The organism is Mycobacterium sp. NGS57 (genome assembly GCF_059812405.1).
This window is the reverse complement of the sequence record NZ_JCALCP010000020.1, coordinates 1-52,890: the sequence shown is the minus strand read 5'-3', so window position 1 is coordinate 52,890 and position 52,890 is coordinate 1. Positions and strand designations below refer to the sequence as shown.

The following is a 52,890-nucleotide window of genomic DNA, read 5'->3' as shown; positions in this document are numbered from 1 at the left end:
AGCGGCGTCGGTACCTGCACTCTCGCGGGAGAATTACATGTCCAGGCCGACGTCGAGCACGCACACGGAGTGCGTCAGCGCGCCGACGGCCAGGTAGTCCACCCCGGTGGCGGCGTAGGTCGCGGCGTTGTCCAGGCTGAGCCCGCCGGACGACTCGAGCAGCACGGCCGGGGCGCGGGCGTCGCGGCGCTGCACGGCCGTCTGCGTCTGCCACACCGGGAAGTTGTCCAGCAGGACCAGCTCGGGCTTTTCGGGCAGCACCTCGTCGAGCTGCTCGAGCGAGTCCACCTCCACCTCGCACGGCAGGCCCGGCGCGGCCTCGCGCACGGCCCGCAGCGCCTCGACCACCGATCCCGCGGCCGCGACGTGGTTGTCCTTGATCAGCGCGGCGTCGCCCAGCCCCAGCCGGTGGTTGACGCCGCCGCCGACGCGCACCGCGTATTTCTGCAGGGCGCGCAGGCCGGGCAGGGTCTTGCGGGTGTCACGGACCTTGGCCTTGCTGCCACGCACCGCGTCGACCCAGGCCGCGGTCGTGGTGGCGATCCCCGACAGGTGGCAGATCAGGTTCAGCGCGGTCCGCTCCGCGGTCAACAGGCCCCGGGTGTCGGCCCGCACCGTCAGCGCCGGTTCGCCCGGGCACAGGCGGACGCCGTCGTCGACGCGGTGGACCACGTCGTAGCCGCCGGCCAGGACCGCGTCGAGGACCAGCAGCGCGACGTCCACGCCGGCGATGACGCCCGGCTCGCGGGGCACCATCGACGCCGTGACCACCGCGCCGGCGGGGACGGTGGCCAGCGTGGTGACGTCGGGCCCGTAGCGCAGGTCCTCGTCCAGGGCGCGCCGGATGGCGTCTCGAGCGGCGTCGAGTTCGCAGTCGGACAGCATCGTCAGACCACCGCCGCCAGCGTCTCCACCAGCACGGAGTCGTGGTCGTCGGCCAGCCGCAGCACGCTGCTGCGGGCCTGCTCCGGCACGGTGCCGGCGTACTCCGCGCGATGGTGGCAGCCGCGGCTTTCGGTGCGCGCCAGGGCCGCCGCCGTCACCGCCCGCGCGGCCAGCGTCAGCGCGACGTCCTCGAAATCGCGGCGGCCGGCCACGTCGCGGACCGGCGCCCCGGACAGCTTGGCGGACAACCGATTCAGGCCGGCGGCGTCGCGCACCACCGAGGCGTCGAGGCTCATCGCGCGCTGCAGCTCGGCGCGCTGCGGGGCGGTGTGGGCGATGGGCTCGGGCGCGACGGCGCGCGTGCGCCCGGCCGCGAGAGCGTGCGCGGCCGCCGCCCTTCCGGCGCGGCCACCGACCACCAGGCCTTCCAGTAAGCTGTTGGACGCCAAGCGGTTCGCGCCGTGCATCCCGGTGCGGGCCACCTCACCCGCGGCGAACAGGCCCGGCAGCCCGGTCTGGCCGTCCACGTCGGTGACGACTCCGCCGCAGCTGTAGTGCGCGCCGGGCACGACCGGGATGGGCTGGCGGACGGGGTCGACCCCGGCGGCCCGGCACGCGGCGGTGACGGTGGGGAACCGGGCCTCGAAGCCGGCGATGCCGCGCGCATCGAGGAAGACGCACGGGTCGCCGGTTTCCTTCAGGCGCGCGTCGATGGCGCCCGCGACGACATCGCGCGGGGCCAAATCGCCCATCGGGTGCACTCCGGCCGTGACCGAATTGCCCTGGCTGTCACGCAGTATCGCGCCCTCGCCGCGGATGGCCTCGGTGATCAGCGGGCGCCGGCCGCCGGCGGAGGCGGAAAACAGCATGGTCGGGTGGAACTGGATGAACTCGAGGTCGCTGACCGCCACCCCGGCCCACAGCGCCAGCGCGATTCCGTCGCCGGTGGAGCCGTCGGGGTTGGTGGTCGCACCGTAGAGGTGCCCGAGCCCGCCGGAGGCCAGGATCACCGACGGCGCGCTGAGGATCCCGTACCCGTCCGGGGTGCCGACCCACACCCCGGTCACGGCGTCTTCGTCGTGCAGCACCCGCAGCGCCACGTGGCTGGTGCGGATGTCCAGCGTGGCGGCGGCGTGGTCGAGCGCGCGCTGCACCTCGGCGCCGGTGGCGTCGCCGCCGGCGTGCACGATGCGGCGCCGCGAGTGGCCGCCCTCGCGGGTCACGTCCCAGCGCCCGGGGGCGGCCTCGTCGAATCGCGCACCGCGGCCGACCAATTCGGACACCGCGCGGTAACCGTCGGCGACGATCGAGTAGACCGCCTGGGGGTCGCACAGGCCCGCGCCGGCGACCACGGTGTCGGCGACGTGGGCGTCCACCGAGTCGTCATTGTCGGGCAGGACGACCGCGATGCCGCCCTGCGCGTAGTGCGTGGCGGTCACCCCCCGCGCCCGGTCCGCCTTGGACAGCACGACGACGCGACGCCCGGCGCGGTGGGCGGCCAGCGCGGCGGCCAAACCGGCGACGCCCGTTCCGATGACGACGACGTCGGCGGTGTGGGACCAATTGGGGCGGGCGGTCATTCGCCGCCGCCCGGCTGCCCGATCTGGATCATCCGCTGCACGCTGCGCCGGCCCGCCGCCGCGATGTCCGGGTCGACGTGGACTTCGTCGGCGCCCTCGATGAGGCAGCGCAACAGGGCCGCCGGGTTGATCATCTTCATGAACTTGCACGAGGCGCGGTCGTTGACGGCGCGGAAGTCGACCTCCGGTGCCGCCCTGCGCAACTGGTAGAGCATGCCGACCTCGGTGGCGACCAGCACCTTGCGGGCCTGGGTCTCACGGGCGGCGTCGAGCATGCCGCCGGTGGACAGGATGCGCACCCGCTCGGCCGGGACGGCTCCCTCGCCGGCCAGGTACAAAGCCGAAGTGGCGCAACCGCATTCGGGGTGGACGAACAGCTCGGCGTCGGGGTTCGCCCGCGCCTGCTCGGAGAGCTCGTCTCCGTTGATGCCGGCGTGCACGTGACATTCGCCGGCCCACACGTGCAGGTTTTCGCGCCCGGTCACCCGGCGCACGTGGTTGCCGAGGAACTGGTCCGGGCAGAACAGCACCTCGCGGTCGGGGTCGATGGACTCGACGACCTCGACCGCGTTGGACGAGGTGCAGCAGATGTCGGTAAGCGCCTTCACCGCGGCCGAGGTGTTCACGTAGGAGACGACGACGGCGCCGGGGTGCTCGTCCTTCCAGGCGCGCAGGTCCTCGGCGGTGATCGAGTCGGCCAGCGAGCAGCCCGCCCGCTGGTCCGGGATGAGCACGGTCTTGTCCGGGCTGAGCATCTTGGCGGTCTCGGCCATGAAGTGCACGCCGCAGAACACGATGGTGTCCTCGGGCGCGTCGGCGGCGATGCGCGACAGCGCCAGCGAGTCGCCGACGTGGTCGGCGACGTCCTGGATGGCGGGCAGTTGGTAGTTGTGCGCGAGCAGGGTGGCGCCGCGCAGCTTGGCCAGCCGCCGGACCTCCGCCGCCCACTGCTCGTCCCCGTCCAGCCCGGCATACCCGGTGGGGGTGTTCGTGATCCGGCCGGCCAGGTCCTCCGCGAGCGTGTCCATGCGATTGGAAACCGTCACGGAGAGCCCCTTTCGCGTCCAGCAGGTTTTCGACTTACAATCGAAAACATGCTCAATCCTAGCACCGCGCACGAGGTGCTGGCGGTCGTGTTCCAGGTTCGTCAGGTGACGCCCGCCACACCGGCGGCGAAACCGCAGCTGAACGTCCTGCTGTGGCAGCGCGCCAAGGACCCGCAGCAAGGCGCCTGGTCATTGCCGGGCGGGCGGTTGCGCAACGACGAGGACATGACCACGTCCGTGCGCCGCCAGCTGGCCGAGAAGGTCGACCTGAAGGAGCTGGCCCACCTCGAGCAGCTGGCCGTGTTCTCCGACCCGCAGCGGGTGCCGGGCCAGCGGGTGATCGCCTCGACGTTCCTGGGTCTGGTGCCATCCCCCGCCACGCCCGAGCTGCCACCGGACACCCGCTGGCACCCGGTGGACGCGCTGCCGCCGATGGCCTTCGACCACGGCCCGATGGTGGCCCACGCCCAGACCAGGCTGGTCGCCAAGATGTCCTACACCAACATCGGGTTCGCCTTGGCGCCAAAGGAATTCGCGTTGTCGACGCTGCGCGACATCTACGGCGCCGCGCTGGGCTACCAGGTCGACGCGACGAACCTGCAACGGGTGCTGGTCCGCCGCGGGGTCATCAGCCAGACCGGCACCATCGCCCAGTCCGGGCGCAGCGGCGGGCGGCCGGCGGCGCTGTATCACTTCACCGACTCGCGGCTGCGGGTCACCGACGAATTCGCCGCATTCCGCCCGCCCGGCCAGGTCTGAGCCCGAGAGAACTCGCTCACAATGCGGCGATTGCGTTTTGGCTACCACCCGTTCATGCGCGAGAATGCCAGATGGCCAAGAAGGGATCCTGAATGGTTGAGCTCGGCAATCTCGCGGGGGCACGTGGCGCGCAATGGATCGCACGCCCTCCCCACGAAAATCTGCAGCGCAAGGTGCGTCCGCTGCTGCCCTGCGACGACCCGTTCTACCAACCGCCGCCGGGCTACCAGCACGCCGAACCCGGCACGGTGCTGCGCTCGCGCGAGGTGGAACTGGCGTTTCTGGGCCTGATCCCGCAGACCGTCACCGCCGTGCAACTGCTGTACCGGACGATGGACATGAACGGTGCGCCGGAGGCGACGGTGACCACCGTGATCGCCCCGGCCGGGCGCGCGACCGGGCAGGACTGCCCGGTGCTGTCGTATCAGTGCGCGATCGACGCCATGACGTCGCGCTGCTTCCCCTCGTACGCGCTGCGGCGCCGGGCGAAGGCGCTGGGATCGCTGAGCCAGCTGGAGCTCCTGCTGATCAGCGCCGCCGTCGCCGAGGGCTGGGCCGTCTCGGTGCCCGACCACGAGGGCATCCACGGCTCGTGGGGCGCGCCCTATGAGCCCGGCTACCGCGTCCTGGACGGGATCCGGGCCGCGCTGAACTGCGAACGTCTCGGCCTGTCGCGCTCGGCGCCGATCGGGCTGTGGGGCTACTCCGGCGGCGGCCTGGCCAGCGCGTGGGCCGCCGAGATCTGCGCGGACTACGCGCCCGACCTGGACATCGTCGGGGCGGTGCTGGGATCGCCGGTCGGCGACCTGGGCCACACCTTCCGCCGGCTCAACGGCAGCTTCCTGGCCGGTCTGCCCGCGCTGGTGGTGGCCGCGCTCTCGCACATCTACCCCGACCTGGACCGGGTGGTCCGGGAGCACACCAACGCCGAGGGACGCGCCCTGCTCGACGCGCTGGAGGACATGACGACGGTCGAGGCGGTCGTGCGGATGGCCGGCAAGAACATGGGCGACTACCTCGACGAGCCGCTCGAGGACATCCTGTCCACGCCCGAGGTGACCCACGTCTTCGACGCGATCAAACTGGGCGCGGCGGTGCCGACGCCGCCGGTGCTGATCGTGCAGGCCGTGCACGACTACCTCATCGACGTGCACGACATCGACGCGCTGGCCGACGCCTATTCAGCCGGTGGCGCCCGCGTCACCTACCACCGGGACCGATTCAACGAGCACCTGTGCCTGCATCCGCTGTCCGCCCCGATGACGCTGCGCTGGCTCACCGACCGGTTCGCCGGCCGGCCCCTGACCGAGCACCTGGTGCGGACCACGTGGCCGACGATGTTCAACCCGATGACCTACGTCGGCATGGCCCGGCTGGGCAAGATCGCGGCCAAGGTCGTCACCGGCCGGAAGATTCCGCGTCGTCCGCTGTAGGGACGCTCACGGCCGGCTCCGGCGGATGCGCCGGACGGCTGACCGGCAGGCCACCGAGGTCGTCGCGCGCGTCGGCTGCCGCGATCAGCGCGTATACCAGCGCGGCGATGCCGGCGGGCCAGACGAGGGTCAGCGCCACCTGCAGCGCGTCCTGGGCAAAGAACACCGGCGGCGCCTGGACGACGTAGGCCACCGCGGGCTTGCCCGAGACCTGCACGGCGTCGAAGTTCATCGCGCCGTAGGCGATTCGGACCAGCACCGCGCCCGTCGCCGCCGCGGCGGCCGCGGCGGCGGCCATGCCGACCGACAGCCCCACGACCATGGCCGGCCCGCGGTGCTCGCGCCACTGCCACACCAGGACCGTGCCCACCACCGCCAGCGCCATCAGCAGGCCCAGCAACAGGCAGGGCGCGTCGAAGAAGTGCTGAGATTCGTTGCCGAGGTAGTCGTGGACGCGCTCGCCCGCGCGCGTGATCGCCACCACCGCGTGGATCGGCGGGGCGATCCACGCCCACAGCCCGCCCAGCAGCACGCCGGTCGCCGCCGTTCCCAGCGCGACGACCAGGACCGCGCGCGTCCGCGCGCGGCGGGACACGCCGGTCACCGCTGGGGCTCCAGGTCGGCCGAGTCCACCTCGCCGTGCCGCGAGCACCGCGCCCGCCACCCGTCGGGGCGCACCTGCACCACCATCCGGCGGCCGCATTCCGCGCAGAAGCGGGGCGGCTCGAGGCCCAGCTGGGCCGCCGTCGGCATCGCGGTGCCCCCCAATTCCCCGGTGTAGACGTTGTAGACGCCGGCTTTGATCACAGCGCCCGGAGCGCCTCCCTGCTCGGCCACGGGTCTCTTACAAGCTGGCGTTCAGCGCCTTGAGCGGCATCTGCAGGTCCTCGAGCAGTTCCAGGTCCGCCTCGGCGGGCCGGCCGAGTGTGGTCAGGTAGTTCCCGACGATCACCGCGTTGATGCCGCCCAGGATGCCCTGCTTGGCGCCCAGGTCGCCCAGTGTGATCTCGCGGCCCCCGGCGAACCGCAGCATGACGCGCGGCAGCGCCAGCCGGAAGGCGCCGACCGACTTCAGCGCCTCGCTGACGGGCAGCACCTCCCGGTCGCCGAACGGGGTGCCGGGCCGCGGGTTGAGGAAGTTCAGCGGCACCTCGTCGGGGCCGAGCTCGGCCAGCTCGGCGGCGAATTCGGCGCGCTGCTCGAGGGTTTCGCCCATCCCGAGGATGCCGCCGCAGCACACTTCCATGCCCGCATCGCGCACCATCGACAGCGTCTCCCAGCGCTCCTCCCAGGTGTGGGTGGTGACGACGTTGGTGAAGTAGGAGCGGGCGGTCTCGAGGTTGTGGTTGTAGCGGTGCACGCCCATCGCCGAGAGCTGCTCGACCTGCTCGGCGCTCAGCATGCCAAGCGAGCAGGCGATGTTGATGTCCACCTCGTCGCGGATCGCCTCGATACCTGCCGCGACCTGGGCCATCAACCGCTCGTCGGGCCCGCGCACCGCGGCCACGATGCAGAACTCGGTGGCACCGGACTTGGCGGTCTGCTTGGCCGCCTCGACCAGGCTGGGGATGTCGAGCCGGGCGCTGCGCACCGGCGAGTCGAACAGCGCCGATTGGGCGCAGAAATGGCAGTCCTCCGCGCAGCCGCCGGTTTTGAGGCTGATGATGCCCTCGACCTCGACCTCCGGGCCGCACCAGCGCATCCGCACCTCGTGGGCCAGCGCCAGCAGCTCGTCGAGGCGGTCGTCGGGCAACTGCAGCACCCGCAGCACCTGGTCTTTGGTCAACCCCTCCCCGCGCTCCAGCACCTGGTGGCGGGCCACCGCGAGGATGTCGTTGTTCGTGTCGTCGGCGTCGGTCGTCGGCCGGGTTGCCGCTTGAGTCACCAGGTACTCCCCTGCATGTTTTTGCGCATTGGTGCGGGCGCACCCGCACCTGCCACGTGGTCATGGCAGCCTGAACAAATCGGTGTTCAAAGAAGGGTAACGGCCGCCGAAAAAGGGGACGAATGGGGACCGCCGGGGTATGCCACCACAATGATCGATTCGCACGTCGAATACCTGGGCCATCACATGCTCCTGCTGGCGATCCCGGCGTTCCTGCCGGCGGTCCTCGTCGTCGCCGTGATCCTCTACGTCGCGCTGAAAGACCGGCGCAACCGCGGCAAACGCGATGAGGCCGGCCAGCGCGGTGACGCCGCCGGGCAAAACCGTGATTGACGAAACGGCGATCGGGGCATCCCGGTTCCTGCGAGTTCGATCACATCTCGCGCGTCCGCGTGTCTTGGGAGGGGTTTGACGATGAATTCAGCGAATTCAGCGCTGTCGCCTGATCTGACTTTCGTTGCCGAGGCACCCGCGCGCGGCGCGGGGCTGAGCCAGGTGATCGGCCTGTCGATCGCGGCGGTGGTGATCGCCGCGCTCATGCTGTGGGTCGGGCACGCCCATCGCACCCACCGCATCGGGTGGCTGACCCGGATCGCCGACAAGATGGGCGAGAAATTCCACCGCCCCAACTGGGTGGCCCTGCCGGTGCTGGTGTTCACCACCTCGATCATCTGCGCGCTGTTCGGGTTCATCTGGGACGTCAGCTGGCACATCGGCAACGGCCGCGACCCCGGCCCCCTGGCCAACCCGGCGCACTACTTCATCATCATCGGCCTGTTCGGCATCTTCGTGGCCGGCATGATCGCGGTGGTGCTGCCGTTCGACAAGCCCGGCCCCGCGGCCGTGCGCATCACCGAGAACTGGCATGCGCCCGTCGGCGGCGTGCTGATGGCCGGCTGCGGGCTGTACGCGATGATCGGCTTCCCGCTCGACGACGTCTGGCACCGCATCTTCGGTCAGGACGTAACGCTATGGGGCCCAACACATCTGATGATGATCGGCGGCGCCGGCTTCTCGCTTTTCGCGGTGCTGATGCTCGAGCGCGAGGGCGAATCGCAACAGCCCATCGAGGCGGCCCACGGCGCGTTCATCACGTTCTTGCGCTACCTGTCGTTCGGCGGCATGTTCATCGGGCTGTCGGTGTATCAGATCGAATACGACTTCGGCGTCGAGCAGTTCCGCCTGGTGCTGCAGCCGATGATGATCGCCGCGGCCTCCGCGCTGGCCGCCGTCGCCGCCCGCGTCACCCTGGGGCGCGGTGCCGCGATCATCGCCGCCCTGTTCGCGATCGCGCTGCGTGGCGGGGTCGCGCTGCTCGTCGGGCCCGTCTTGGGCGCGCCGATCAACTGGTTCCCGCTGTACCTCGGGCCCGCGGTGGTCGTCGAGCTGGTGGCCCTGACCCCACTTTTGAAGCGCCCCATAGCCTTTGGTGCGGTCTCCGGCCTGCTGGTGGCCACCGTCGGGCTGTGGCTGGAGTCGCTGTGGATCGACGCGGTGTATCACTACCCCTGGCCGGTGAAGATGTGGGGCGAGGCGCTGGCGATGGCGGTGCCGGTGGCCGTGCTGACCGGAATCTGCGGCGCGCTGTTCGGCATGGTGCTCACCGGGCAGCGGCTGCCGGCCCGGCGGATCGGCATCTCGCTCGTCGCGCTGACGGTCGTGGTGATCGGCGCCGCGGTGGCCAACGGCCTACACATCGTGGTGCCGCGCCAGGACACCGCCACCGTCACGCTGACCGATGCGCCCGGACCGGCCGGCCAGCGCATGGTGACCGCGGACGTACGGCTCACCCCGGCGACGATGGTCAGCGACCACCCGGAGTGGCTGACGATCCTGTCCTGGCAGGGCCGGATGGAGAACAACCGCGGCCTGGTGATCGACCGGCTGGCGAAGGTCGGTCCCGGGCACTACCAGTCCACCCAGCCGGTGCCGGTGTGGGGATCGTGGAAGACGCTGCTGCGGGTCCAGGACGGCTACACGATGACGGCCGTGCCGATCTACGAGCCCGCGGACGACGCCATCCCGGCGCCCGAGGTGCCCGCGCTGGCGTCCAGCACGCGGCCGTTCGTCCAGGAGGTCACGATCCTGCAGCGCGAACGCGACCAGAACGCGCCGGTCTGGCTGTTCACCGCCGGCTCGATCGTGGTGCTGGTGCTGACGCTGATGGTGATCGCCGCGCTGACGTGGGGTGCCGGCCGGCTCAACAACGCCGAGACCGCGCCGGAGCCGGTGGAGGACAAGCAGCCCATGCCGCGGGCGGCCTGACGTGGTTCGCGGTGCCCTGATCGCGGCGCTGCTGTGCGTCCTGGTCGGGTGCGGTAGTTCGCCGGAGTCGCCCGCCGCGGGCCTCGTCGTCGACGTCGCCATCGCCAAGGGCCAGGTCACCCCGACCAACGCCGTGCTGCAGGCGCGGGTGCACCAGCCGATCACCTTGCGGGTCAGCAGCGACGCCACCGACGAGGTGCACGTGCACTCGACGCCCGACCACAAGTTCCAGGTCGCGGCGACGCCCAACCAAACATTCCAGTTCAGCGTCGACGTGCCGGGCAACGTCGAGGTCGAGCTGCACCACCTGGACCGCACGATCGCGACGATCCAAGTCCAGCCGTGAGCGCCGGCGGCGCGACGGCGGTGCTCGCGCACGGGCTCGGCGGGTCGGGCGACCTCCCGGTCCCCTACCTGTACGCGATGGTCGGCGCGGCGTGGGCGCTGACGTTCACCTTCGCGCTGGTCGCCTTCGCGTGGCGCCGGCCGCGGTTTGACCCGGCCAAGCCCGGCCGCCCGCTGCCGGCGGCGCTGACCTCCTTCGTCGACGCCCGGGCGACGCGCCGGGTGGCCGCCGGGCTGGCGGCGGCGTTCGCGGTGTGGGTGGTGTTGGCGGGACTGTGGGGCCCCCAGTCGGAGTCCAACGCCCTGCTCGGGGTGTTCTACGTGCTGCTGTGGGTGGGGTTGGTGGCGGTGTCGCTGGCGTTCGGGCCGGTGTGGCGGGTGCTGTCCCCGATGCGCACGGTGTACGTGCTGCTGCGCCGTTTGCTGCCGGACCCGATCGGCCGGCCCAGGCTGTCGTACCCCGAAGGCTGGGGCTATCGCCCGGCCGCGGTCGGTCTGTTCGCGTTCGTCTGGATGGAGCTGGCCAGCCCGAACCCGGCGTCGCTGCCGTGGGTCAAGGCGTGGTTGCTGACGTATGCCGTTGTCATGCTGGGCGGCGCGTGGCTGTGCGGGCAGCGGTTTTTGGCCCGGGCCGACCCGTTCGGGGTGTACAGCATGGCGGTGTCGCGGCTGTCGCCGTTTCGCCGCAACCCCGAGACCCGGAAGATCGTGGTCGGCAACCCTTTTGACCACCTGCCGTCGCTGCCGGTGCGGCCCGGGGTGGTGGTGACGCTGGCGGTGCTGCTGGGGTCGACGGCGTTCGACAGCTTCTCGGCGTCGCCGACGTGGCGGGGGTTCGCCGACGGCGTTTCGCGCGGCTTCGGCCTGCCGGCGGCGGTGTCATCGTCGGGGCTGCGGACGGTGGGGCTGATCGTGTTCATTTCCGTTGTGGCGGTGACGTTTTCACTGGCCGCGCGCGCCACCGGCGGCGTCGACCGCGCGCAACGACGCGCCCTGCCCGGCCAGATGGCGCATTCGCTGATCCCGATCGTGGTGGGCTACATCTTCGCGCACTACCTGACCTACCTCGTCGAACGCGGGCAGCAGGCCGTCTTCGCGCTGGCCGACCCGTTCGGCCGCGGCTGGAACCTGTTGGGGCTGGCGCACTCCCACGTGGCCTACGTGTTGTCGATGCATCCGCCGGTGCTGGCCGGAATCAAGGTGGCGTGCGTGGTCACCGGCCACATCGTGGCGGTGATCGCCGCCCACGACAAGGCGCTGCGGCTGCTGCCCGCAGGCCATCAGCTCACCGGGCAGCTCACCATGATGCTGGTCATGGTCGGCTACACGTTCACCGGCTTGTATTTGCTGTTCGGCGGTTAGGCGTGCTTTCGGTTTCAGTGTGAATCCAGGGCTTTCGGCGTGAGCCCAGCGTTCGTGATCGCGGGCGCCGCGCGGCTGACCGCCGTCGCCAGGGAGGGCTCGTAACTCGCGGTGACCGTCCTGACCCGCCAGCCCAACCTGGCCGACGCGCGCGCCGCCGAGGAAGTCACCGCCCTGGAGATCGACCGCGACCACCTCGTCGAGTTGGTGATGAGCAAGCCGTTGCTGCTGCAGCAACTGGGCCGCAGCATCGACGCGCGGCGCGCGCAGGGTCGAGCAGGCCATTGGCCGGAAACGCCGGGCAGATAGGCGCCGACGGCGCAGCCGGTTCGCAGGGCAACGCGGGCCAGCCCGGCTGAGGTCGACCGAAAGCAGCGTCAGGCCGTTTCAGTGTGAGGCCATGGCTTTCAGTGTGAGGCTATGGCGGGATCCGGGCCATTTTTCCGCCCTGCACGCACACCCGAAGCCCACGATTCACACTCGATCTTCTGGTGACGGCGGCCGGGCGAAGACCCTGCGCCTATAGCAGATGCTCGACTTTCTTGTTGCCGTCCCAGCGGCGCAGGCCGGCGAAGCTGCCGTCGATCTGGGCGGGGCGTCCCGCGACGCGCAGCGCCCGCCCCAGCTGGTGACCACCCACTCGCCGCGCCAGCGTGGTGTGCGCGGTCCACTGCCCGGGCAGGCTGTTGGGCATCGGTCCGGGATCCAAATAGGGAGCGCACAGCCGGTGCACCTCGGCGTGCAGGTCCAGCAGCTCGCTGGTGGGGACCAGCAGGCGCGCGAACACAATGTTGGCGCGGCCGAACAACACGGGAGCGCCGATCGCGCAGCGCAGCGGCAGCCGCCGGGCGACGGGCCGCAGCGGCTCGTCGGCGCCGGGATCGATGCGCTCGGCGACGGCCAGCGTCACGTGCGGCCGGCTGGCCGGCGCCTGGCTGGGGATCCCGGCGCCCGCCAGTTCGGCCCAGACGCGGCGGATCACCGCCTCGGTGTCGGGGTCGAAGACCAGCTCGATCGAATGGACCATCAGCGCACCAGCGCGGTCACCCAGTCGCGGTCGAACGCCGCCGCGCTGATGCCCGCGAAGTCGACCACCGATGCGGCCCCGGCGGGCAGCGCGGCCCGCACCGGAGCCATCGCAGCCAACGCCGACCTGTTACCAGTCTCGACCACCCCGGGCCGGGCCGGCCAGCTGCCGATCACCAGCCCGGCGCACGAAACCCCATGCGCGGCAAGGGCTTCCAGCGTCAACGCGGTGTGGTTCAGGGTGCCCAGCTCCGCGCCGACCACAACCAGCGAAGCGGCGCCGAGCTCGACGGCGAGATCGCGCAACGTGGCCCCGGTGGCGGCGATCTCGACGAGCAGCCCGCCGGCGCCCTCGACGAGGGTCAGCCGCCCCGGGCGGTCCAGGCCGCGGACGAGGTCCACCACCCGGTCGAGGGCGGGCAGCGCGATCCCCGCCCGCTCAGCCGCGGCGGCCGGCGCCAGCGGCTCGGGATAGCGGGCCAGCCCCGCCAGCTCGGTCACGCCCGAGAGCCTGCCCACCTCGGCGAGGTCGTCGTCGCCGGCGTCGGTGCCGGTCTGCACCGGCTTGCACACCGCGACGTCGACTCCGGCCCGGCGGGCGTGGCAGGCCAGCGCCGCGGTGGCGACGGTCTTGCCGACCCCGGTGCCGGTGCCGGTGACGACCAGGACGGTCAACGGAGCGCCTTAAACAAGCCCGGCGAGGACGTCGGCCAGTACCCGGCGCGCGATGTCGAGGTCGGCGGCGTCCAGCGACGCGCGCGCGGACAGCCGCAGCCGCGACGTCCCGGCCGGCACGGTCGGCGGGCGAAAGCAGCCGACGCGCACGCCGGCGTCCAGGCAGGCCGTCGCGGCGGCCAGCGCCACTTCCGGATCGCCGAGGATCACCGACACCACGGCCGACTGCGGCTCCCCGGGCACTCCGCACGCCTCGGCCAGGATGCGGGCGTGCGTCAGCACCGCCTCGGCGCGCCAGGGTTCGGCCTGCAGGACGTGCAGCGCGGCCCGCGCCGCGCCCACCGCCGACGGCGCCAGGCCGGTGTCGAAGATGAACGGCCGGGCGGCGTCGATGAGGTGCGCGCGCACCGCGGCCGGCCCCAGCACCACGCCGCCCTGGCTGCCCAGCGCCTTGGACAGCGTCGTGGTCATCACGATGTCGGGCGCGCCCGCGAGGCCGAGTTCGTGCAGCAGCCCGCGGCCGCCGCCGCGCACCCCGAGGCCGTGCGCCTCGTCGACGATCAGCAGCGCGCCGTGGCGACGGCACACCTCGTGCAGCTCACGCACCGGGGCCAGCGAGCCGTCGGCGCTGAACACCGAGTCGGTGATGACGACCGCGCGTTCCTCGGCGCGCGCGCCCAGGGCGGCGTCCACCGCGCCGACGTCGCGGTGCGGCGCCACGACGACGCGGGCGCGCGACAGGCGGCACGCGTCCACCAGCGACGCGTGCGACAGGGCGTCGGACACCAGCAGCGAGCCGGGTCCCGACAGGCCGACGACCGCCCCGAGGTTGGCGGTGTATCCCGAGGAGAACAGCAGCCCCGAGGCGGCGCCGACGAATCCGGCGAGCTCGGACTCGAACTGGTGGTGCAGTTCGGTGTCGCCGGTGACCAGCCGCGAGCCGGTGGCCCCGGCGCCCCACAGGCGCAGCGCCTGCACGCCGCCGTCGATGACGTCAGGGTGCTGGGACAGGCCGAGGTAGTCGTTGGACGCCAGGTCCAGCTCGGTGGCCACCGCGGGACGCGGCCGCAGCGCGCGCCGCAGCCCGGCCGCGCGGCGTTGACTCTCCACCTCGTCCAGCCACGCCAGCGGTGAGACGTCGATGGGCGCCTGCCGGGGGGCGTTCATGACCGTAGAGCCTACGAGAACCTCCGGCGGCGGCGTCCCGCCGGGCGAATCGCTACAGCTCGCCGGTGGCGCCGGTGGCGCCGGTGGAACCGTTGCCGTTGTTGTGCGCCGGCGCCCCCGTCCCGCCCGTGCCACCGGTTCCGCCGGTGGCGACGCCCCCGGGGATCACGTAGGCGGTGCCGCCGGCGCCGCCGTCGCCGCCGGCACCGCCGAGCGAGTCGTAGCCGAAGGCCGTCCTGCCGGAATGGGCCGAGGCGCCGCCGGCTCCACCGCCCCCGCCGATGGCCGCCCCGCCGGAGTAGTTGTAGGCGGTGCCGCCGACCCCGCCGGCTCCGCCGTCGCCGCCGTACGAGGTGCTCAACAGGGTGTGGCCGCTCACATCGCCGATGCCGCCGGCACCGCCGTGGCCGCCGATTGCGCTACCTTGCGTGCCGAAGGGGAAGTTCCCCATCACCGCCATCCCGCCGTTGCCGCCCTTGCCGCCGTCGAGGCTGGCCAGGCCCTGGAGATTGGGAACGCCGCCGTTGCCGCCGTTGCCGCCGTTGCCGCCCCTGATCGTTTGGCCGAACCCGTCGGCGATGACGTTGCCGCCGTTGCCGCCGTTGCCCCCGTACATGCCGTTGCCGCCGTTGCCGCCGTTGCCGCCGATGCTGTCGCCGTCGCCGCCGTTCCCTCCGTTGCCGCCGGTTCCGGTCTGACCCGTGGCGTCCCCACCGTTGCCGCCGTTGCCTGGTGTCCCGAGGAACCCGATGCTGCCGCCGTTCCCGCCGTTCCCGCCGTTGTAAACGCCGGAACCGACGCCGCCGAGACCGCCCTGGCCACCGTTGCCGAGCAACAACCCTCCGTTGCCGCCACTGCCGCCGTTGCCGGCGCCCGAAAGCGCGCCGCTGGCCCCGCCGTTGCCGCCGTTGCCGCCGTTGCCCCACAGCAACGCGGAGCCGCCGTTGCCACCGGCCACCCCGGCCCCGCCGTTGGCCCCGAGGCCCCCGTTGCCGATCAGCCCGCCGTTGCCACCGTTGCCGCCCGAACCCGGATAGGCGTTGCCGCCGTTGCCGAACAACCAGCCGCCGTTGTAGCCGTCGGGGTGCGACGACGTGCCGGGGGCGCCGTTGCCGATCAGCCCGCCCGTCAGTTTGACGAAGGGGGTCTTCCCTCCCGCGATGTCGGCCAGCACGGCGCCCACGTCGACCAGGATCCCGACGTTGGTCAGGTTGTTTCCGACGATCGGGTCCGCGGCGGCCGCCACCATGGCCGACGCCGACTGCAGCGGCGACACGTTGGCCACCTCGGCCGAGGTGTACGAATTGCCCGCCCCGAACAGCAGGGCCGCGAAATTCCGCTGGAACGCCGCGGCCTGCGCGTTCAGCGCCTGGAATTGCGCACCGACACCGGAGAACACCGCCGCGACCGAGGCCGACACCTCGTCGCCCGCGGCGGCCTCGACCGAGGTGATCGTCGCCGACGCCTGCTGTTGGGCCGCGGTGAGCGTGGAGCCCACCCCCGACAGTTCCGCCGCCGCCGCCGCCAACGCGGCGGGCACCGTTGTCAGGGCCATCGTCGTCCCCGAACGAACGCCGCGCACCAGTCCATCGACGTCACCTACCCGTTGGAACCGTTGGCGCCGTTGGTGGCGCTACCACCGGACAGGAAATTGAATGCCAGCCCCCCGGCGCCCCCGCTGCCCCCGGCGGACCAAGTTCCAAAGATGTTTTGGGTGCCACCGTGTCCGCCGGCCCCGCCGGCCCCGCCGGTGACCGAGCCACCGTCGATGAGGTTGGTCACCAGCGGCCCGAAGGTGGTGACCAGGACGTTGTTCGCGCCGCCGGTGGCCTCCCCGTAGAAGGGGGTGAGGAAGTTGTAGCCGCCCATGAAGACGTTCCCGCCGTTGCCCCCGTTCCCCCCGTGGGTGGAACCGAAGCCGCCCGTCCCACCGACGCCGCCGACATACGAGCTGGTGCCGAGCAGGTAGCCGACGCCGCCGAACCCGTTGTTGAAGATCGCGCCGCCGGTGCCGCCGTTGCCGCCGTAGACACCGCTGCCGCCGTTGCCGCCGTTGGCGGCGAGGAAGATGCCGGACCCGCCGGCGCCGCCCGTGCCGCCGGTGCCGACGGTGCTGTTGCCGCCGATGCCACCGGGGCCCGGATGGGCGAACATGTCGTTGGGGCCGCCGAAGTTGATGTAGCCGGCGGCGCCGCCGTGGCCTCCGGCGCCCCCGTTGCCGGCGGTGGCCGAGGCCGCCCCGCCGGCCGCGCCGGGCGCGCCGACACCGACGAAGAACCCGCCGGACCCACCGGCCCCACCGTTCCCGCCGTTGCCGCCGTTGACGGTGGCCAGGCCGGCCCCACCGAGCCCGCCCAGACCGCCGTTGCCGAGCAGGGCGGCGTTGCCGCCGTTGCCACCGGCCGCACCGGCCCCGCCGCTCCCGCCGGCGCCGCCGTTTCCGATCAGCCCGGCGTTGCCCCCGTTGCCGCCGGCCACCCCGGGGGTGGTCGAGTTCCAGCCCTTGCCGCCGTTGCCGGCCAAAAACCCGGCGTTGCCGCCGTTCGGGCTGGCCGCCGTGCCGTCGGCGCCGTTGCCGATCAGCGGACGCTGGAACAGCGTCTGGGCCGGCGCGTTGACGGCATTCAGCGCGCTTTGCTGGAGGGACTGCAGCGACGGCAACGACGAGGCGTTCGTCGCCTCGGCGGCGGCGTAAGCGCCACCCGCCCCGGTCAACGCCTGCACGAACTGCGCATGCAGCGCCGCCGCCTGCGCGCTCAACGCCTGAAATTCCTTGGCGGAGTTGGAAAATACCGACGCGATCGCGGCCGACACCTCGTCGCCGGCCGCGACTGCCATCGCGGTGGTGGAGCCGGCCGCCGCCGAACTGGCCGCGCGGATGGACGTGCCGATACGCGCCACATCCGCCGCCGCTACCGCCAACGAAGCGGGCGCTGCGGTCACAAACGACATCGAGGACCTCCCGGGCCCCCCCCCGGTGACGAAACATTAGCGGAAATCCCCAAGCACTGCACACGCGTACACCAAAATCACAAGATTTCGGTCCGGCGGTCGGCTTATTTGACATGCGTATATCAACCGGTCGCCAAATTGCGGTCGCGTGTGTGCGGTATTTGACACATGCGTCAAACGGATCGCAAATGTTTGCTGTATTGGACACGCGTCTAACTTTGACGATGATGCGCCGCCAAGCGATGACTCGCAACGGCTCGGCGCACCGCGCCCGCTCGTGAGCGAGCCGATCCGCTACGCCGGGCCGGTGGTACCCGTCGAGCCGTCGGGTCCGTTGCCGGTCGCGCCGGTGCCCCCGGTCCCGCCGGTCCCGCCGACGGCATTGGCCGGGATGGCCGCGAACGCGCTGCCGCCGTTGCCGCCGGGGCCACCGGTTCCCGTGGTGCCGGCGCCGCCCCCGCCGCCGGCTCCGCCGGTGGCCGGTCCGGTGCCGAAGTTGTAGGCGACCCCGCCGATCCCGCCGGCCCCGCCGTCGACGCCGCCGGTGCCACCGAGGCCGCCGGTGCCGCCGGTGGCGCTACCGAGGGCCATGAAGTCGTAGCCGCCCATGATCGCGGCGCCGCCCGCGCCGCCCGCGCCGCCGGTGGTGGTGCCGGCGCCGCCCGCGCCGCCGCTGCCGCCGGTGAGGTCGCCGAAGCCGTAGCTGAGCGCGGAACCGCCCACGCCGCCGTTGCCGCCGACGTCGCCGGTGCCGCCGTCCCCGCCGCTGCCGCCGGTCAGCAGGCCACTTCCGCCGGACCCGCCGGTGCCGCCGGTGCCGGTGTCGCTGTTGCCTCCGGCGCCACCGGTGCCGGGGGCCCCGAGGAAGCCGCTGCCGCCGCCGGCGCCGCCGTTGCCGCCGGCCCCGCCGCCCAGGCCGGCCCCGCCGGCGCCGCCGAGCCCGCCGTTGCCGCCGCCGATCAGCCCGCTCACCCCGCCGGCCCCGCCCATGCCGCCGACCCCGCCGGCGACCGTCGCGGCGCCGCCGGCCCCGCCCGCGCCGCCGGCGCCCCACCACACGGCCGCGCCGCCATTGCCGCCGGCCTGACCGGCGCCGCCGGCGCCGCCGTTGCCGCCGTTGCCGATCAGCCCGGCCCGGCCGCCGTTGCCGCCGGGCAGGCTCGAACCCGCCGGCTGCGAATAGCCGTTGCCGCCGCTGCCGAACAACAGCCCGCCCGGGCCGCCGTTGGGGCTGGCGGCCGTCCCGTTCGCGCCGTTGCCGAATAGCGGGCCGCCCAGCAGAACGGCCGCCGGCGCGTTGATCGCGTTGACCGCGTTCTGCTGCATCGTCTGCAACGACGGCAACGACGCGGCGTTCGTCGCCTCGGCCGCCGCATACGTCCCCCCGGCGCCGCTCAGGGCCTGCACGAACTGCGCGTGCAGCGCGGCCGCCTGCGCGTTCAGCGCCTGAAACTCCCGGGCGCAGCTGTTGAACACCGCCGTGATCGCCGCCGACACCTCGTCACCGGCGGCCGCCGCCACCGCCGTGGTCGACGCCGCGGCGGCCGCGTTGGCCGCGCGGATCGACGCGCCGATGCCCGCCACGTCGGCCGCAGCCGCCGTCAAGGTGTCCGGTATCGCGATCACATACGACATCGCCGACCTCTTACCTCCCGTGTTCCATCGCTATGCCGGTCCCGCGGTCCCGGACGAGCCGTCGGCGCCGCTGCCGGTGGCGCCGGTTCCGCCGGTGCCGCCGGGGCCGCCGGTGGCGTTGGCCGGGAGGATCGCGAACGCGTTACCGCCATTGCCGCCCGCGCCGCCGGCGCCCGTGGTGCCGGTGCCACCGGTCCCGCCGGCGCCGGCGGTGGCCAATCCGGTGCCGAAGTTGTAGGCGACCCCGCCGACGCCGCCGGCCCCGCCGTCCGTGCCGCCGTCGCCGCCGAGGCCGCCGGTTCCGCCGGTGGCGCTGCCGCCGGTCGCGAAGTCGTAGCCGCCCATGAACGCGGCGCCGCCCGCGCCGCCGGCGCCGCCGGTCGTGGTGCCGGTGCCGCCCGCACCGCCGTTGCCGCCGGTGACGTCGCCGTACCCGTAGCTGATCGCCGAGCCGCCGATGCCGCCGTCGCCGCCGATGTCACCGGCGCCGCCGTTACCTCCGTTGCCGCCGACGATGTCGCCGCCGCCGCCGTTGCCGCCGTTGCCGCCGGTGCCGGTGTCGCTGCTGCCGCCGTCGCCGCCGTCGCCGGGGGTGCCCAGGAAGCCGCTGTTGCCGCCGTTGCCGCCGTTGCCGCCGTTACCGCCGCCCAGCCCGGCACCGCCGACCCCGCCGACCCCGCCGTTGCCGCCGCCGATCAGTCCGCTCGCACCGCCCGCACCGCCGACCCCGCCGGCCCCACCGGCGACCACCGCGGCACCGCCGGCCCCGCCCACGCCGCCGGCGCCCCACCACACCGCCGACCCGCCGTTGCCGCCGGCCTGACCGGCGCCCCCGGCCCCGCCGGCACCGCCGTTGCCGATCAGCCCGGCCCGCCCGCCGTTGCCGCCGGGCAGGCCGGAACCCGAGGGCTGCGAGTAGCCGTTGCCGCCGTTGCCGAACAGCCATCCGGCGGCCCCGCCGTTCGGGCTGGCCGCGGTGCCATCGGTGCCGTTACCGATCATCGGGCCGCCCAGCATCACCTCGGCGGGCGCGTTGATCGCGTTGAGCGCGTTCTGCTGCAGGGCCTGCAGGGGCGAGATGTTCGTCGCCTCGGCCGCCGCATACGTCCCCCCGGCGCCGCTCAGCGCCCGCACGAACTGCGCGTGCAGCGCCGCGGCCTGGGCGTTCAGCGCCTGAAACTCCTGAGCGCAGCCGGAAAACACCGCCGCGATCGCGCCCGACACCTCGTCCTGGGCGGCCGCCACCACCGCCGTGGTCGACGCCGCCGCCGTCGCGTTGGCCGCGCGGATCGACGCGCCGATACCCGACACTTCCGCGGCCGCCGCCGCCAACGCGTGCGGCGCCGCGATCACATACGACATCCAAGACCTCCGGCCCCCAGGCCACGGGCAAACGTATCTTGTTGCACACGTGCCTATCAGCGTTTCGGGGAAATGTCGACAGCCCCCGCGCCGTTCCGTGCCGGCGCATCAGCGCCCGGGCGGCGGCCCGCCATTTGCTGCCGACCCGCCGGCGCGGACACGCCGGGACGGCGGCGGCGACGGATCGATGCCGGCTGCGCCGCAATCGCGCCATAATTGCCGCACATAACGTCGATCATGCGACGTCGCCGGAGTCCTACCTAAATAACGATTCCGTGACAGGTTAACAACTTTACGTATATGTTTGGCACGTGCATAATAGGTTCGCCGCTGCCACGCAGACCCGTTGACGTGCGCGAAAGCCCCTCGAGGGGCGACACATCAAAACGACATAGCCCTGGGCATCCTGGGCCGTCGAGGTGTGCCACGGAGTGAGCCGGGCAGCGGGCGAGGCTATATGTCGCAGTTGTCGCTACGCAGTCGCAGTAGTCGCAGTAGTCGCAGCCGTGAGGAGACGGGATGGTGTCAATCGGGGCGATCGATGATCGTGCCAACCGCTCAGCATCAACACATTCCTTCAACTCGTCGGGGGATCCCGCGCAGGAGTCCTCGCAAGTCTCTTCGGGACCCGCGATGAGCACCACGGCCGCCGGCCCGGTTGCGGTGATCGGCATGGCCTGCCGGTTGCCCGGGGGCATCCACTCCCCCGAACAGCTGTGGGAGGCGTTGCTGCGCGGCGACGACCTGGTCACCGAAGTCCCGCGCGAACGCTGGGACACCGACGAGTACTACGACCCCGAGCCGGGCGTGCCGGGCCGCTCGCACTCCAAGTGGGGCGCGTTCCTCGACGACGTGGCCGGCTTCGACGCGGAGTTCTTCGGGATCAACGAGCGCGAGGCGGCCGCGCTCGATCCGCAGCACCGCTTGCTGCTGGAGACGTCGTGGGAGGCCATGGAGCACGCGGGCCTCACCCCGGACAAGGTGACCGACTCGCCGACCGGCGTGTTCATGGGCCTGACCCACAACGACTACCAGCTGGTCAACGCCAACTCCGACGCCATGGAGGGGCCGTACGGCTTCCAGGGCAACATCTTTTCCATGGCGTCCGGGCGGATCGCCTGGGCGCTGGGGCTGCACGGTCCCGCGCTGACGCTGGACACCGCGTGCTCGTCGGGCCTGCTGGCCGTGCACATGGGCTGTCGCAGCCTCAACGACGGCGAGAGCGATATGGCGCTGGCCGGCGGCGCGTTCGTGGTGCTCGAACCGCGCAAGTTCGTCGCGGGAACGGCGCAGAGTCACCTGTCGCCCACGGGACGCTGCCACGCCTTCGACGTCGAGGCCGACGGGTACGTCACCGGCGAGGCGTGCGTCGTCGTGTTGCTCAAGCGGCTGCCGGACGCGCTGCGCGACGGCGACCGGATCATGGCCGTGCTGCGCGGCACCGCCGCCAACCAGGACGGCCGCACCGTCAACATCTCGACGCCGTCGGAGACCGCGCAGGTCGCGGTGTACCGGGCGGCGCTGGCCGCGGCCGGGGTCGATCCCCGCACGGTCGGCATGGTCGAGGCGCACGGCCCGGGCACGCCGGTGGGCGACCCCATCGAATACGCCAGCCTGGCCGCGGTGTACGGCGTCGAGGGCCCCTGCGCGCTGGGCTCGGCGAAGACCAACTTCGGGCACGCCCAGTCGGCCTCCGGGGCCCTGGGGCTGATGAAGGCCGTCCTCGCGGTGCAGCACGGCGTGGTGCCCCGCAACCTGCACTTCACCCGCCTGCCCGACGAGATGACCCGCATCGACACGAAACTCTTTGTGCCGCAAGACAGTACGCAGTGGCCGGGCGAGGCCGGGCAGCCGCGCCGGGCGGCCGTGTCGTCGTACGGGGTGTCGGGGACCAACGTGCACGCGATCCTGGAGCAGGCGCCCGAAACCGCCGCGCCCGAACCGGAGCCGGCCGAACCACCCGAGTCGCTGCTGTTTCCGTTGTCGTCCACCTCGGCCGACGAGCTGCGCCGCACCGCTGGCCAGCTGGCCGACTGGGTGCAGGCCCACGACGACGTGGAGCTGCCGGATCTGGCCTACACACTGGCGCGCCGGCGCGCGCACCGCGCGGTGCGCACCGCCGCCATCGCGGGCAGCCGGGCCGAGCTCACCGCGGCGCTGCGCGAGGTCGCCGACGGCGACACCCCCTATCAGGACGCGGTCGGCCAGGACGACCGGGGACCGGTGTGGGTGTTCTCCGGGCAGGGCTCGCAGTGGGCCCGGATGGGCGCCGACCTGCTGGCCACCGAACCGGTGTTCGCCGCCACCGTCGCGCGGGCCGAGCCGCTGATCGCGCACGAGTCGGGCTTCTCGGTGACCGAGGCGATGACGTCGCCGCAGATCGTCACCGGTATCGACCGCGTCCAGCCGACCATCTTCACCATGCAGGTCGCGCTGGCCGAGACGATGAAGTCCTACGGGGTGCGTCCCGGGGCCGTCATCGGGCACTCCCTGGGCGAGGCCGCGGCGTCCGTCGTCGCGGGGTCGCTGTCGCTCGAGGACGGGGTGCGGGTGATCTGCCGCCGGTCGCGGCTGATGTCGAACATCGCCGGCTCGGGCGCCATGGCGTCGGTGGAATTGCCCGCCAAGCAGGTGCTTTCGGAGCTGACCCTGCACGGGGTCAAGGACGTCGTGGTGGCCGTGGTGGCCTCGCCGCAGTCGACCGTGATCGGCGGCGTCGCCCAGGCCGTGCGCGAGCGGGTGGCCGCGTGGGAGCAGCGCGACGTGATGGCCCGTGAGGTGGCCGTCGACGTCGCCTCGCACTCCCCGCAGGTCGATCCGATCCTGGCCGAGCTGACCGACGTGCTCGCCGACCTCAACCCGATGCCCCCGGAGATCCCCTACTACTCGGCGACCCTGTTCGACCCGCGCGAGCAGCCGGTGTGCGACAGCCGCTACTGGGTGGACAACCTGCGCCGCACGGTGCGGTTCGCCGCCGCGGTGCGCGCCGCGCTGGAGGACGGGCACCGGGTCTTCGCCGAGCTGGCCCCCCACCCCCTGCTCACCCGCGCCGTCGAGCAGACCGCCCGCAGCCTGGACGTGCCGCTGGCCACGCTGGCCGGCATGCGCCGCGAGCAGAGCCTGCCGCACGGGCTGCGCGGCTTCGTGGCGGACCTGCACAGCGCGGGGGCCGCGGTCGACTACGCCGTGATGTGCCCGAACGGGCGGCTGGTGGACGCGCCGCTGCCGACCTGGACGCATCGCCGGCTGTGGCTGGGCCCCGAAGGCCGCGAAACCTCGGCGCACGGCGGCTCCGCAGTCGCGGTGCACCCGCTGCTGGGCCAGCACGTGCGCCTGCAGGAGGAACCCGAGCGCCACGTGTGGCACGCCGAGGTCGGCACCGACGCCCAGCCGTGGCTGGCCGAGCACCAGGTCCGCAACGTGGCCGTGCTGCCCGGGGCCGCCTACTGCGAGATGGCGCTGGCGGCCGCCGGCGCCGTGCTGGGCGGGGCCGCCGAGGTCCGCGACGTCCAGTTCGAACAGGCGCTGCTGCTCGACGGGCAGACCGCCGTCGGCGCCTCGGCGTCGGTGTCGGCGCCCGGCGTCGCCGAGTTCGTCGTCGAGTCGAACCACGGGGGCCGCCAGGTGCGGCAGGCGAGGGCGGTCCTGCAGTCGGCGGGCGACGAGGAGCCGCCCACCTACGACATGGCCGCCCTGCTCGCCGCGCACCCGCACTGCGAGGACGGCGCCGCGGTGCGCAACGGCATGAGCCGGCGCGGCGTTCAGTACGGCCCGGCGTTCTCCGGCCTGGCCGCGGTGCGCACCGGCGACCAGGCGACGGGCTCCGTACTGGCCGAGGTGGCCCTGCCCGGCCAGCTCCGCTCGCAGCAGGGGGCATACGGCGTGCACCCGGCGCTGCTGGACGCGTGCTTCCAGTCGGTGGGGGCCGACCCGCAGGTCCGCGCTTTGGGCGAGGATGTGCTCGGCCTGCCGCTGGGGGTGGGGCGGCTGCGCTCCTACGGTTCGGCCCGCGGCGCGCACTACTGCTACACCCGCATCACCAAACTCGACGTATGCGGGATCGAGGCCGACCTCGACGTGCTCGACCAGCACGGCGCGGTCCTGCTGAGCGTGCGCGGGCTGCGCTGCGGCACCGGGGCGTCCGAGGAAGCGCTCAAGGATCGCGTGCTGGGCGAGCGGCTGCTGACCATCGAATGGCAGCAGCGGCAACTGCCCGACCCCGCCGGCGACGCGGGCACGTGGCTGCTGATCAGCACCGCCGCCGCGGATGCGCCCGGCGCGGGCGCCCTGGCGGTGAACACGTTGAGCCAAGCGCTGGAAGGCCGTGGCGCGCAATGCACCTCGATGTGCTGGCCGCTGAGTGCCGAGCAGGCCGACGGTGCCGCGTGTGCGGAACAACTGCGCAGCCGGCTGCGCGCGGGCGGGTTCACCGGCGTGGTGATCCTCACCGGAGCGCCCGGCGGCCCCGTCGACCAGTCCCCGGCGGCCGGCCGCGAGTACGCCCAGCACCTGGCGCGCATCGCCCGCGAATTGCCGCAGGCCCCGGGCGAACTGCCGCACATCCATGTCGTGACCCGCGGCGCCCAGACCGTGCTGCCCGGCGACGCGGCCAACCTCGAGCAGGCCGGGCTGCGGGGCCTGATGCGCGTGATCGGCACCGAGCACCCGCACCTGCACACCACCCAGATCGACGTCGACGACACCACCGATGCCGAGCAACTGGTCCGCCAGCTGCTCAGCGGGTCCGACGAGGACGAGACCGCCTGGCGCGGCGGCGCCTGGTACACGGCGCGCATGCGCCCGGCCCCGCTGCGCCCCGAGGAACGGCACACCGCCGTCGCCAGCGCCGAGACCGACGGGATGCGCCTGCAGATCCGCACGCCCGGCGACCTGGAAACCCTGGAACTGGTTGCCTGCGACCGGGTTCCGCCCGGCCCGGGCCAGATCGAGGTGGCGGTCACGGCGTCCAGCATCAACTTCGCCGACGTGCTGGTCGCGATGGGCCTGTTCCCCAGCATCGACGGGGGCCTGCCGGAGCTGGGCATGGATTTCGCCGGCGTGGTCACCGCGGTCGGGCCGGACGTCACCGAGCACCGCGTCGGCGACCGGGTAGGCGGGGTTTCCCGCAACGGCTGCTGGGCCACGTTCGTCAACTGCGATGCCCGGCTGGCCGTCCCGCTACCGCCCGGCCTGAGCGAACACCAGGCCGTCGCGGTGGCGACGGCGACCGCCACCGCCTGGTACGGGCTGCACGATCAGGCCCGGATGTCGTCGGGAGACCGGGTGTTGATCCACTCGGCGACCGGCGGCGTCGGCCAGGCCGCGATCGCGATCGCGCGCGCGGCGGGCGCCGAGATCTTCGCGACCGCGGGTAGCGAGGAGCGCCGGCAACTGTTGCGCGACATGGGCATCGAGCATGTCTACGACTCGCGCAGCACCGAGTTCGCCGAGCAGATCCGCCGCGACACCGACGGCTACGGCGTCGACATCGTGCTCAACTCGCTGACCGGCGCCGCGCAGCGCGCCGGGTTCGAATTGCTGGCCATCGGCGGGCGGTTCGTCGAGATCGGCAAGCGCGACGTCTACGGCAACACCCGGCTCGGGATGTTCCCGTTCCGCCGCAACCTGACGTTCCACTACGTCGACCTGGCGCTGATGTCGCTCAGCCACCCCCAGCGGGTCGGCGAGCTGATGCGCACCGTGTACCGACTGGTCGCCGACGGCGACCTGCCGCCCGCCGAGCACACCAACTACCCGTTGGCCGACGCCGCCACCGCGATCCGGATCATGAGCGCCGCCCAGCACACCGGCAAGCTGGTGCTCGAGGTGCCGCGCGCCGGCAACAGCAGCGCGGTGGTGCCGCCGGAGCAGGCGCCGGTGTTCCGCGGCGACGGCGCCTACATCATCACCGGCGGCCTGGGCGGGCTGGGATTGTTCCTGGCCGAAAAGATGGCCGCCGGCGGCTGCGGACGCATCGTGCTGTCCTCCCGCTCGCAGCCGACGCGCAAGAAGCTCGAGACCATCGAGCTGATCCGGTCGATCGGCGCCGACGTCGTGGTGCAGTGCGGCGACATCGCCGACGCCGACACCGCCGAACGGCTGGTGGCCACCGCCACCGCCACCGGGCTTCCGGTGCGCGGCGTGCTGCACGCGGCGGCGGTGGTCGAAGACGCCACGCTGGCCAACATCACCGACGAGCTGATCGAAAGGGACTGGGCGCCCAAGGTTTACGGCGCGTGGAACCTGCACGCCGCGACCGCCGGGCAGCCGCTGGACTGGTTCTGCTCGTTCTCCTCGGCGGCCGCGCTGGTGGGCTCGCCCGGCCAGGGCGCCTACGCCGCGGCCAACAGCTGGCTGGACGCGTTCAGCCGGTGGCGCCGGGCGCAGGGCCTGCCGGGCACGGCGATCGCCTGGGGCGCGTGGGGCCGGATCGGGCGGGCCACCGCGTTCGCGGAGGGCGCCGGGGCGGCGATCGCCCCCGACGAGGGCGCCCACGCGTTCGAGATGCTGCTGCGCCACGACCGGCCCTACACCGGCTACGCGCCGCTCATGGGCACGCCGTGGCTGACGGCCTTCGCCCAGCGCAGCCCGTTCGCCGAGGCGTTCCGCTCCACCGGCCAAACCCCCACCGGCACCAGCAAGCTGCGCGCCGAGCTCGACGAGTTGCCCCGCGAGGAGTGGCCCACCCGGCTGCGCCGGCTGGTCTCCGACCAGATCAGCCTCATCCTGCGGCGCAGCATCGATCCCGACCGTCCGCTCTCCGAGTACGGCGTCGACTCGCTGGGCGCCCTGGAGCTGCGCACCCGCATCGAGACCGAGACGGGCATGCGGCTGTCCTCCAGCGACGTCGCGGTGACCACGATTCGCGGTCTGGCCGAGCTGCTGGTGGAAAAGCTCAGGCCCGCCGCCGACGGCGACGCGTCGGCTTAGCCCGAATCCGGAGGACCCGTGAAGGCCGTTCCCAAGATGCTGGCGTTGGGGCTGTTCGAGCTCGTCGCGTTCGGCCTGATGCTGTTCCTGCCGGCGGGCACGTTCGCCTACTGGCAGGCGTGGGTGTTCATCGTGGTGTTCGCCCTCGCCGCGTGGCTCCCCGTCGTGTACCTGAAGCGGCGCAATCCCGTTGCGCTGCAACGGCGAATGAGCGGCGGCCCGACGGCGGAGGCGCGGGCGGCGCAGAAGGTCGTCATGGCCGGGCTCTACCTGTCGCTGGCGTCGATGGTGGTGGTCAGCGCGCTCGACCACCGGTTCGGCCGCTCCGCGGTGCCGGCTGTCATCTGCCTGGCCGGCGACGTGCTGGTGGCCCTCGGGCTGGGCGTGGTGGCGCTGGTGATCATCCAGAACAACCACGCGGCCACCACGGTCCGGGTGGAGGCCGGCCAGACCGTCGTCTCCACCGGGCTGTACGGGCTGGTGCGCCACCCCATGTACACCGGCAACGTGATCATGATGGTCGGCATCCCCCTGGCGCTCGGATCCTATTGGGGGCTGGTGTTCGTGGTTCCGGGCCTGCTGGTGCTCGCCTCGCGCATCCGCGACGAGGAGCGGTTGCTGCGCGACGAGTTGTCCGGCTACCGGGAATACACCCAGCGGGTTCGCTACCGCCTCGTCCCCTGCATGTGGTGACTAGCGGTGCCGGCGGACCGGTCCCACCCGAAGCGGTGGCCCGTCGCTTTCGTTGCGCGTCACGGTGATTCGCGTCGGACCGGTTGCGTCGTGCCGGTGCCGGTCGTAGGCGGCGCGCCGGCGCGGATCCCTCAGCAGGGCGTAGGCGGCGAGGATCTGGCGCAGCCGTTCGGCGCCCGACGGTGAACCCCCGGGGCGCAGATCCGGATGATGGTCGCGCAGTTGGCGCCGGTAGGCGTGCGTGATCTCGGCGTGGGTCGCGGTCGACGGCACGCCGAGCACCGAGTACGGGTCGATCATCATGGGGCACCGCGGCTTTTGGCCTTCCGGCCGGTCCTGTGTGGGGGCGCACCCGGCGACGACGTCGTGCGCCGGGTGCGCCCCGCCCGGGCCGGTGAGTCGGTGTGGTCCATCCTGAGCTGCCACGAACGGTGGCGGTGCGCCCTGGATCGGGCGCCGGTCAATCCGGAGCGATCGTCGGGGACGGCACGGGACTCACCGGGTGATCTCGACTGTCGACGCCTCACCTCCCTTCCCGTCGGGTGAAAAGCGGGCCGGCGCTAGGCGTTGATCGCGGTCCGCTGGCCGTCGTGGCTGATCTCGATGCGGCGCGGCTTGGCCCGCTCGGCGACCGGGATGGTCAGCCGCAGAACGCCGTCGTGGTAGCCGGCGTCGATCTTGTCGGTATCGAGGTTGTCCCCGAGGAACAGCTGGCGACTGAACACGCCGCGCGGGCGTTCGGCCGAGACCATCTCCCGGTTCTGGTCGAGATCGGGGCGTTCGGCGCGCACGGTGAGGACGTTGCGCTCGACGTCGAGATCGAGCGAATCCGCGTTGACGCCAGGAAGATCGAATTCGACGATGAACTGGTCCCCTTCTCGCCAGGCGTCCATGGGCATGACGGCAGGACGGGCCGCGGTGCCGAGCACCTGCTGGGCGAACCGATCCAGATCGCGGAACGGATCTGTACGCATCAACACCATGATTTCACCTCCAAGTCAGAGTGGTTTTCTATGTCTGATTACATAGATTTGTGATATCACACCGCGCAGGTGGACGCAAGTGTCGGGCGGGAAATTTTGTGGGCGGCACCCCGCAGCGAGGCTGTAACTGCCCACGCGTTTCCGGGCTGTTGCAGGCGTCGGCAGACGCAGTCTCGCGGTAGGGCCGGGCCCCTACAGGTCGCCGGCCGGGCTGACGGCGGGCACCTCGGCCACCGGGCCGGCATGCCCGGCCAGTTGCGATGTCATGCCGCGCACCGAGGGCGCGTCGAACAGGGCGCTGACCGCGAGGCGGGTGGCGAGCGCCGCGTTGATCGCCACGATCGCCCGCATCGCCGAAATCGAGTCCCCGCCGAGGTCGAAGAACGAGTCGTCGGCGCCCACCCGGTCCACGCCCAGCACCCGGGCGTAGATGCCGGACAGGATCTCGGCGACCGCGGCGGCCGCGGCGGGATGGTCGGCTCCGGCGGGGCGGCTGTCGGGCTCCGCGACCGCCGGGGCCGGCGGCCACCGGTGCCCGTCGCCGCCCTGTGGGTCCGCCGCCGACAGCGGGCGCGCCGGGTCGGCGGTCATGGCCACCAACGCCTGCTGGAAGCGTTGCATCAGCGCATCGATGGCGGCCGCGTCGAACACGTCGGCGCGGAATTGGACGCGCAGCTCCAGCTCGCGTCCCGGCACGGCCTGGATCGCCAGCGGGTAGTGGTAGTAGTCGCGGTTGGCGATCTCGCCGACGCTCAGCCCGTCGTCGCCCGTGAGCGCGGCGGTGTCGGTCGGGTAGTTCTCGTAGACGAAAACGGTGTCGAAAAGCCGGCGGTGTCCGGTGGCCCGGTGGATGTCGGCCAGCGCCAGGTGCTGGTGCTCGAGCGTGCGGTTGTGGGCGGCTTGCAGCTGGTCGAGCAGCTCGGCGACGCTGGTGGCCGGTGTGACGGTGGCCCGCACCGGCACGGTGTTGATCAGCAGGCCCACCATGGAGTCCGCGCCGGCGACCTCGGCGGGCCGCCCCGAGACCACGACGCCGAAGGCGACGTCGTCGTGGCCGGTCAGCCACGCGAGCAGCTGCGCGAAAGCGCCCTGCAGCACGGTGTTTACGGTGGTGTGGCGCGCGCGGGCCAGCTCGCCGATGGCCGCGGTGGTGTGCGCGGGCACGGTGAACGACGCGACGTCGCGCCGCCCGAGCCCAAGCCGCTCCGGGGGCCCGATGAGCGTCGGGGTGTCGAAGCCGGCGAAGACCTCGCTCCAGGCCGCGCGCGCGGCGTCGCGGTCGCGGCCGGCCAGCCAGCTGACGAACCGGCGGTACGGGACCGGGGCGGGCAGCCGGTGGCCGTAGTAGCCGGCGAAGATTTCCTGCAGCAGGATCGGCAGCGACCAACCGTCCAGGACGATGTGGTGGTTGGTCAGCACGAACCGGTGCCGGTCGGCCGCGGTGCGGATCAGCGCCACCCGCAGCGGCGACTGCGCGGTGAGATCGCCGATTGCGGCCCGTTCGTCGGCGCAGATCCGCCGGATCTGCCCGCCCGGGTCCGGGTCGTCGCTCAGGTCGTCGAAACGCCACGGCACGTCGGGATCGGCCGGGATGACCTGCACGGGCTCGTCGAGCAGGCAGAAGCGGGCCACCAGGTTGGGATGCCGGGCGATCACCGCGCGCAGGGCGTCGCGCAGCCGGTCGGCGTCGAGGGGACCGCTCAGGGTGGTCTCCAGCTGCACCGCGTAGACGTCGTCGGGGTTGGCCTGCGCCCCATGCGCCATGGCGGCGTGGAAGAGCAGGCCCTGCTGCAGGGGGGTCAGCGGCAGCACGTCGGCGATGCGGGCCTGCCGGGCGAGGTCGTCGATCTGGTCCTGGCTCAGGCGGGCGGGCGCGATGTCGGAGGGGGTCAGTCCGCCGCCGCCGGCGCGCACGGTGGCGCAGATGCCGGCCAGGGCGTCGAACCACAGCCGGCCGAGCCGGCCGACCTGCTCCTCGTCGAGCGCCGAGGGCGCCCACGTCCAGCCGGCGCGCAGCCGCGGGCCGGCGTCGGTGTCGACGGTGCCGGCGTTGAGCTCGACGGTGTGCATCAGCGGCATCGGGATCGCCGCGGCGAGGCCGGCCACCGACCCGTCGTCGTGGCACATCCGCCACGCCTCGTCGGACGACTCGGCGGCGGCGCCGAGGCGGCCCAGGTAGTTGAACCCGATGGACGGGTCGGCGCCGTCCAGGCCGACGTCGCCGTTCAGGTAGCGCAGCAGGCCGTAGGTCAGGCCGTCGGGCAGGCCGCGCAGCTGTTCCTTGGCGCGTTTGACCACCGCGGCCAGCCCGGCGTCGCCGGCGACGACTTGCGCCCAGTCCAGCCCGCCCACCTGCAGCGCGACCGGGTATTTGCTGGTGAACCAGCCGACCGTGCGCGACAGGTCCACGTCCGGGGCCAGCTCGTCGTGGCGGCCGTGGCCCTCGACGTCGATGCCGATCGGCGCGGCGGGGCTGTTTAGGGCACGCAGGAACTCCCCGAGCGCCAACCCGAACGCGATCAGCAGGATGTCGTGGATGCCGGCGTGGAACGCCGCGGGCACCTCGCCGAGCAGCATGCGGGTGGTCTCGGCGTCCAGTTCCACCGACAGGTTCCCGGCGGTGGCGAAGGTGTCGAGCTCGGGACGCACCGCCGGCAGGGCCGACGGCACCGCCGCGACCTCCCGCCACGCGTCCGCCTGAGCCACGACGTCGGGGCGGCGCGCGTGCTCGGCCAGCAGCGACGCCCACCGGGCGAACGACGTCGACGGCGGCGGCAACTCCACCGGCTGCCCGCCGCGGCGCTGCGCCCACGCCAGGTTGAGGTCTTCGAGCAGGATGCGCCACGACACCCCGTCGACGGCCAGGTGGTGCGCGATCACCGCCAGCCGGCCGGTGCGGGGCACCCACAGCGCGCTCAGCATGGTCCCGGTCGCCGGGTTCAGCCGGGCCCGGGCCGCCAGCAGCGCCGGCGCGGACAGCTCGTCCACGACCCGCAGGCAGGCGCGCGCGTCGACCGTGCCCGCGTCGGGCACGGTCAGCGACCAGTCGTCCGACACGCGCAGCCGCAGCATCGGGTGCCGGTCGAGCAGGGCCTGCAACAGCTGCACCACGTCGGACTCGGTCACCCCGGCCGGGGCCTGCACCAGCACCGTCTGGTTGAACTCGCCGACCGGGCCGTCCACCTCGCGCAGCCAGCTGATGATCGGGGTGGCCGGCACGTTCCCGGTGCCCTCGTCGGCGGGGGCCCCGGCACCGTCGGCGACGCCGGCGACGCGGGCCAGCCGGGACACGGTCTGCTCGACGAAGATGTCGCGGGGGCGGCAGGTCAGCCCGGCGGCCCGGGCGCGGGCCACCACCTGCATCGACAGGATGCTGTCGCCGCCGAGCTCGAAGAAGGACTCGTCGACCCCCACCCGCTCCAGCCCGAGGACCTGGGCATAGATGCCGGCCAGGACCTCCTCGACCGCGTCGGCGGGGGCGCGGTAACGCTCGCCGTCCTGGTACTCCGGGGCCGGGAGGGCGCGCTTGTCGAGCTTGCCGTTGACCGTCAGCGGCAGCGCGTCCAGCGCCACCACCGCGGCCGGCACCATGTAGGCGGGCAGCCCGTCGGCCAGCCGGGCGCGGATGTCCGCCGGGTCGGCGGGCCCGGTGACGTAGCCGACGAGGCGCTTGTCGCCCGGGCGGTCCTCGCGGGCGACGACGACGGCCTGCCCGACGCCGTCGAGGCCGGCCAGCGCCGCCTGGACCTCGCCGAGCTCGATGCGGTACCCGCGGATCTTGACCTGCTCGTCGGCGCGCCCGACGTAGCGCAGCTGCCCGTCGGCGCCCCACCAGACCAGGTCGCCGGTGCGGTACATCCGCTGCCCCGGCTCGCCGGCCGGGCAGGCCACGAACCGCGTGGTGGTCAGCCCGGGCCGGCCCAGGTACCCGTCGGCCAGCCCGGCGCCCGCGACGTACAGCTCCCCCACCACGCCGACCGGCACCGGCTGCAGCCAGCCGTCGAGGACGAAGAAGCTCAGGTGGCGAAGGGGCACCCCGATCGGGCTGACGGCGCTGTCGACGTCGCCGGCAAGGATCTCGCGGAACGACGCGTGCACCGTCGTCTCGGTGATGCCGTACATGTTGATCAGCCGCGGCCCACCCGGATGCTTGTCCAGCCAGGCCGCCAGGCGCTGGGGCTCCAGCGCCTCGCCGCCGAACACCACGGCCTGCAGCTTCAACCCGGCCGCGTCGGTCGCGGCGGTGTCGGCGGCCTGCAGCGCGTAGAACGCCGACGGGGTCTGGCTCAGGAAGGTGACCCGTTCGGCAATCAGCAAGGCGCGCAGGTCTTCCGGCGAGCGCACCACCGCGTCGGGCACCATGACCACCCGCCCGCCGTAGAGCAGCGCGCCCCAGATCTCCCACACCGAGAAGTCGAACGCCAGCGAGTGGCACTGCGACCACACCTGCCCCGCCAATCCCAGGTCGGCATCGAGGGTCTCCAGCAGCCGCACCACGTTGCGGTGCGGGATCGCCACCCCCTTCGGGGTCCCGGTGGTGCCCGAGGTGTAGATGATGTACGCCGTGTCGTCGGGTCCCGACCCGGCGAGGGCCAAATCGGTTGGGGCGTCCGGGTCCCCGACGGTCCCGATATCGATGACGAGCAGGTCGCGCCCGCCCAGCCGCGGCCGCAGCTCGGCGGTGGTGACCGCCGCGGCCGGTGCGGCGTCGGCCAGCAGGAAGCCCACCCGGGCCTCGGGCACCGTCGGGTCGATCGGCACGTAGGCGGCCCCGGTCTTGACCACGGCCACCATCGCCACGACGGCGTCGGCCGTGCGGGGCAGCAACAGCGCCACCCGCTGCCCGGGGCCCACACCGCGCCCGGACAGCAAGTGCGCCAACCGGTTTGCGGCGTCGTCCAGCTCGCGGTAGGTCATCGACCGGCCGTCGGAGCTCACCGCGACCGCGTCGGGCGCGCGGGTCACCTGCGCGGCGAACACCTCGGGGATGGACGCCGCCGCCGGCGCCGCGGCCAGGGCGGTGCGGTTGGCCCACCCGTCCAGCCGGGCGTGCTCGGCGTCGTCGAGCACGTCGAGCGACGACAGCCGCCCGTCGGGGTCGGCGGTCATCGCCGCCAGCGCCCGCCGCAGCCGCTCGATCAGGGTGTGGATGGTGTCGGCGTCGAACACGTCGGTGCGGAACTCCACGGTCCCGCCGATTCCGGCGGGTTCACCGCCCTCGTCCCAGAGTTCGGCCAGCGAGAACGACAAATCGACCCGCGCGGTGCCGGTGTCCACCGGCAGCTCGGTGACCTCCAGGTCGCCCAGGGCCAGCCCGGCGCCGGCCCCGGCGTTAGTGCCGGCCCAGTTCTGCCAGGCCAGCATCACCTGGACCAGCGGGTGATGGGTCAGCGACCGGGTGGGGTTGAGCCGTTCGACCAGCACGTCGAAGGGCACGTCCTGGTGCTCGTAGGCGGCCAGGCTGCGCTGGCGCACCTGGTCCAGCAGCTCGGCGAAGCTGGGGTCGCCGGCCACCTCGACGCGCAGCACCAGGGTGTTGACGAAGAAGCCCACCAGCTCGTCCAGCGCGGGGTCGCGCCGGCCGGCGATCGGGAAGCCCACCGCGACGTCGGGACTGGCGCTCAGCTTGGCCAGCAGCACCGCCAGCGCGGCCTGCACCAGCATGAAGCTGGTCGCGTTGTGCTCGCGGGCCACCCGGGCGACCTGCTGTTGCAGCTGCGCCGGCCAGTCGACCGCGACCGTGGCGCCGCCGGAGTCGGCGACCGGCGGGTACGGCCGGTCGGTGGGCAGCTGCAGGTGCTCGGGCATGCCGGCCAGGGCGTCCTCCCAGTAGGCCAGCTGCGCGGCGATGGGGCTGGCGCTGTCGCCGAGGTCGCCGAACTGCGCGCGCTGCCACAGCGTGTAGTCGACGTACTGCACCGCCAGCTCGGCCCAGCCCGGGGCCCGCCCCGCGCACCGGGCGGTGTAGGCCACCCCGAGGTCGCGCACCAGCGGGGCGATCGACCAGCCGTCGGCGGCGATGTGGTGGGCGACGGCCACCAGCACGTGCTCGTCGTCGGCGACGCGGAAAACCCTTGCCCGCAAAGGGATTTCGGTTGCCAGGTCGAAGCTGTGCCGGCCCGTCTCGTCGACGGCCGCCGCCAGGCGGTCGGCCGGCCATGCGGTGGCGTCGGTGACCTGCCACCCAAAGTCGGCTTGCGCGGCGGGCACGACGACCTGCCGGGGCACGCCCTCGGTGGCGGGCAGCAGCGTGCGCAGGGTCTCGTGGCGGCCCACCACGTCGGCCAGCGCCGCGCCCAGCGCGTCGGCGTCGAGGCGGCCGCGCAGCCGCAGCGCCACCGCCAGGTTGTACACCGGCGACGGCCCCTGCAGCTGGTCGATGAACCACAACCGGTTCTGCGCGAACGACAACGGAACCACCGCCGGCCGCTCGACGGCCACCAGCGGCTCCAGCCGGCCCTCGTCGGCGCCGATGCGCGGGGCCAGCTGGGCCACCGTGGGCGCCTCGAACACCGTGCGCACCGCCAGCCCGGCGTCCAGGCCCGCGTTGACGGCGGCGACCAGGCGCATCGCCGACAGCGAGTCGCCGCCCAGGTCGAAGAACGAGTCGTCCACGCCGACCCGCTCGACGCCCAGGACCTGGGCGTAGATGCCGGCCAGGATCTCCTCGGTGGGGGTGGACGGGGCGCGGTAGCTGCCGCCGTCGCGGTATTCGGGCGCCGGCAGCGCGCGCACGTCGAGCTTGCCGTTGACCGTCAGCGGCAGCGCCTCGAGCGCCATCACCGCGGCCGGGACCATGTAGGCCGGCAGCCGCTCGCCCAGCGCCGCGCGGGCCGCGGCGGGGTCGGCGGTCCCGGTGACGTAGCCGACCAGCCGCTTGTCGCCGGGGCGGTCCTCGCGGGCGATCACCACGGCCTGCTCGACCCCGGCCAGGGCGGCCAGGGCGGCCTGGACCTCGCCGGGCTCGATGCGGTAGCCGCGGATCTTGACCTGCTCGTCGGCGCGCCCGAGGTAGGCCAGCTGGCCGTCGGCCCGCCAGCGCACCAGGTCCCCGGTGCGGTACATGCGGGCCCCGGGTTCGCCGAACGGACACGCCACGAACCGCGACGCCGTCAGCCCGGTCCGCCCGACGTAGCCGACGCCGACGCCGCGCCCGGCCACGTACAGCTCGCCGACGACCCCGCTCGGCACCGGCCGCAGCCACTCGTCGAGGACGAACAGCGCCGTGGTGGACACCGGACCGCCGATGGGCGCGGCGCCCGAGCCCTCCCGCAGCGGGGCGCTCATCGACGCGTACACCGTGGCCTCGGTGGGGCCGTAGGCGTTGATCGCCACCCGCCCGGGCGCCCAGCGGTCCACCACGTCGGCCGGGCAGGCCTCGCCGCCGAGCAGCAGCGCGGTCGACTCCAGCCCGCGCGGGTTCAGCGCGTCGACCGCCGACGGGGTCTGGGTGAGCACGTTGACCTTTTCGCGCACCAGCAGGGCGTGGAAGTCGTCGGGGGATCCGACGACGGCGTCGGGCACCACGACCAGCCGGCCGCCGGCCAGCAGCGCGGCCCAGATCTCCCACACCGAGAAGTCGAACGCGTAGGAGTGGCACTGCGTCCACACCTGCGCCGCCGGCAGGTCCGCCGGCGACGAGTCCGCCAGGTGGATCAGGTTGCGGTGGCTGATGGCCACGCCCTTGGGGGTGCCGGTGGTGCCCGAGGTGTAGATGAGGTAGGCGATGTCGCCGGGGTCGGCCGCCGTCACCGGCGTGGCGGGCTGGGCGTCAATGGCCGGGTCGTCGAGGTCGACGACGGCGCGCCCGTCGAGGCGCGGCCGCAGGTCCGCGGTGGTGACGACGGCGACGGGGGCGGCGTCGGAGAGCATGAACGCGATCCGCGCCTCCGGCAGGCCCGGGTCGATCGCCAGGTAGGCCGCCCCGGTCTTCAGCGCGGCGAGCATGGCTACGACGGCCCGCGCCGAGCGCTCCAGCAGCAGCCCCACGCACGCGCCCGGGCCGACGCCGCGCCCGGACAGCACGTGCGCCAGGCGATTAGCGGCCTCGTCGAGTTCGCGGTAGGTCAGCGACTCGGCGCCGTGGGTCACCGCCACCGCGTCGGGGGTGCGGGCCACCTGCGCGGCCAACAGCTCCGGAACCGACGTCGCGGCCGGCGCGGGCCTGGTCAGCATCGCGCGGTTGCCGACGGTGTCGAGGCGGGCGCGCTCGGTGTCGTCGACCACGTCCACCGCCGACAGCCGCCGCGCCGGGTCGGCGGTCAGCTCGGCCAGCACCCGCCGCCACCGCTCGACCAGCGTCTCGATGCTGGCCGCGTCGAACACGTCGGTGCGGAATTCCACCGTGCCGCCGATGCCGGCGGGCTCGCCGCCCTCGCCCCAGCGTTCGGCCAGGGAGAACGACAGGTCCATGCGGGCGGTGCGGGTGTCGAGCTCCACCGGCGCGATCTGCAGGTCGCCCAGGGTCAGCCCCGCGACGTTGTCAGCGGCGTCGCCGCCACTGCGGTCCTGCCAGTTCTGCCACGCCAGCATCACCTGCACCAGCGGGTGCTGGGTCAGGCTGCGGGTCGGGTTGAGCCGCTCCACCAGCACCTCGAACGGCACGTCCTGGTGCTCGTAGGCGGCCAGGCTGCGGGTGCGGACCTGCGCGAGCAGGTCGGCGAAGCTGGGGTCGCCGGCCAGGCCGACGCGCAGCACCAGGGTGTTGACGAAGAAGCCGACCAGGTCGTCGAGCGCGGGGTCGCGCCGGCCGGCGATCGGGAATCCGACCGCCACCTCGGTGCTGGCGCTGAGCTTCGACAACAGCACCGCCAGGGCGGCCTGCAGCACCATGAAGCTGGTCGCGTTGTGCTCCCGGGCCACCCGGTCGATCTGCTGCTGCAGCGGCGCGGGCCAGTCGACCGCGACGCTGGCCCCGCGGTAATCCGCCACCGGCGGGTAGGGCCGGTCGGTGGGCAGCTGCAGGTGCTCGGGCATGCCGGCCAGGGCGTCCTCCCAGTAGGCCAGCTGCTTGGCGATGCGGCTGTCGTCGTCGCCGAGGTCGCCGAGCTGCGCGCGCTGCCACAGCGTGAAGTCGGCGTACTGCACCGCCAGGTCGGGCCAGCCGGGGGCCTGCCCGGCGCACCGGGCGGCGTACGCCATGCCCAGGTCGCGCACCAGCGGGGTGATCGACACGCCGTCGGCGGCGATGTGGTGCACCACGGCCACCAGCACGTGCTCGTCCTCGGCGACGCGGAAAAGCTGTGCGCGCAAAGGGATTTCGTTGGCCAGGTCGAACGGGTGGGCGGCGACGGCGTCGACCGCCTCGTCCAGGCGGCTGTCCGGCCAGCCGGTGGCGTCGACGACCCGCCAGCCGAAGTCGGCGCCGTCGGCGGGCTGCACCAGTTGCCGCGGCACGCCGCCGGGCGCCTCGAAGCGCGTGCGCAGGGTCTCCTGGCGGGCGACCACGTCGGCCAGCGCCGCGCCCAGCGCGTCGGCGTCGAGCCGGCCGGTCAGCCGCAGCCCGACGGCCATGTTGTAGATCGGCGAGGGCCCCTGGAACTGGTCGATGAACCACAGCCGGTTCTGCGCGAACGACAGCGGAACCACCGCCGGCCGCTCGCCGGCGACCAGCGGGTCCAGCCGGTCGCCGTCGCCGGCGAGGCGCGGCGCCAGCTGCGCGACCGTGGGCGCCTCGAACAGCGTGCGCACCGACAGCCCGCAGCCCAGGCCCGAGTTGACCGCCGCGACCAGGCGCATCGCCGACAGCGAATCCCCGCCCAGGTCGAAGAACGAGTCGTCGGCGCCCACCCGGTCCACGCCCAGCACCTGGGCGTAGATGCCGGCCAGGATCTCCTCGACCGCGCCGGCCGGGGCGTGGTAGGCGTCGCCGTCGCGGTACTCCGGCGCCGGCAGGGCCCGGCGGTCGAGTTTGCCGTTGACCGTCAGCGGCAGGGCGTCGATCACCACCACCGCGGCCGGGACCATGTATTCGGGCAGCCGCTCGGCCAGCGCGGCGCGCAGCTCGGCGGGTTCGGCCGTCCCGGTGATGTAGCCGACCAGGCGTTTGTCGCCGGGGCGGTCCTCGCGGGCGATCACCACCGCCTCCGCGACCCCGTCGAGGGCGGCCAGCGCCGCGCGCACCTCGCCGAGCTCGATGCGGTACCCGCGGATCTTGACCTGCTCGTCGGCGCGGCCCAGGTAGCGCAGTTGCCCGTCGGTGCCCCAGCACACCAGGTCCCCGGTGCGATACATGCGGTCGCCGGGCGCCCCGAACGGGCACGCCACGAACCGCGACGCGGTCAGCCCGCCGCGGCCCACGTACCCGTAGGCCAGCGCGGAGCCGGCCACATACAGCTCGGCGACCACGCCGGCCGGCACCGGCCGCAGCCAGCCGTCGAGGACGAAGAAGCCGAGGTGGGCCAGGGGGACGCCGATGGGGCTGACGGAGTTGTCGACGTCGGCGGCGAGGATCTCCCGGAACGAGGCGTGCACCGTCGTCTCGGTGATGCCGTACATGTTGATCAGCCGCGGCGAGCCCGGATGGTTGCGCAGCCACGTCCGGAGTCGTTGCGGCTCAAGGGCTTCGCCGCCGAACACCACGGCCTCGAGCGTCAGCTGGGAGCCCGGCGCGGGCAGCAGCGCGTCCACGCTTTGCAGCGCGTAGAACGCCGACGGGGTCTGGCTCAGGACGCTGACCCGCTCCGCCACCAGCAGGGCGTAGAAGTCCTCGGGCGAGCGCACCAGCGCGTCGGGCACCACGACCAGCCGCCCGCCGTAGAGCAGGGCGCCCCAGATCTCCCACACCGAGAAGTCGAAGGCCAGGGAGTGGCACTGCGACCACACCTGCCCCGCCAGCTTCAGGTCGGCGTCCAGCGTTTCCAGCAGCCGGATCACGTTGCGGTGCGGGATCGCCACGCCCTTGGGGGTGCCGGTGGTGCCCGACGTGTAGATGATGTAGGCGATGTCGTCGGGGCCGGGCACCGGCAGCGCCGTGCTGGGCAGGCCGCCGAGCGCCGGCGCCTCGATTTCCCTGATGTCGACGACGGGCAGGTCGCAGCCGCCCAGCGCGGGGCGCAGGTCGGCGCTGGTGACCACCGCGACGGGCGCGGCGTCGTCGAGCACGAACTGCATCCGCGTCGCCGGCACCGCCGGGTCGATCGCCACGTAGGCCGCCCCGGTTTTCAGCACCGCCAGGATCGCGACGATCGCCTCGGCCGACCGCGACAGCAGCAGCGCCACCCGCTGTCCGGGGCCGACGCCGCGGGCGGCCAGCAGGTGCGCCAGCCGGTTGGCGGCGTCCTCGACCTCGCGATAGGTCCAGGAACGCTCGCCCCAGCTGACCGCCACCGCCTCGGGGGCGCGCGCGACCTGGGAGGTGAACAGCGTCGGGATCGACACCGACGTGATGACCGGAGGCGCCACCACCGCGGGGGCTCCCGGCCCGTCCGGGCGGGCGTGCCCGTCGCCGTGCAGCAGGTCCATGAACGAGGCGTGCACGGTCGTCTCGGTGGTGCCGTACAGGTTGAGCAGGCGCGGCAGGCCGGGGTGGTTGTCCAGCCACGTCCGAAGGCGTTGCGGCTCCAGGGCTTCGCCGGCGAACACCACCGCCTCGAGCTTCAGCCGGCGGGCGAGCTCGGGGTTCAGCGCGTCGGCGGTCTGCAACGCGTAGAACGCCGACGGCGTCTGGCTCAGGATGCTGACCTGCTCCGAGACCAGCAGCGCGTGGAAGTCCTCGGGTGAGCGCGCCACCGATTCCGGGACCACCACCAGGCGCCCGCCGTAGAGCAGCGCGCCCCAGATCTCGCAGACGGAGACGTCGAAGGCCAGCGAGTGCCACTGCGACCACACGTGCCGGTCGGTGAGCGCCAGGCTCGCGTCCATCGCCTCCAGCAGCCGCACCACGTTGCGGTGCGGGATGGCGACGCCCTTGGGGGTGCCGGTGGTGCCCGAGGTGTAGATGATGTAGGCGATCTCGTCGGGCGCCGGGACCGGCAACGGCGTGCCGGGCTGGGCGGCGATCGCGGGGTCGTCGAGGTCACTGACGTCGATGACCGCCAGCCCGGAGCCGTGCAGCCGGTCGGTCAGGGTGGCGGTGGTGATCGCGGCGATCGGTGCGGCGTCGTCGAGCATGAACTGCATCCGCGCCGCCGGTACCGCCGGGTCGATCGGCACGTAGGCCGCCCCGGTCTTGAGCACCGCCAGGATCGCGGCGATGGCCTCGGCCGACCGCGACAGCAGCAGCGCCACCGTCTGCCCCGGGCCCACGCCGTGGCCGGCCAGCAGGTGCGCCAGCCGGTTGGCGGCCTCGTCGAGCGCGCGATACGTCCAGGAGTGTTCGCCCCAGGTGACGGCCACCGCCCCGGGCGCGCGCGCCACCTGCGCGGCGAACAGCGCCGGGATCGACACCGACGCGCCGGCCGGCTGCGCCAGCACCGCGCGGTTGCCCCAGCCGTCCAGGCGGGCGTGCTCGTCGCCGTCCAGCAGGTCCATCGACGACAGCCGGCGGTTCGGGTCGGCGGTCATGGCTTCCATGACGCGCTTGAACCGCTCGATGAGCGCCTCGACGCCGGCGGCGTCGAACACGTCGGTGTCGAATTCGACGCGCAGGGTCAGCTCGTTGCCCGGCAGGGCCTGGATCGCCAGCGGGTAGTGGTTGGCCTCGCGGTGGGCGAACCCGGTGACGGCCAGCCCGTCGGTGCCCGACAGCGCGGCGGCGTCCAGGGGGTAGTTCTCGTAGACGAAGAAGGTGTCGAACAGCTGGTCCTGCCCGGCGATGCGGTGGATTTCGCTGAGCGCCAGGTGCTGGTGGTCGAGGGTGTGGTTGTGTGCGTTCTGCAGCTGGTCGAGCAGGTCGGCGGTGCTGGTTTCCGCGGTGCTGCTGGCCCGCACCGGCACCGTGTTGATCAGCAGGCCGACCATCGAGTCCGCGCCGGCCAGCTCGGTGGGACGGCCCGAGACCGTGGTGCCGAAGGCCACGTCGTGCTGGCCGGTCAGCGACATCAGCAGCTGGGCGAAGGCGCCCTGAAGCACGGTGTTGACGGTGGTGTGGCGGGAGCGCGCCAGCTCGTTGAGCGCCCGGGTGGTGCTCGCGGGAACCGGGTACGAGGTGACGCCGCGGCGCCCGAGGCCCCGCCGGTCCGGCGGGCCCACCAGCGTGGGGGCGTCGAAGCCGTCGAGCACGTCGCGCCAGGCCGCGCGGGCGGCGTCGAGGTCGCGGGCGGCCAGCCAGGTGACGAAGCGGCGGTACGGGACCGCCGCGGGCAGCCACTGCCCGTAGTAGCTGGCGAAGATCTCCCCCAGCAGGATCGGCAGCGACCAGCCGTCCAGCACGATGTGGTGGTTGGTCAGCACGAACCGGTGCTCGTCGTCCGCGGTGCGGATCAGCACCGCCCGGAAGGCCAGCTGGTCGGCCACGTCGCACACCGCGGCCCGCTCGGCGGCGGACAACTGCTGGATCTGCTCGTCGAGGCCCGGCCCGGCGCCGCTGAGGTCGACGTAGTTCCACGGCACCTCGGGATCGGCCGGGATGATCTGCACCGGCTCGGCGAACTTGTCGGAGAACCGGGCCGCCAGGTGGGGATGGCGGGTGACCACGGTCTGCACCGCGTCGCGCAGGCGGTGCTGGTCGAGCCGGCCGGTCAGGGTGATGTCGAGCTGCACGGCGTAGACGTCATCGCCGCCCTGGGCGGTGCTGGCGTGGAACAGCAGCCCCCGCTGCAGGGGGGTCAGTGGCAGTACGTCAGCGATCCGCATACTGCCGCGCAAGCTCGTCGATTTGTTGCTGGCTGAGGCTGGCGGCGACGTCCGAGGGCGTCAGCCCGCCGCCGCCGCCGCGCACGTGCGCGCACATGCCGGCCAGGGCGTCGAACCACAGCCGGCTCAGCCGGGCGACCCGCTCCTCGTTCAGCGCCGAGGGCGCCCACGTCCAGCCGGCGCGCAGGTGCGGGCCGCTGTCGGTGTCGATGGTGCCGGCGTTGAGCTCGACGGTGTGCGCCAGCGGCATCGGGATGGCCGCGGCGGCGCCGGTGACCGACCAGCCGTCCTGGCGGATCTCCCAGACGTCACCGGACAGCTCGGCCGCGCCCGCGCCCAGGCGCCCGAGGTAGTTGAACCCGACCGGGGGGTCGGCGCCGTCGAGGTCGACGTCGGCGTTCAGGTAGCGCAGCACGCCGTAGGTCAGGCCGTCGGGCAGGGCGCGCAACTGCTCCTTGGCGTCCTTGATCACCGCCCCCAGCGCCTCGTCGCCGGCCACCACCTGCGCCCAGTCCAGCCCGCCGAGCTTCAGCGCCACCGGGTACTTGGTGGTGAACCAGCCGACCGTGTGCGACAGGTCTACTTGCTCCCCGGCGGCGCCCAGCTCCTCCTGGCGGCCGTGGCCCTCGACGTCGATGCCGACGGGGGCTGGGCCGGTCCCCAGGAATTCCGTGAGGGCCAACCCGAACGCGATCAGCAGGATGTCGTGGATGCCGGTGTGGAACGCCGCGGGCACCTCGCCGAGCAGCATGCGAGTGGTCTCGGCGTCCAGCGACGCCGAGTAGTTGCCCGCGCTGACGTAGGTGTCCGCGTCGGCGCGCACCGCCGGCAGGGGCGACGGCGTGGCGGCGACCTGCCGCCAGGTGGCCGCGTGCGCCACGACGTCGGGGTGGTGCGCGTGCTCGGCCAGCAGCGTGGCCCACCGGGCGAACGACGTGCCGGGCGCGGGCAGCGCGACCTGCTGCCCGCCGTGGTGCTGGGCCCACGCCAGGTTGAGGTCTTCGAGCAGGATGCGCCACGACACCCCGTCGACGGCCAGGTGGTGCACGATCAGGACCAGCTGGCTCGTCGCGGCCACCCACAGCGCGCTCAGCATCGCGCCGGCGGCGGGGTTCAGCCGCGAACGCGCCTCGGCGACCGCCTCGTCGGACAAGGCCTGCACCGATCGCAGGCAGTCGCGCGCCGGCAGCGAGCCGGGCTCGGGGACCGTCAGGTGCCAGGTGCTGTCGTCGGAGACGCGCAGCCGCAGCATGGCGTGCCGGTCGAGCAGGGCCTGCAACAGCTCGGCGACGTCGGATTCGGTGACCCCGACCGGGGCCTGCACCAGCACGGTCTGGTTGAACTCGCCGACCGGGCCGTCCACGTCGCGCAGCCAGGAGATGATCGGGGTGGCGGGCACGTCCCCGGTGCCCTCGTCGACCGGGGCGGCACCGTCGGCCACCCCGGTCACCCGGGCCAGGCGGGCCACGGTCTGCTCGACGAAGATGTCGCGCGGGCGGCAGGTCAGCCCGGCGGCGCGGGCGCGGGCCACCACCTGCATCGACAGGATGCTGTCGCCGCCCAGTTCGAAGAAGGACTCGTCGACGCCGACGCGTTCCAGCCCGAGGATCTGGGCGTAGATGCCGGCCAGGACCTCCTCGACGGGGGTGGCCGGGGCCCGGTAGCGGTCGCCGTCCTGGTACTCCGGGGCCGGCAGCGCGCGGGTGTCGAGCTTGCCGTTGACCGTCAGCGGCAGCGCCTCGAGCACGACGACCGCGGCCGGCACCATGTAGGCCGGCAGGCGCTCACCGAGTTCGGTGCGCATCTTGGCCGGGTCCGCGGTGCCGGTGACGTAGCCGACCAGGCGCTTGTCGCCGGGACGGTCCTCGCGGGCGATCACCACCGCCTGCTCCACCCCGTCCAGCCCGCTCAGGGCGGCCTGGATCTCACCGAGCTCGATGCGATACCCGCGCACCTTGACCTGCTCGTCGGCGCGGCCCACGTACTCCAGCTGGCCGCCGGCGCTCCAGCGCACCAGGTCGCCGGTGCGGTACATGCGCTGCCCCGGCTCGCCGGCCGGGCAGGCCACGAACCGCGTCCCGCTCAGCCCGGCCCGGCCCACGTAGCCGTCGGCCAGCCCGGCGCCACCGACATACAACTCCCCGACGACGCCCGCCGGCACCGGCTGCAGCCAGCCGTCGAGGACGAAGAAGCTCAGGTGGCCCAGCGGCCGCCCGATCGGGCTGCCGGCGCTGTCGACGTCGCCGCCGCCGATCTCCCGGAACGACGCGTGCACCGTCGTCTCGGTGATGCCGTACATGTTGATCAGCCGCGGCGCACCCGGATGCTTGTCCAGCCAGGCCCGAAGGCGTTGCGGCTCAAGGGCTTCGCCGCCGAACACCACGGCCTGCAGCTTCAACCCGGCCGGGTCGGTCGCGGCGGTGTCGGCGGCCTGCAGCGCGTAGAACGCCGACGGGGTCTGGCTCAGGAAGGTGACCCCTTCGGCGATCAGCAGGGCGCGCAGGTCTTCCGCGGAGCGCACCACCGCGTCGGGTGCCACCACGACGCGCCCGCCGTAGAGCAGCGCGCCCCAGATCTCCCACACCGAGAAGTCGAAGGCCAGCGAGTGGCACTGCGACCACACCTGCCCCGCCAATCCCAGGTCGGCATCGAGGGTCTCCAGCAGCCGCACCACGTTGCGGTGCGGGATCGCCACCCCCTTCGGGGTCCCGGTGGTTCCCGAGGTGTAGATGATGTAGGCGGTGTCGTCGGGGGCCGGGCCCGGCAATGCGGTGGCGGGCTGACCGTCCACTGCGGGATCGCCGACGTCGATCACCGCCAGATCGCAGCCGCGCAGCCGGTCGGCCAGATCGGCGGTGGTGATCGCGGCGACGGGCGCGGCGTCGTCGAGCACGAACTGCATCCGCGCCGCCGGCACCGCCGGGTCGATCGGCACATACGCCGCCCCGGTTTTCGCCACCGCCAGCATCGCGACGACGGCCTCGGCAGACCGGGAGAACAGCAGCGCCACCCGCCGCCCCGGGCCCACGTCCCGACCGGACAGCAAGTGCGCCAACCGGTTTGCGGCCTGGTCCAGCTCGCGGTAGGTCATCGACCGGCCGTCGCAGGTGACCGCCACCGCGTCGGGCGTGCGGTCGGCCTGCGCGGCGAACACCGCCGGAATCGACACCGCCGCAGGCGGTTCGGCCAGCGCGGCCCGATTGCCCCACGCCTGCAGGCCGGCGTGCTCGCCGGCGTCGAGCACGTCGATCGTCGACACCGGCCGCGCCGGGTCGGCCGCCATCGCCACCAGCACCCGCTCCAGCCGGCGCGCCAGATCGGCGACGTCGGAATTCGAAAACAGTTCCGCGGCACCCAAAGTGCTCAGCGAGAGCTCGTCGCCGATGCCGGACAGGATCAGCCCGAAGCCGCCCACGAAGCCGGAGTTGGTCATCGACGCCGACGCCGTGAACCCGCCGAAGTCCATGGAGAAGGCGAGCGGGAAGAAGTCGATGACCACCCGGTCGGCCGACCCGCCGGAACCGGCCTTGCGCTCCAGCGCGTGCACGGGAAAACGCTGATGGCTCAGCAGCTCCTGGATGCGGGTGTCGACGTGCCGGCAGAAGTCGGTCACCGTCTCCTCCGCCGTGACGTTGAGCACCAGCGGGACGACTCCGGCGGCCATCCCGGGCAGCGTCTTCGTCTCGGGCCGCACCCGCCGGCCGACCGGGAAGTCGAGCACCACTTCGGAGCCCTCGGAGCACCAGCCCCGCACCAGCAGCGCGCACGCCGCGGTGATCACCGAGGCGCGCGGCATGTTCCACACGTGGGACAGCTCCTGGATGCGGCGCATGATCGCGGGGTCCAGCCCGACGGGCGTCGAACGCCAATTCGGGTCGCGCTCCCCCGCCGCCTGCGGCAGCCGATTGTTCGTTCCGCTTTCGGCGGGAAGGTTCCGCGTCCAATAGTCGCGGTCGTCGGAATAGTCGCTCGACGCCTCGTATTCGGATTCGCAGTCGACCAGGTCCTGCAGCGAGCCGAAAAAGGCGGGCGGAATGGGTTCGCCGGTGACAATGGCGGAATAAATGGAGGCGATCCGGTTGCCGATGAGCCCGATGCCGGCCGCGTCGATGACGATGTGGTGGTAGCAGCCGAACAAATAGAATTCGTCGGGCCGCGTCTGAAACAGCGCGTATTTGAACAGCGGGCCGGTGAACGGCATCGGCGTGCGCTGAATCGACAGCGCCACCTCCTGGACTTCCCGCACGGGGTCGTCCTTGCCGCTCATGTCGTAGAAGTCCAGCTCGATTTCCGGGTAGTCGATCGCCTTCTGGAAGACCTGGCCGTCCTCCTCGAGGAACGCCGCCCGCACCGGTTCGGCCTCGCGCATGACGCGGCTGATCGCCCACTGCAGGGCGTCCTGTTCCACGGCGCCCGCGATCTTCACCAGCAGGCCAATCTGCCAGTCCGTACCGGAGTGTCCCGTCTCCTGCGCAAGCCAGATATCCAGCTGCACGCGCGTCAACGGAAGTACGCGGTCTGTTGACTCCATCCGACTCTCGACCCCAGGCGCTTTACTTGTCAGAAGCCGTGGCCCCGGCCAGCCTCTCGCGCAAACTCTTCGGGCGTATGTCGGGCCAGTTCTGTTCGATGTAGTCGAGACACGCGGCGCGGTCGGCCTCGCCGAAGCTCACCCGCCACCCGGCCGGGACGTCGGCGAACGTCGGCCACAGGCTGTGTTGCTCCTCGTCATTGACCAGGACGAAGAAGGTGCCGTTGTCGTCGTCGAATGGGTTGGTGCTCACCGCGTCTCCCGACCGTTTAGTCAACATGGGTATAACAAGTTCTAAACCATACTTCCTGGGTGTGACCGCTGTCACGCGGTTCGCTGTGAGCCCGATCACGGAGTGAGAACGACGGTTGTGCAATTAGTGCACACACCCGAAACTGCCGCCTGCAACCCCTCTGAGCTGTAGCGATGACGGCCGGTCCGTAGCTTTGCTAACGAGTCAGACGGCGCTGTTGAGCCGGGCGAAATCCTCGACCAGATCGGCGGCGGCCGCCGCGCTTTTGGCGGGCTCGGTGATCCGGGTGGCGAGCTCGCGGGCGCGCTGGGCGTAGTCCGGGGCGAGGATCTTGCGCAGGTCGGCCACCAGCGTCTCCTCGGTGGCCGTCGAGAAGCGCCGGGCGGTGCCGACCTTCAGCCGTTTGACGGCGGCGCCGTAGATCGCGTGCACCAGGTCCCAGTAGAGGATCAGCTGCGGCACCCCGGCGCGCATGCCGATGGGCGTGGTGGACGAGCCGCCGTGGTGGACGAGCGCGCGGCACGCGGGAAAGACCGTCGCGTAGTTCATCGTGCCGGCGACCCTGACCCGCTCGGAGTGCGGGGCGCTGCCGAAATCCGTTCCGGCGGCGCCGACCAGCGCCCGCTCGCCCAGCCGCGCGCAGGCCGCGTCGATCATGGCGATGGTGTCGGCCGGGGACTCCACCGGGATGCTGCCGAAGCCGAAGAAGATCGGCGGCGTTCCCGCGGCGATCCACGACGCGATGTCGTCGTCGGCGTCCGTCGCCAATTCCAGCGTCAGCGTCCCCACGAACGGCCGGTTGACGGGGCTGCCGGAGCGCGCCCATTCCTCGGCCAGCCCGGGAAAGCAGGCCTCGTCGTAGGCCTGGATCTCCAGCGACCCGGCCTCGGTGATCCGCCGCGGCGCGGAGCCGATCGCCGTGGGCAGGCCCAACTCGCGGCGCTGGGTGTCCTCGACCTTCTTGGTGCCCCGCCACGACACCCACCAGAACGCCGCCACCGCCGCGCGGCCCAGCCGCGCCGGCAAGAACGGCAGGACCTGGCCGTTGGGCCGCAGCGGGAAATAGTGCAGCGTGGCCAGGGGGACGCCGAAACGATCGGCGACGTTGGCGGCGGCGTCCTCGAAGTTGATGCCGGTGAACAGCAGGTCGGCTCCGTCGGCCAGCGACATCAGCGTCGCGCTCATGTCCTGCCAGCCCTGCAGCAGGGGCCCCGCGATCTCGGTGCGGGACCGGACGAGCTCCCGCAGCCGCCACGGGTGGCGGAAGAAGCACGTCCAGAAGTCGCGGTGCGCGTCGAGGATGGACTGCGAGTCGGGCCCGAAGCCGACCGCCTCGATCCCGGCCGCCTCGGTAAAGCCGACCAGGTCGGGCGGGACGGCCATCCGCACGTCATGCCCGCGGCGCACCAGCTCGCGGCCGACGGCGGCGCAGGGTTCGACGTCGCCGCGGCTTCCCCAGCACGCCAGCACGAATTTCATGGCGCTTCTACTTCGGGGACGATCCGGCGCCGACGCCGAGAAGTTCGCCGAGATAGCGGGGCGGCTTCAGGTTCAGCAGGCGCTTGCGGTCGGCCTTGAGGTCCGCGTAGGTCAGCGCCTCGACCTGCTCCACCGAATACGGCAGTGTCGACTCGGGAGTCGCCTTGCGCACGAACCCGACGCCCTGGTCGCACTTGAGCACGCCGACCAGCAGGTCGGGGCGGGTGCTGCGCAGCTGGACGATCGCCTTCCAGACGTCGCCGTTCCAGATGCCGATCACCAGCGGCCCCTTCTGCGACGCGACGAACTCGTCCCACGAATCCGCACGGCGGCCGGCCAGTTCGAAGGCGGGGTTGCAGTCGTGCAGGAAGATGACGCCGTCGTCGCGCAGGTAGCGAACGGTGTTCTCGACGTCGCGCACGACCTGCTCGTAGGTGTGCAGCCCGTCGATCAGGGCGACGTCGACGGGGCGCTGCTCGAGGAAGGCGGCCTGGCTCGCGAAGAAGTCGTCGGAGGTCGTCTCGAAGTAGTGGGTGACGCGGGCCTTGGCGTCGGCGAGCTTCCGGGTGCGCGCGGTGAGCCGGAACGCCGGGTCCACGGCGATCTTCTCGTCGGCGCTGATCCGCTGGAAGGCCTGTCCGCGGGAGACGCCGATCTCCAGGTAGACGGGGTTCACCCGCCCGTCGAGCGCCCGGCGCACGGCCTTGATCCGGTTCGCGCCCGGCAGGGCGTCGGCCAGCACCACCAGCCCGCTGTTGAATCCCACGCGACGATCCTCTCCGTTACACACACGTCTGACAAGGGATGGGCCACACGATAGCGGTCACGTCCGAGCCGGCTCGCGCTTTGGTAAGAATGGTCTCCTATGCCGCACTCATTCGACATCTGGACCGAGTCGACCGCAACCGTCGAGCAAATCCATGCGGCATTCGCGCGCGAGGACTACTGGGTGACCCGGCTGTCGGCCGGCGACGCCGCCACCACGCTGGATTCGCTGGACGTCGGCGCCGACGGCACCGTGCAGATGCGCGCCACCCAGCACCTGGGCCGCCAGCTGCTGCCCGGTTTCGTCGCCAAGCTGCTGCCCGGGGACCTCAAGATCATGCACAGCGAGACCTGGAAACCGCTCGGCGACGGGCAGGTGCGCGGGCGGGTCAACGTCGCGGCGTCCGGCGGTTTCGGGTCGGGCCGGGGGAAGGCCCTGCTGGCGCCGGCCGGCGACGGCTCGCAGATGAGCTTCGCCGTGCGCGTCGACGTCAAGATCCCGTTGGTGGGCGGCAAACTCGAGAAATCCATCGCGGCCGGTCTGGCCCAGAACATCCCGGCGCTGCAGCGCTTCACCACCACCTGGATCGCCGAGCAAAAGTGAGCGCGGGCCGCAGTGGATTGCCCGCCTTTCGCCCGTCGCAGTTCAACAGGTGTGTGATAATGCCTCGATTCCCGACGGTTTCGTAGTAAGTAGGTAGACCTTGCGCCAGGCCGACAGCGTCCGCCCTACCGAGGAACGCGAGAGTCGGCGCCGCGAGTCGCGGTTTCGCCCGGACATCGAGGGACTGCGCGCGGTGGCGGTGCTGGCCGTCGTCCTGTTCCACGCCGACGTCCCGGGGATCGGGGGCGGGTTCGTCGGCGTCGACGTCTTCTTCGTCATCTCCGGTTTCCTGATCACCGGCCTGCTGTGGCGCGAGACCAGCGGCACCGGCACCGTGCGGCTGCGCCGCTTCTACGGCGCGCGCGCCCGGCGACTGCTGCCGGCGTCGGCGGCGGTCGGCGTGGTCACGATGGTCGCCTCGGCCGCGCTGCTGCCCCCGCTGCAGGCCCGCGCCGTGATGGGCGACGGCATCGCCAGCGCGCTCTACGTCAGCAACTTCTGGTTCATCTTCCGCGGCGTCGACTACTTCGCCAGCCATGTGCCGCCGTCGCCGTTCCAGCACTACTGGTCACTCGGCGTCGAGGAGCAGTTCTACCTGGTGTGGCCGCCGCTGATCCTCGGCACCGCGTGGCTGATCCGGCGATTGCGTAAGCGCAGCCGGACCGAGGCCGTGGCCTCACAGCGGCCCTATCTGGTCGTCCTCGCCGCGGTGGCCGGAGTGTCATTCGTGCTGTCCTTCGCGGCCACCTACGTGGTGACCGCCGCGGCGTTCTTCTCGCTGCCCACCCGGGCCTGGCAGCTGGCCGTCGGCGGCCTGGTCGCGCTGACCGCAGGCCGGTGGGGGCGGCTCTCGCCGCGGGCCGCGGCGATCGTCGGCTGGGTCGGGCTCGCCGTCATCCTCTATGCCTGCACCCGGCTGAGCGCGACCACCCTGTACCCGGGCGTCGCGGCGCTGCTGCCCACGCTGGGCGCGGCGCTGGTGATCACCGCGGGCTGCGCCGCCCCCGACCAGGGCTGCGGGCGGGTGCTGGGCGCGGCGCCGATGCGGGCCATCGGGCGGATCTCCTACTCCTGGTACCTGTGGCACTGGCCGGTGCTGATCCTGGCTCCCGTGGTGATGGGTCACCCGCTGGGCCTGCCCGCCCGGGTGGTCGCCGCGCTGATCTCGGGCTTGCTGGCCGCGCTCACGCTGCGGTTCCTGGAGAACCCGGTGCGCTTCGCCGCCCCGCTGCGCCGCTCGGCCGGGCTCAGCCTCGGGCTGGGCGCCGGGGCCACCGCGGTGGCGGTCTGCGTGGGCGTGGCGCTGCTGGCGGTGGTGCCCACCCCGGTGGGCCGCGGGGCCCCGGCCGCGCCGCTGGCCATCACCGCCGCGCCCGTGCCGGCCGGCTCCCCCGCCGAGGCCTACGACGCCGCGGTGCGCCAGGCCTTCGCCCAGGTGCAGGCCGCCGTCGCCGCCTCGGCCAACCTCACCGCCGTCCCCTCGAACCTCGATCCCGCGCTGGCCGACGCCCCCGCCGAAAAGCAGGCCCTGCTGTTCGACGGCTGCCTGCGCACGCCGTTCCAGGGCGGACAACCCGAGTGTGCGGCCGGCGACACCGCCTCGGCCACGACCGTGGCGCTGGTCGGGGACTCGCACGCCGCGATGTGGAACCCGGCGTTCCAGCAGGTCGCCGCCCAGCGGCACTGGCGGCTGGAGATGCTGGCCAAGGGCGCCTGCCCCCTGATGGACCTGCCGATCACCAACCCCCTGCGCCGCCTCGTCGAACTCTTCGAGCACTGCCAGCAGTGGCGCGGCGACATCCTCGCCCGGCTGCGCGCCGAGCACCCCCGGCTGGTCGTGGTGAGCGCGTGGCGCGGCTACGGCGCCGACGAGTCGCTGAGCGGATTCAAGGCGTACGACGCGACGTGGACCGAGAGCCTGACCCGCCTGGTGCAGCAGCTGCGGACCACCGGCGCCAAGGTGCTGGTGCTCGGGCCCGTGCCCGATCCGCACTTCGTGGTGCCCATCTGCCTGTCCGGCTACCTCGACGACGTGGGCGCCTGCGTGCCGCGACGGTCCGCCGCGGTGAACCAGCCCGGCATCGCCGCCGAGGCCGCCGCCACCAAGGCCGGCGGCGGGCAGTACACCGACCTCACCGACCTGTTCTGCGCCGCCGACCGCTGCCCGGTCATCGTCGGCAACACCCTGGTCTACCTCGACGAGAACCACGTGACGCTGCAGTACTCGCGGCTGTTGGCGCCGGCCATCGGCGCGCTAACCGACCGCGCGCTCGCCCACGGCTGAGGATGGGCGCATTCCGCGCATCGCAGTTAGACAGGTGTGTGATAATGCCTCGACTGTTCAGGGACGCTTCAGACCCTGCCAAGACGCTTCCTCATATATAAGTAGGTGACCTTGCGCCAGGCCGACAGCATCAGCCCCACCGAAGAACACGAGAGTCGGCGCTCGGAGCGGTCGCGGTTTCGCCCGGACATCGAGGGCCTGCGCGCGGTGGCGGTGGTCGCCGTCGTCCTGTTCCACGCGGACGTGCCCGGCATCGG

30 protein-coding genes and 1 pseudogene are annotated in these 52,890 nt (G+C 72.8%); 11 read left to right on the top strand and 20 right to left on the bottom strand.

The window, feature by feature from the left end:
* Window positions 1-33: 33 nt before the first annotated feature.
* From nadC to nadA, 3 genes are read right to left on the bottom strand one after another with little or no spacing between them, the layout of a single operon-like run.
* Window positions 34-885: a carboxylating nicotinate-nucleotide diphosphorylase gene (gene nadC, locus AC5Y43_RS24515; RefSeq protein WP_499977078.1), complete on the bottom strand. Its 852-nt coding sequence runs from the start codon at window positions 883-885 to the stop codon at window positions 34-36.
* A gap of 2 nt (window positions 886-887) precedes the next feature.
* Window positions 888-2,465 (bottom strand): L-aspartate oxidase, encoded by a 1,578-nt coding sequence (locus tag AC5Y43_RS24510; protein WP_499977076.1) that lies wholly within the window; start codon window positions 2,463-2,465, stop codon window positions 888-890.
* Window positions 2,462-3,511, bottom strand: a complete 1,050-nt coding sequence (gene nadA / locus AC5Y43_RS24505; protein ID WP_499977074.1) for a quinolinate synthase NadA — start codon at window positions 3,509-3,511, stop codon at window positions 2,462-2,464. The genes AC5Y43_RS24510 and nadA overlap by 4 nt, the downstream gene beginning before the upstream one ends.
* Before the next feature lie 48 nt (window positions 3,512-3,559).
* On the opposite strand from nadA, the gene AC5Y43_RS24500 reads away from it, so the two are divergent.
* Complete coding sequence (locus AC5Y43_RS24500; RefSeq protein ID WP_499977072.1) at window positions 3,560-4,270, top strand: NUDIX hydrolase; 711 nt, start codon at window positions 3,560-3,562, stop codon at window positions 4,268-4,270.
* A 92-nt stretch (window positions 4,271-4,362) separates the two neighbouring features.
* Window positions 4,363-5,703, top strand: coding sequence for a lipase family protein (locus AC5Y43_RS24495; protein ID WP_499977070.1), 1,341 nt, complete (start codon window positions 4,363-4,365; stop codon window positions 5,701-5,703).
* Here AC5Y43_RS24495 and AC5Y43_RS24490 read toward each other — a convergent pair.
* Genes AC5Y43_RS24490 through bioB form a run of 3 tightly spaced genes read right to left on the bottom strand, consistent with a single transcriptional unit; the run spans window position 5,669 to window position 7,588 of the window.
* On the bottom strand, window positions 5,669-6,307 hold the full coding sequence (locus AC5Y43_RS24490; protein ID WP_499977068.1) for a DUF2567 domain-containing protein: 639 nt from the start codon (window positions 6,305-6,307) through the stop codon (window positions 5,669-5,671). The genes AC5Y43_RS24495 and AC5Y43_RS24490 overlap by 35 nt on opposite strands.
* Window positions 6,304-6,540: a biotin synthase auxiliary protein BsaP gene (gene bsaP / locus AC5Y43_RS24485; protein ID WP_499977066.1), complete on the bottom strand. Its 237-nt coding sequence runs from the start codon at window positions 6,538-6,540 to the stop codon at window positions 6,304-6,306. Before bsaP ends, AC5Y43_RS24490 begins: the two co-directional genes overlap by 4 nt.
* Before the next feature lie 7 nt (window positions 6,541-6,547).
* A complete protein-coding gene (gene bioB / locus AC5Y43_RS24480) occupies window positions 6,548-7,588 on the bottom strand; it encodes a biotin synthase BioB (RefSeq protein WP_499977064.1) in 1,041 nt (346 codons plus the stop codon).
* Between the two features lie 150 nt (window positions 7,589-7,738).
* Between bioB and AC5Y43_RS24475 the strand changes: the two genes are divergently transcribed.
* From AC5Y43_RS24475 to AC5Y43_RS24455, 5 genes and pseudogenes are all read left to right on the top strand, one after another.
* Window positions 7,739-7,921: a hypothetical protein gene (locus tag AC5Y43_RS24475; RefSeq protein ID WP_499977061.1), complete on the top strand. Its 183-nt coding sequence runs from the start codon at window positions 7,739-7,741 to the stop codon at window positions 7,919-7,921.
* Between the two features lie 81 nt (window positions 7,922-8,002).
* The gene (locus AC5Y43_RS24470; RefSeq protein ID WP_499977058.1) at window positions 8,003-9,853 is read left to right on the top strand and encodes a hypothetical protein; all 1,851 of its coding nucleotides are present in this window, start codon (window positions 8,003-8,005) and stop codon (window positions 9,851-9,853) included.
* Between the two features lies 1 nt (window position 9,854).
* A complete protein-coding gene (locus AC5Y43_RS24465) occupies window positions 9,855-10,199 on the top strand; it encodes a hypothetical protein (protein ID WP_499977056.1) in 345 nt (114 codons plus the stop codon).
* Complete coding sequence (locus AC5Y43_RS24460) at window positions 10,196-11,560, top strand: hypothetical protein (protein WP_499977054.1); 1,365 nt, start codon at window positions 10,196-10,198, stop codon at window positions 11,558-11,560. The genes AC5Y43_RS24465 and AC5Y43_RS24460 overlap by 4 nt, the downstream gene beginning before the upstream one ends.
* A gap of 51 nt (window positions 11,561-11,611) precedes the next feature.
* Window positions 11,612-11,869 (top strand): annotated as a pseudogene (locus AC5Y43_RS24455) (cyclic nucleotide-binding domain-containing protein); the annotation flags it as partial.
* Window positions 11,870-12,080: 211 nt separating this feature from the next.
* Here the strand turns inward: AC5Y43_RS24455 and AC5Y43_RS24450 are convergent.
* The 7 genes from AC5Y43_RS24450 to AC5Y43_RS24420 form a co-directional block, all read right to left on the bottom strand.
* Window positions 12,081-12,587 (bottom strand): 2'-5' RNA ligase family protein, encoded by a 507-nt coding sequence (locus tag AC5Y43_RS24450; protein WP_499977052.1) that lies wholly within the window; start codon window positions 12,585-12,587, stop codon window positions 12,081-12,083.
* Complete coding sequence (gene bioD / locus AC5Y43_RS24445; protein WP_499977050.1) at window positions 12,587-13,261, bottom strand: dethiobiotin synthase; 675 nt, start codon at window positions 13,259-13,261, stop codon at window positions 12,587-12,589. Before bioD ends, AC5Y43_RS24450 begins: the two co-directional genes overlap by 1 nt.
* Before the next feature lie 9 nt (window positions 13,262-13,270).
* Window positions 13,271-14,428, bottom strand: coding sequence for an 8-amino-7-oxononanoate synthase (locus AC5Y43_RS24440; RefSeq protein ID WP_499977047.1), 1,158 nt, complete (start codon window positions 14,426-14,428; stop codon window positions 13,271-13,273).
* Between the two features lie 52 nt (window positions 14,429-14,480).
* Complete coding sequence (locus AC5Y43_RS24435; protein ID WP_499977045.1) at window positions 14,481-15,983, bottom strand: PE family protein; 1,503 nt, start codon at window positions 15,981-15,983, stop codon at window positions 14,481-14,483.
* A 44-nt stretch (window positions 15,984-16,027) separates the two neighbouring features.
* Window positions 16,028-17,380, bottom strand: a complete 1,353-nt coding sequence (locus AC5Y43_RS24430) for a PE domain-containing protein (protein ID WP_499977042.1) — start codon at window positions 17,378-17,380, stop codon at window positions 16,028-16,030.
* A gap of 294 nt (window positions 17,381-17,674) precedes the next feature.
* Window positions 17,675-19,015, bottom strand: a complete 1,341-nt coding sequence (locus tag AC5Y43_RS24425; RefSeq protein WP_499977039.1) for a PE family protein — start codon at window positions 19,013-19,015, stop codon at window positions 17,675-17,677.
* A gap of 30 nt (window positions 19,016-19,045) precedes the next feature.
* Complete coding sequence (locus AC5Y43_RS24420) at window positions 19,046-20,377, bottom strand: PE family protein (protein WP_499977037.1); 1,332 nt, start codon at window positions 20,375-20,377, stop codon at window positions 19,046-19,048.
* A gap of 633 nt (window positions 20,378-21,010) precedes the next feature.
* On the opposite strand from AC5Y43_RS24420, the gene pks2 reads away from it, so the two are divergent.
* Both pks2 and AC5Y43_RS24410 read left to right on the top strand, forming a co-directional pair.
* The gene (pks2, locus tag AC5Y43_RS24415) at window positions 21,011-27,307 is read left to right on the top strand and encodes a sulfolipid-1 biosynthesis phthioceranic/hydroxyphthioceranic acid synthase (protein WP_499977036.1); all 6,297 of its coding nucleotides are present in this window, start codon (window positions 21,011-21,013) and stop codon (window positions 27,305-27,307) included.
* Window positions 27,308-27,325: 18 nt separating this feature from the next.
* Window positions 27,326-28,000, top strand: a complete 675-nt coding sequence (locus tag AC5Y43_RS24410) for a methyltransferase family protein (RefSeq protein WP_499977032.1) — start codon at window positions 27,326-27,328, stop codon at window positions 27,998-28,000.
* Here the strand turns inward: AC5Y43_RS24410 and AC5Y43_RS24405 are convergent, their stop codons facing one another.
* The 7 genes from AC5Y43_RS24405 to AC5Y43_RS24375 all read right to left on the bottom strand — a co-directional run bounded on the left by AC5Y43_RS24405 (window position 28,001) and on the right by AC5Y43_RS24375 (window position 49,746).
* Window positions 28,001-28,303 carry a J domain-containing protein gene (locus tag AC5Y43_RS24405; protein ID WP_499977030.1) on the bottom strand — a complete coding sequence of 101 codons (303 nt, stop codon included), beginning with the start codon at window positions 28,301-28,303 and terminating at the stop codon, window positions 28,001-28,003.
* Between the two features lie 257 nt (window positions 28,304-28,560).
* Complete coding sequence (locus tag AC5Y43_RS24400; RefSeq protein ID WP_499977027.1) at window positions 28,561-28,983, bottom strand: Hsp20/alpha crystallin family protein; 423 nt, start codon at window positions 28,981-28,983, stop codon at window positions 28,561-28,563.
* A gap of 192 nt (window positions 28,984-29,175) precedes the next feature.
* Window positions 29,176-42,717, bottom strand: coding sequence for an amino acid adenylation domain-containing protein (locus tag AC5Y43_RS24395; RefSeq protein ID WP_499977024.1), 13,542 nt, complete (start codon window positions 42,715-42,717; stop codon window positions 29,176-29,178).
* Window positions 42,704-47,212: an amino acid adenylation domain-containing protein gene (locus AC5Y43_RS24390; RefSeq protein ID WP_499977020.1), complete on the bottom strand. Its 4,509-nt coding sequence runs from the start codon at window positions 47,210-47,212 to the stop codon at window positions 42,704-42,706. Before AC5Y43_RS24390 ends, AC5Y43_RS24395 begins: the two co-directional genes overlap by 14 nt.
* 58 nt (window positions 47,213-47,270) lie before the next feature.
* On the bottom strand, window positions 47,271-47,501 hold the full coding sequence (locus AC5Y43_RS24385; protein WP_499977018.1) for an MbtH family protein: 231 nt from the start codon (window positions 47,499-47,501) through the stop codon (window positions 47,271-47,273).
* Between the two features lie 204 nt (window positions 47,502-47,705).
* Window positions 47,706-48,980, bottom strand: coding sequence for a glycosyltransferase (locus AC5Y43_RS24380; protein WP_499977016.1), 1,275 nt, complete (start codon window positions 48,978-48,980; stop codon window positions 47,706-47,708).
* Between the two features lie 7 nt (window positions 48,981-48,987).
* Window positions 48,988-49,746 (bottom strand): class I SAM-dependent methyltransferase, encoded by a 759-nt coding sequence (locus AC5Y43_RS24375; RefSeq protein WP_499977014.1) that lies wholly within the window; start codon window positions 49,744-49,746, stop codon window positions 48,988-48,990.
* Window positions 49,747-49,845: 99 nt separating this feature from the next.
* Between AC5Y43_RS24375 and AC5Y43_RS24370 the strand changes: the two genes are divergently transcribed.
* Together AC5Y43_RS24370 and AC5Y43_RS24365 are read left to right on the top strand one after the other, a co-directional pair.
* Complete coding sequence (locus tag AC5Y43_RS24370; RefSeq protein WP_499977012.1) at window positions 49,846-50,349, top strand: DUF2505 domain-containing protein; 504 nt, start codon at window positions 49,846-49,848, stop codon at window positions 50,347-50,349.
* 100 nt (window positions 50,350-50,449) lie between these two features.
* Window positions 50,450-52,633: an acyltransferase family protein gene (locus AC5Y43_RS24365; RefSeq protein ID WP_499977010.1), complete on the top strand. Its 2,184-nt coding sequence runs from the start codon at window positions 50,450-50,452 to the stop codon at window positions 52,631-52,633.
* Window positions 52,634-52,890: the final 257 nt, after the last annotated feature.

What these genes read in the sequence shown, in the direction of transcription:
- nadC (WP_499977078.1), bottom strand. Translation starts at nt 885, where the DNA reads ATGCTGTCCGACTGCGAACTCGACGCCGCTCGAGACGCCATCCGGCGC.
- AC5Y43_RS24510 (WP_499977076.1), bottom strand. Translation starts at nt 2,465, where the DNA reads ATGACCGCCCGCCCCAATTGGTCCCACACCGCCGACGTCGTCGTCATC.
- AC5Y43_RS24500 (WP_499977072.1), top strand. Translation starts at nt 3,560, where the DNA reads ATGCTCAATCCTAGCACCGCGCACGAGGTGCTGGCGGTCGTGTTCCAG.
- AC5Y43_RS24495 (WP_499977070.1), top strand. Translation starts at nt 4,363, where the DNA reads ATGGTTGAGCTCGGCAATCTCGCGGGGGCACGTGGCGCGCAATGGATC.
- AC5Y43_RS24475 (WP_499977061.1), top strand. Translation starts at nt 7,739, where the DNA reads ATGATCGATTCGCACGTCGAATACCTGGGCCATCACATGCTCCTGCTG.
- AC5Y43_RS24470 (WP_499977058.1), top strand. Translation starts at nt 8,003, where the DNA reads ATGAATTCAGCGAATTCAGCGCTGTCGCCTGATCTGACTTTCGTTGCC.
- AC5Y43_RS24450 (WP_499977052.1), bottom strand. Translation starts at nt 12,587, where the DNA reads ATGGTCCATTCGATCGAGCTGGTCTTCGACCCCGACACCGAGGCGGTG.
- AC5Y43_RS24440 (WP_499977047.1), bottom strand. Translation starts at nt 14,428, where the DNA reads ATGAACGCCCCCCGGCAGGCGCCCATCGACGTCTCACCGCTGGCGTGG.
- AC5Y43_RS24435 (WP_499977045.1), bottom strand. Translation starts at nt 15,983, where the DNA reads ATGGCCCTGACAACGGTGCCCGCCGCGTTGGCGGCGGCGGCGGCGGAA.
- AC5Y43_RS24430 (WP_499977042.1), bottom strand. Translation starts at nt 17,380, where the DNA reads ATGTCGTTTGTGACCGCAGCGCCCGCTTCGTTGGCGGTAGCGGCGGCG.
- AC5Y43_RS24425 (WP_499977039.1), bottom strand. Translation starts at nt 19,015, where the DNA reads ATGTCGTATGTGATCGCGATACCGGACACCTTGACGGCGGCTGCGGCC.
- AC5Y43_RS24420 (WP_499977037.1), bottom strand. Translation starts at nt 20,377, where the DNA reads ATGTCGTATGTGATCGCGGCGCCGCACGCGTTGGCGGCGGCGGCCGCG.
- pks2 (WP_499977036.1), top strand. Translation starts at nt 21,011, where the DNA reads ATGAGCACCACGGCCGCCGGCCCGGTTGCGGTGATCGGCATGGCCTGC.
- AC5Y43_RS24405 (WP_499977030.1), bottom strand. Translation starts at nt 28,303, where the DNA reads ATGATGATCGACCCGTACTCGGTGCTCGGCGTGCCGTCGACCGCGACC.
- AC5Y43_RS24400 (WP_499977027.1), bottom strand. Translation starts at nt 28,983, where the DNA reads ATGGTGTTGATGCGTACAGATCCGTTCCGCGATCTGGATCGGTTCGCC.
- AC5Y43_RS24395 (WP_499977024.1), bottom strand. Translation starts at nt 42,717, where the DNA reads ATGCGGATCGCTGACGTACTGCCACTGACCCCCCTGCAGCGGGGGCTG.
- AC5Y43_RS24380 (WP_499977016.1), bottom strand. Translation starts at nt 48,980, where the DNA reads ATGAAATTCGTGCTGGCGTGCTGGGGAAGCCGCGGCGACGTCGAACCC.
- AC5Y43_RS24370 (WP_499977012.1), top strand. Translation starts at nt 49,846, where the DNA reads ATGCCGCACTCATTCGACATCTGGACCGAGTCGACCGCAACCGTCGAG.